The sequence below is a fragment of the Brachybacterium horti genome (assembly GCF_054777615.1).
Genome location: NZ_BAAHAM010000003.1, coordinates 616,398 through 671,346, shown reverse-complemented (window position 1 = coordinate 671,346; position 54,949 = coordinate 616,398). Strand labels below are relative to the sequence as shown.

Annotated in this window: 54 protein-coding genes and 2 tRNA genes (2 of these 56 only partly in view); 26 read left to right on the top strand and 30 right to left on the bottom strand. The window is 73.3% G+C overall.

All coding sequences use genetic code 11. The features are described from left to right. The 3 genes from ACYVAP_RS12515 to ACYVAP_RS12505 form a co-directional block, all read left to right on the top strand. A protein-coding gene (locus ACYVAP_RS12515) for a serine/threonine-protein kinase (RefSeq protein WP_498860873.1) crosses the window boundary here: on the top strand, positions 1-1,188 show its 3' portion. 978 nt of this gene lie to the left of the window's left edge; the window shows 1,188 of its 2,166 coding nt (coding positions 979-2,166); its start codon lies beyond the left edge, outside the window; the stop codon is at positions 1,186-1,188. 104 nt (positions 1,189-1,292) lie between these two features. Beyond that, positions 1,293-2,105 (top strand): DsbA family protein, encoded by an 813-nt coding sequence (locus tag ACYVAP_RS12510; protein ID WP_498860872.1) that lies wholly within the window; start codon positions 1,293-1,295, stop codon positions 2,103-2,105. 68 nt (positions 2,106-2,173) lie between these two features. Continuing rightward, positions 2,174-2,245: transfer RNA gene (locus tag ACYVAP_RS12505), tRNA-Thr, on the top strand. A gap of 61 nt (positions 2,246-2,306) precedes the next feature. Here ACYVAP_RS12505 and ACYVAP_RS12500 read toward each other — a convergent pair. The 3 genes from ACYVAP_RS12500 to treS form a co-directional block, all read right to left on the bottom strand. Continuing rightward, on the bottom strand, positions 2,307-3,437 hold the full coding sequence (locus ACYVAP_RS12500; RefSeq protein ID WP_498860871.1) for a type I restriction endonuclease: 1,131 nt from the start codon (positions 3,435-3,437) through the stop codon (positions 2,307-2,309). A gap of 231 nt (positions 3,438-3,668) precedes the next feature. After that, on the bottom strand, positions 3,669-5,096 hold the full coding sequence (locus tag ACYVAP_RS12495; RefSeq protein WP_498860870.1) for a variant leucine-rich repeat-containing protein: 1,428 nt from the start codon (positions 5,094-5,096) through the stop codon (positions 3,669-3,671). A 127-nt stretch (positions 5,097-5,223) separates the two neighbouring features. Continuing rightward, positions 5,224-7,014: a maltose alpha-D-glucosyltransferase gene (gene treS, locus ACYVAP_RS12490; protein WP_498860869.1), complete on the bottom strand. Its 1,791-nt coding sequence runs from the start codon at positions 7,012-7,014 to the stop codon at positions 5,224-5,226. Positions 7,015-7,141: 127 nt separating this feature from the next. Between treS and ACYVAP_RS12485 the strand changes: the two genes are divergently transcribed. Next, the gene (locus ACYVAP_RS12485) at positions 7,142-7,816 is read left to right on the top strand and encodes a hypothetical protein (RefSeq protein ID WP_498860868.1); all 675 of its coding nucleotides are present in this window, start codon (positions 7,142-7,144) and stop codon (positions 7,814-7,816) included. 10 nt (positions 7,817-7,826) lie between these two features. On the opposite strand, the gene ACYVAP_RS12480 is transcribed toward ACYVAP_RS12485, so the two are convergent. After that, positions 7,827-8,423, bottom strand: coding sequence for a hypothetical protein (locus ACYVAP_RS12480; RefSeq protein ID WP_498860867.1), 597 nt, complete (start codon positions 8,421-8,423; stop codon positions 7,827-7,829). Positions 8,424-8,520: 97 nt separating this feature from the next. Further along, on the bottom strand, positions 8,521-9,210 hold the full coding sequence (locus tag ACYVAP_RS12475; RefSeq protein WP_498860866.1) for a uracil-DNA glycosylase: 690 nt from the start codon (positions 9,208-9,210) through the stop codon (positions 8,521-8,523). Between the two features lie 88 nt (positions 9,211-9,298). On the opposite strand from ACYVAP_RS12475, the gene ACYVAP_RS12470 reads away from it, so the two are divergent. The 4 genes from ACYVAP_RS12470 to ACYVAP_RS12455 all read left to right on the top strand — a co-directional run bounded on the left by ACYVAP_RS12470 (position 9,299) and on the right by ACYVAP_RS12455 (position 12,797). Beyond that, positions 9,299-9,586, top strand: a complete 288-nt coding sequence (locus ACYVAP_RS12470) for a DUF3263 domain-containing protein (protein ID WP_462589912.1) — start codon at positions 9,299-9,301, stop codon at positions 9,584-9,586. A 71-nt stretch (positions 9,587-9,657) separates the two neighbouring features. Beyond that, positions 9,658-10,248 carry a LytR C-terminal domain-containing protein gene (locus tag ACYVAP_RS12465; protein ID WP_498860865.1) on the top strand — a complete coding sequence of 197 codons (591 nt, stop codon included), beginning with the start codon at positions 9,658-9,660 and terminating at the stop codon, positions 10,246-10,248. A 314-nt stretch (positions 10,249-10,562) separates the two neighbouring features. Then, a complete protein-coding gene (groL, locus tag ACYVAP_RS12460; RefSeq protein WP_498860864.1) occupies positions 10,563-12,200 on the top strand; it encodes a chaperonin GroEL in 1,638 nt (545 codons plus the stop codon). 138 nt (positions 12,201-12,338) lie between these two features. Further along, the gene (locus tag ACYVAP_RS12455; RefSeq protein WP_498860863.1) at positions 12,339-12,797 is read left to right on the top strand and encodes an SRPBCC family protein; all 459 of its coding nucleotides are present in this window, start codon (positions 12,339-12,341) and stop codon (positions 12,795-12,797) included. Positions 12,798-12,875: 78 nt separating this feature from the next. Here ACYVAP_RS12455 and ACYVAP_RS12450 read toward each other — a convergent pair whose 3' ends face one another. Together ACYVAP_RS12450 and ACYVAP_RS12445 are read right to left on the bottom strand one after the other, a co-directional pair. Next, complete coding sequence (locus tag ACYVAP_RS12450) at positions 12,876-13,460, bottom strand: hypothetical protein (RefSeq protein WP_498860862.1); 585 nt, start codon at positions 13,458-13,460, stop codon at positions 12,876-12,878. Between the two features lie 65 nt (positions 13,461-13,525). Further along, positions 13,526-14,533 (bottom strand): LLM class flavin-dependent oxidoreductase, encoded by a 1,008-nt coding sequence (locus ACYVAP_RS12445; protein WP_498860861.1) that lies wholly within the window; start codon positions 14,531-14,533, stop codon positions 13,526-13,528. 117 nt (positions 14,534-14,650) lie between these two features. Here ACYVAP_RS12445 and ACYVAP_RS12440 point away from each other — a divergent pair, with 117 nt between their 5' ends. Continuing rightward, positions 14,651-15,619: an LLM class oxidoreductase gene (locus ACYVAP_RS12440; RefSeq protein WP_498860860.1), complete on the top strand. Its 969-nt coding sequence runs from the start codon at positions 14,651-14,653 to the stop codon at positions 15,617-15,619. A gap of 13 nt (positions 15,620-15,632) precedes the next feature. Here ACYVAP_RS12440 and ACYVAP_RS12435 read toward each other — a convergent pair whose 3' ends face one another. Together ACYVAP_RS12435 and ACYVAP_RS12430 are read right to left on the bottom strand one after the other, a co-directional pair. Then, a complete protein-coding gene (locus ACYVAP_RS12435; RefSeq protein WP_498860859.1) occupies positions 15,633-15,854 on the bottom strand; it encodes an HIT family protein in 222 nt (73 codons plus the stop codon). Next, positions 15,851-16,018 carry an HIT family protein gene (locus tag ACYVAP_RS12430; RefSeq protein WP_498860858.1) on the bottom strand — a complete coding sequence of 56 codons (168 nt, stop codon included), beginning with the start codon at positions 16,016-16,018 and terminating at the stop codon, positions 15,851-15,853. Before ACYVAP_RS12430 ends, ACYVAP_RS12435 begins: the two co-directional genes overlap by 4 nt. Before the next feature lie 62 nt (positions 16,019-16,080). Here ACYVAP_RS12430 and ACYVAP_RS12425 point away from each other — a divergent pair, with 62 nt between their 5' ends. From ACYVAP_RS12425 to ACYVAP_RS12415, 3 genes are read left to right on the top strand one after another with little or no spacing between them, the layout of a single operon-like run. Then, positions 16,081-16,902 carry a hypothetical protein gene (locus tag ACYVAP_RS12425; RefSeq protein WP_498860857.1) on the top strand — a complete coding sequence of 274 codons (822 nt, stop codon included), beginning with the start codon at positions 16,081-16,083 and terminating at the stop codon, positions 16,900-16,902. 36 nt (positions 16,903-16,938) lie between these two features. Continuing rightward, positions 16,939-17,190 (top strand): type II toxin-antitoxin system prevent-host-death family antitoxin, encoded by a 252-nt coding sequence (locus ACYVAP_RS12420; protein WP_264450096.1) that lies wholly within the window; start codon positions 16,939-16,941, stop codon positions 17,188-17,190. After that, positions 17,187-17,597 (top strand): type II toxin-antitoxin system VapC family toxin, encoded by a 411-nt coding sequence (locus ACYVAP_RS12415; RefSeq protein WP_498860856.1) that lies wholly within the window; start codon positions 17,187-17,189, stop codon positions 17,595-17,597. Before ACYVAP_RS12420 ends, ACYVAP_RS12415 begins: the two co-directional genes overlap by 4 nt. Before the next feature lie 7 nt (positions 17,598-17,604). Here the strand turns inward: ACYVAP_RS12415 and ACYVAP_RS12410 are convergent, their stop codons facing one another. From ACYVAP_RS12410 to ACYVAP_RS12380, 7 genes are read right to left on the bottom strand one after another with little or no spacing between them, the layout of a single operon-like run. Next, positions 17,605-18,120 (bottom strand): GNAT family N-acetyltransferase, encoded by a 516-nt coding sequence (locus tag ACYVAP_RS12410; RefSeq protein WP_498860855.1) that lies wholly within the window; start codon positions 18,118-18,120, stop codon positions 17,605-17,607. After that, positions 18,117-19,814: an ABC transporter ATP-binding protein gene (locus tag ACYVAP_RS12405; protein WP_498860854.1), complete on the bottom strand. Its 1,698-nt coding sequence runs from the start codon at positions 19,812-19,814 to the stop codon at positions 18,117-18,119. Before ACYVAP_RS12405 ends, ACYVAP_RS12410 begins: the two co-directional genes overlap by 4 nt. Continuing rightward, positions 19,811-20,671, bottom strand: coding sequence for an ABC transporter permease (locus tag ACYVAP_RS12400; RefSeq protein WP_498860853.1), 861 nt, complete (start codon positions 20,669-20,671; stop codon positions 19,811-19,813). The genes ACYVAP_RS12405 and ACYVAP_RS12400 overlap by 4 nt, the downstream gene beginning before the upstream one ends. Continuing rightward, entirely contained in the window at positions 20,668-21,678 is a 1,011-nt protein-coding gene (locus ACYVAP_RS12395) for an ABC transporter permease (RefSeq protein WP_264450101.1), read from the bottom strand. The genes ACYVAP_RS12400 and ACYVAP_RS12395 overlap by 4 nt, the downstream gene beginning before the upstream one ends. Then, entirely contained in the window at positions 21,675-23,321 is a 1,647-nt protein-coding gene (locus tag ACYVAP_RS12390; protein ID WP_264450102.1) for an ABC transporter substrate-binding protein, read from the bottom strand. Before ACYVAP_RS12390 ends, ACYVAP_RS12395 begins: the two co-directional genes overlap by 4 nt. After that, the gene (locus tag ACYVAP_RS12385) at positions 23,318-24,574 is read right to left on the bottom strand and encodes an aminotransferase-like domain-containing protein (protein ID WP_264450103.1); all 1,257 of its coding nucleotides are present in this window, start codon (positions 24,572-24,574) and stop codon (positions 23,318-23,320) included. Before ACYVAP_RS12385 ends, ACYVAP_RS12390 begins: the two co-directional genes overlap by 4 nt. Continuing rightward, positions 24,574-25,974, bottom strand: a complete 1,401-nt coding sequence (locus ACYVAP_RS12380; protein WP_264450104.1) for an FAD-binding oxidoreductase — start codon at positions 25,972-25,974, stop codon at positions 24,574-24,576. The genes ACYVAP_RS12385 and ACYVAP_RS12380 overlap by 1 nt, the downstream gene beginning before the upstream one ends. Before the next feature lie 646 nt (positions 25,975-26,620). Between ACYVAP_RS12380 and ACYVAP_RS12375 the strand changes: the two genes are divergently transcribed. Next, entirely contained in the window at positions 26,621-28,210 is a 1,590-nt protein-coding gene (locus ACYVAP_RS12375) for an HNH endonuclease signature motif containing protein (RefSeq protein WP_498860852.1), read from the top strand. Positions 28,211-28,241: 31 nt separating this feature from the next. On the opposite strand, the gene ACYVAP_RS12370 is transcribed toward ACYVAP_RS12375, so the two are convergent. From ACYVAP_RS12370 to ACYVAP_RS12360, 3 genes are all read right to left on the bottom strand, one after another. Then, positions 28,242-28,766, bottom strand: a complete 525-nt coding sequence (locus ACYVAP_RS12370; RefSeq protein ID WP_498860851.1) for a hypothetical protein — start codon at positions 28,764-28,766, stop codon at positions 28,242-28,244. 73 nt (positions 28,767-28,839) lie between these two features. Further along, positions 28,840-29,814: a cation diffusion facilitator family transporter gene (locus ACYVAP_RS12365; protein ID WP_498860850.1), complete on the bottom strand. Its 975-nt coding sequence runs from the start codon at positions 29,812-29,814 to the stop codon at positions 28,840-28,842. Beyond that, entirely contained in the window at positions 29,811-30,185 is a 375-nt protein-coding gene (locus tag ACYVAP_RS12360) for an ArsR/SmtB family transcription factor (RefSeq protein ID WP_264450110.1), read from the bottom strand. The genes ACYVAP_RS12365 and ACYVAP_RS12360 overlap by 4 nt, the downstream gene beginning before the upstream one ends. A 128-nt stretch (positions 30,186-30,313) precedes the next feature. Between ACYVAP_RS12360 and ACYVAP_RS12355 the strand changes: the two genes are divergently transcribed. Continuing rightward, positions 30,314-31,885 carry a long-chain-fatty-acid--CoA ligase gene (locus ACYVAP_RS12355; protein ID WP_498860849.1) on the top strand — a complete coding sequence of 524 codons (1,572 nt, stop codon included), beginning with the start codon at positions 30,314-30,316 and terminating at the stop codon, positions 31,883-31,885. A gap of 19 nt (positions 31,886-31,904) precedes the next feature. Here ACYVAP_RS12355 and ACYVAP_RS12350 read toward each other — a convergent pair whose 3' ends face one another. Both ACYVAP_RS12350 and ACYVAP_RS12345 read right to left on the bottom strand, forming a co-directional pair. Beyond that, positions 31,905-32,321 (bottom strand): rhodanese-like domain-containing protein, encoded by a 417-nt coding sequence (locus tag ACYVAP_RS12350; protein ID WP_498860848.1) that lies wholly within the window; start codon positions 32,319-32,321, stop codon positions 31,905-31,907. Between the two features lie 77 nt (positions 32,322-32,398). Then, positions 32,399-33,961, bottom strand: a complete 1,563-nt coding sequence (locus ACYVAP_RS12345; protein WP_498860847.1) for a DEAD/DEAH box helicase — start codon at positions 33,959-33,961, stop codon at positions 32,399-32,401. Positions 33,962-34,222: 261 nt separating this feature from the next. Between ACYVAP_RS12345 and ACYVAP_RS12340 the strand changes: the two genes are divergently transcribed. From ACYVAP_RS12340 to ACYVAP_RS12315, 6 genes are all read left to right on the top strand, one after another. Further along, positions 34,223-35,227 carry a LacI family DNA-binding transcriptional regulator gene (locus ACYVAP_RS12340; RefSeq protein WP_498860846.1) on the top strand — a complete coding sequence of 335 codons (1,005 nt, stop codon included), beginning with the start codon at positions 34,223-34,225 and terminating at the stop codon, positions 35,225-35,227. Positions 35,228-35,366: 139 nt separating this feature from the next. Beyond that, positions 35,367-37,319 carry a glycoside hydrolase family 2 protein gene (locus ACYVAP_RS12335; protein WP_498860845.1) on the top strand — a complete coding sequence of 651 codons (1,953 nt, stop codon included), beginning with the start codon at positions 35,367-35,369 and terminating at the stop codon, positions 37,317-37,319. Between the two features lie 225 nt (positions 37,320-37,544). After that, positions 37,545-38,534, top strand: coding sequence for a GNAT family N-acetyltransferase (locus ACYVAP_RS12330; protein ID WP_498860844.1), 990 nt, complete (start codon positions 37,545-37,547; stop codon positions 38,532-38,534). Positions 38,535-38,634: 100 nt separating this feature from the next. Then, the gene (locus tag ACYVAP_RS12325) at positions 38,635-39,012 is read left to right on the top strand and encodes a GntR family transcriptional regulator (RefSeq protein ID WP_498860843.1); all 378 of its coding nucleotides are present in this window, start codon (positions 38,635-38,637) and stop codon (positions 39,010-39,012) included. After that, positions 39,009-39,905 (top strand): ATP-binding cassette domain-containing protein, encoded by an 897-nt coding sequence (locus ACYVAP_RS12320; protein ID WP_498860842.1) that lies wholly within the window; start codon positions 39,009-39,011, stop codon positions 39,903-39,905. The genes ACYVAP_RS12325 and ACYVAP_RS12320 overlap by 4 nt, the downstream gene beginning before the upstream one ends. Then, positions 39,902-40,579 (top strand): hypothetical protein, encoded by a 678-nt coding sequence (locus ACYVAP_RS12315; RefSeq protein WP_498860841.1) that lies wholly within the window; start codon positions 39,902-39,904, stop codon positions 40,577-40,579. Before ACYVAP_RS12320 ends, ACYVAP_RS12315 begins: the two co-directional genes overlap by 4 nt. A 12-nt stretch (positions 40,580-40,591) precedes the next feature. Here the strand turns inward: ACYVAP_RS12315 and ACYVAP_RS12310 are convergent, their stop codons facing one another. Next, entirely contained in the window at positions 40,592-41,257 is a 666-nt protein-coding gene (locus tag ACYVAP_RS12310; RefSeq protein ID WP_498860840.1) for a DUF1345 domain-containing protein, read from the bottom strand. A 37-nt stretch (positions 41,258-41,294) separates the two neighbouring features. Here ACYVAP_RS12310 and ACYVAP_RS12305 point away from each other — a divergent pair, with 37 nt between their 5' ends. The 3 genes from ACYVAP_RS12305 to ACYVAP_RS12295 are packed head-to-tail and all read left to right on the top strand — an operon-like array spanning position 41,295 to position 44,100. Next, complete coding sequence (locus ACYVAP_RS12305; protein WP_498860839.1) at positions 41,295-42,275, top strand: RNase H family protein; 981 nt, start codon at positions 41,295-41,297, stop codon at positions 42,273-42,275. Then, entirely contained in the window at positions 42,272-43,489 is a 1,218-nt protein-coding gene (locus ACYVAP_RS12300; protein ID WP_498860838.1) for a DUF418 domain-containing protein, read from the top strand. The genes ACYVAP_RS12305 and ACYVAP_RS12300 overlap by 4 nt, the downstream gene beginning before the upstream one ends. Then, positions 43,486-44,100: a DUF4031 domain-containing protein gene (locus ACYVAP_RS12295; RefSeq protein ID WP_498860837.1), complete on the top strand. Its 615-nt coding sequence runs from the start codon at positions 43,486-43,488 to the stop codon at positions 44,098-44,100. The genes ACYVAP_RS12300 and ACYVAP_RS12295 overlap by 4 nt, the downstream gene beginning before the upstream one ends. Here ACYVAP_RS12295 and ACYVAP_RS12290 read toward each other — a convergent pair. The 5 genes from ACYVAP_RS12290 to ACYVAP_RS12270 all read right to left on the bottom strand — a co-directional run bounded on the left by ACYVAP_RS12290 (position 44,037) and on the right by ACYVAP_RS12270 (position 49,481). Continuing rightward, on the bottom strand, positions 44,037-45,584 hold the full coding sequence (locus tag ACYVAP_RS12290) for a sensor histidine kinase (protein ID WP_498860836.1): 1,548 nt from the start codon (positions 45,582-45,584) through the stop codon (positions 44,037-44,039). The genes ACYVAP_RS12295 and ACYVAP_RS12290 overlap by 64 nt on opposite strands. 52 nt (positions 45,585-45,636) lie before the next feature. Further along, complete coding sequence (locus ACYVAP_RS12285) at positions 45,637-46,353, bottom strand: response regulator transcription factor (RefSeq protein WP_137771473.1); 717 nt, start codon at positions 46,351-46,353, stop codon at positions 45,637-45,639. 54 nt (positions 46,354-46,407) lie between these two features. Continuing rightward, positions 46,408-46,863 (bottom strand): LapA family protein, encoded by a 456-nt coding sequence (locus ACYVAP_RS12280; protein ID WP_498860835.1) that lies wholly within the window; start codon positions 46,861-46,863, stop codon positions 46,408-46,410. Positions 46,864-46,954: 91 nt separating this feature from the next. After that, a complete protein-coding gene (locus ACYVAP_RS12275; RefSeq protein WP_259360629.1) occupies positions 46,955-48,619 on the bottom strand; it encodes a DNA repair helicase XPB in 1,665 nt (554 codons plus the stop codon). A 100-nt stretch (positions 48,620-48,719) separates the two neighbouring features. Next, positions 48,720-49,481 (bottom strand): DUF7847 domain-containing protein, encoded by a 762-nt coding sequence (locus tag ACYVAP_RS12270; protein ID WP_498860834.1) that lies wholly within the window; start codon positions 49,479-49,481, stop codon positions 48,720-48,722. Between the two features lie 255 nt (positions 49,482-49,736). On the opposite strand from ACYVAP_RS12270, the gene gnd reads away from it, so the two are divergent. Further along, positions 49,737-51,197 carry an NADP-dependent phosphogluconate dehydrogenase gene (gene gnd / locus ACYVAP_RS12265; protein WP_137771469.1) on the top strand — a complete coding sequence of 487 codons (1,461 nt, stop codon included), beginning with the start codon at positions 49,737-49,739 and terminating at the stop codon, positions 51,195-51,197. Between the two features lie 99 nt (positions 51,198-51,296). On the opposite strand, the gene ACYVAP_RS12260 is transcribed toward gnd, so the two are convergent. After that, a complete protein-coding gene (locus tag ACYVAP_RS12260) occupies positions 51,297-51,572 on the bottom strand; it encodes a Glia associated membrane protein glam-1 family protein (RefSeq protein WP_103385003.1) in 276 nt (91 codons plus the stop codon). A 205-nt stretch (positions 51,573-51,777) separates the two neighbouring features. Next, positions 51,778-53,943: a helicase-associated domain-containing protein gene (locus tag ACYVAP_RS12255; RefSeq protein ID WP_498860833.1), complete on the bottom strand. Its 2,166-nt coding sequence runs from the start codon at positions 53,941-53,943 to the stop codon at positions 51,778-51,780. 27 nt (positions 53,944-53,970) lie between these two features. On the opposite strand from ACYVAP_RS12255, the gene ACYVAP_RS12250 reads away from it, so the two are divergent. Together ACYVAP_RS12250 and ACYVAP_RS12245 are read left to right on the top strand one after the other, a co-directional pair. Next, positions 53,971-54,044, top strand: a tRNA-Leu gene (locus ACYVAP_RS12250). Positions 54,045-54,088: 44 nt separating this feature from the next. Then, on the top strand, positions 54,089-54,820 hold the full coding sequence (locus ACYVAP_RS12245) for a YggS family pyridoxal phosphate-dependent enzyme (protein ID WP_137771467.1): 732 nt from the start codon (positions 54,089-54,091) through the stop codon (positions 54,818-54,820). 27 nt (positions 54,821-54,847) lie between these two features. Here ACYVAP_RS12245 and ACYVAP_RS12240 read toward each other — a convergent pair whose 3' ends face one another. Then, positions 54,848-54,949: the 3' end of an ROK family transcriptional regulator gene (locus tag ACYVAP_RS12240; protein ID WP_137771466.1), read on the bottom strand. Its footprint extends 990 nt past the window's final position; 102 of the gene's 1,092 nt are visible here — the last part of the coding sequence; its start codon lies beyond the right edge, outside the window; the stop codon is at positions 54,848-54,850.

Here is a 54,949-nt window from a genome sequence, read left to right as displayed (position 1 = left end):
ACACCGTCGGAGGCGCCCGGGGACGAGGCGGCGAGCGGGGAAGGTGGCGACGGGGCGACCACCGTCCTCCCCGTCGCCGACGACGGTGCTGATGCTGATGCTGATGCTGATGCCGCCGACGACCCCGCGACGGGCGCCGGCGCCCCCGGACCGGAGGCCACCCAGGTGCTCCCCGTCGTCGCGGACGGCGACCGCACCGAGACGCTGCCGCGCATCGACGACGCCGGCGCGACCCGCGCGGAGGCGGTGCGCGAGCAGCCGGGTGGCGGGTACGACGCGCCGACCGAGGCGCCGCGCACCGAGGCGCTCCCCGTCGTCGAGTCGCCCACCATGCGCCTGCCCGTGATCCAGGAGGAGCTCGCCGCGCCGCCCCGGCCGGTCCCCACCCCGACCCCGAGCGGGAACGACCCGCGCTCCCACGATCCGCAGCGACCCGTGCAGCGCGGGCCCGACGGCGGCCTCGCCGGCTATCCCGTGACCGCCCCGGTGGCCTCCCCGTACCCGGCGCAGACCTCCGCCCCGTCGCCCTACCCGGCCCCGCAGCCGTACGGGCAGATGGCCCCGTACGGCATGGCGCCGCAGCCCGTCCCGCCGCCGCCCCGCCGGCCGGTGCTCGTGTGGCTCGGCCACCTGCTGCTGATCGGACTCGGCGTCATCGCCCCCTACATCGCCCTCGTGCTCCTGCTGCTGCTGGGCGGCGCCGCCCGCACCTGGGAGCGCTCGCACCGGTCCGTCGCCGCACGACGGATGCGCGGCTCCTCGGGGGCCGGGCCGCTCTGGGCGGCGGGCACCGCGGCGCCCTTCCGGTTCCTGCAGGGCGTCGCGGAGACGGCGCTCCAGGCGGTGCTGCCGCTGCTGCTGGGCCTGCTCGTCGGCGTCGCGGTGGACGCCGCCACGTACCTCGGGACCGGGACCGCCCTGCCGGACGGCGTCGCCCTCGGCACCGCCGTCGGCATCACGACCCTGCTGACCTGGGTCGGGATCGGCTCGCGCACCACGAGACTGGGCGCCCACCGGATGGTTGACGCGGCCGCCCCGGACCGCACCTGGACGGCCGTCCTGCTGGGCCTGCTGCTGCTCCTGCTCGTCGCGGTCGTCGCGACGATCGGTGCGCGCCAGGGCATGGTCGACTACTTCCCGTTCTCCTCCGGGCCGACCCTCGAGTCCATCGCCTTCTGGCGCCGCTGAGCGGTCGGCGTGGGCCGGGTCTCCCGTCCCGGGATCGTCGAAGGTTCCACGGATACACTCGCGGCGTTCCCACCCTCGACCGCCGCACGGCGCAAGGAGAGACCATGGCGTCCGGATCCCCGAAGTCCGCGAGCGAGCGTCGCGAGGCGCAGCGCGAGGCGCTGCGCCAGCAGCGCCAGGCCGAGCTGCGCCGTCAGCGCTCGGTGCGGATCATCATCATCGCCGTCATCACGGTGATCGCGCTCGCCCTGCTCTCCGTCGCGGGCCTGTTCATCTACCGTGCCGCCACGGCGGACAAGCAGCCGGTGACCATGCCGACCGGCGTGAGCGAGGACGCCCCGTACCTCACCTTCGGTGCGGAGGAGGGCTCCGGCGCCCCCGTCGTGGACCTGAACCTCGACTTCATGTGTCCCTACTGCGGGCAGTTCGACGGCGTGAACTCCGCGGACATCCAGGAGCTCGTCGAGAACGACCAGATGACGCTGCACCTCACGCCGCGCCGCTTCCTCGACGCGAACTCCACGAGCGGCGACTACTCCACACGCGCCGCGAACGCGCTCGTGTGCGTGTACGAGGAGAACCCGGACAACGCCCTCGCGTTCACGACCCTCATGTACGAGAACCAGCCGGCGGAGGGCTCCGCGGGGCTCACCGACGACCAGATCCTCGAGTACGCCAAGCAGGCGGGCGCGAGCGACGAGGTGAGCAGCTGCATGAGCTCCAAGACCTACTGGGGCTACGTGCGCAAGGCGGCGGAGCCCTACGGCGCCGACCTCGCGAGCTCCACCCCGTACGTCGCGATCGACGGCACCGTCTTCGAGGACTACTACACCGAGGGCGCCTTCAAGCAGGCCGTGCTCGAGGCGGCGGGATCCTCCGCCTCCGACGCCGGTGGCGCCTCCGACAGCGGACGCTGACATGGGCGGGGAGCCCTGCTCTCCGCTACCATTCCGGGGTCGATCGGCGCGCTGATCGGCCCCGGCCCGCTGGAGTGGCGCAACGGTAGCGCACCTGTCTTGTAAACAGGCGGTTGCGGGTTCGATTCCCGTCTCCAGCTCGAGAGAGAGTCCCCCTGCCCGTGATACTGGCAGGGGGACTCCCTGCGTCACGGGGACGGTTCAGGCCTCGACGGGGACCGGGACCTGGTCCCCGGCGTGGCGCCGCACCGTGTCGCGGATCTGCTCGGCGTAGCGGTAGATGTCGTCGAGGTCCTCGAGCAGGTACCGGGTCTCCACCTTGTTCTCGTCGAACAGGCCCAGGTGCTTGCGGGACTTCCCGTTGAACCACAGGCGGGCGATGGACTTGCGGTTGTTGTCGTCCAGCATGATCGCGAAGTAGGTCTTCGAATCCCGATGGGTGATGCGCTGCGGCTTCACGTCGCTGCAGGCGATCGCCTTGATGATCTGGTAGCCGGCGAGCTCCTGCTCGGTGGTGACGACGTCGGCGGGGCCGGTCGCCTCGTCGGCGTTCGTCGCGGCGACCTCGGCCTCCGCGTCCGGTGCCGGTGCGCCCGCGACGAGCGGCGCGGGCTCCGCCTCCCCGAGCGCCGACTTGAGACGGGCGTTCACCTGCTCCTTGAGGAACTGCTTCATCGCCTTCGAGGTCAGCTCCGTGAACTGGCGGATGTTCTCCGCCGTGCCCCGACGGTCGGAGACGCGTCCCATGAGCATCTTGACGAGCTCGGGTGCCGGCTCGCGGAACTCGTCCGCGATCTCGCGTCGGAGAGCGCCCACGTACTTCAGCTCCTCGGCGGAGCTGATCACGGAGTCGAGGTTGAAGGTCCCCTTCGTGAGCTTGCGCAGCTCGGGGAGGATCGTCTCGTCGATGTCGGCCAGGTCGAGCACGAGGAACGGGCGGTCGTCCATCATGTTGGGCTTGTCGAGGTCCGTGTAGAAGTTGAACACCTGCCCGTTGGTCAGCACGCCGATCCGGGCGTTGGTGACCGAGAAGTACCGGAACAGCTGCGAGGCGTGCTTGATGTGCAGCGGGTCCCCGATGCGCTTGCACTCGATGAGGATCTGGACCTCGCCGTCCTTCATGATCGCGTAGTCGACCTTCTCGCCCCGCTTGGTGCCGTGGTCGGCCGTGAACTCCGGGACCACCTCCAGCGGATTGAAGACGTCGTAGCCCAGGACCCGCGAGATGAACGGCATGATGAAGGCGTTCTTGGTCGCCTCCTCCGTCTCGATCGACGGTCCCTGGCTGATGATCTTGCTCGCGATATCCGCGATGGCCTCGTCGAAGTCCACCGTGCATCCCTTCCTCACCGTTCGACGGGCGAGATGCCCGATTGGTGAGGAGTGTGGCAGGAAGGTCGGACACCTGTCCGATACTTCGCCTGATTGACCCGTGTGCGGTCGCGGGCCGCGTGGGCCGAAAAAGGATCGCCCCTCCGCGCCGCCTCGCCATGCCGGCCCTCGCCCATGCCGTGTCCTGCTCGTTACCGATCCGGTCCGATCCGGTCGCTGCCCGGGGCGGGGTCAGAAGGTGTCGTACGAGCCGCGGCTCACCGTGAAGCCCTTCCCGGTCATCACGTTCCAGCAGGTCATGCCGGAGGACTCGCTCGTGCAGGCCACGTCGCCGTTCACGGCGCTCTCCCCGTAGGCGAGGGTCTGCGCGCCGCTGCCGAACTCCTGGGAGCAGTCCGGGGCGGCGTCCTCCCCGGCCACGACGATCGAGAACGGGCCGTCGGCGCAGCCCTCGATGTCGTCGCCGTAGCGGTGCTCCGCCACGGAGCAGCCCACGCTGTCGCCCTCGAGACTGCAGGTGATGTTGCCGGTGGGGGAGGCGACCGCGTCGAGCTCCTGGGCGGAGTCCGGGGCGGGGGAGACCGGGTCGGCGCTCGGCTCCTCGGCGGCGCTGGACTCCTGCTCCGAGGGCTCCGCGGAGGCGGAGGTCGTGCTGTCGCGGCTGTAGGTGTCCTCGCCGTCGCTCAGCCAGGCCCGTCCCGCGAGCAGGCCGACGATCGCGAGGATCAGGGCGAGCAGCAGGCAGCCGCCGCAGGCCCACCAGACGCGGCGGCGGGACCGGCCGTCGTCGTCCGTCGGCGGCGGGTTCTGGCCGCTCGTGCCCCAGGGGATCGGCCCGGCCGGGGCCGCGGCGGCAGGACCGGGAGCGGGGGCCGAGGGGGCGCTCGCACCGGCCGACGGCGCACCGCCGGAGTAGCCACCTGCAGCGGCACCGCCCGCGACAGCACCGCCCGCGGCGGCTCCGGCGACGGCCGGGAAGGCGGCCGTGGGGGTGGGCGGCGCGGTCATGGGGGCGGTGTCGGGCTCGGGCGCCGGGGCGGCGGCCCCTGCGGCTGCCGCGGTCGAGGGACCGGGCGACGCGGGGTCGGCCGAGGGGCGGACCACGGTCCAGGCGTCCACCTCCGGGGCGTCCCCGGGGCCGGCGGCGGCGTCGGCGTCCGCGGCGGGGGAGCGCGTCAGCGCCGGGTCCGCCGAGGGTCGACCTGCGCCGGGCGGCAGGGCGACGACGCCGCTGCCCTCGTTGATGCGCACCCCGCTGCTCGCGGGGACCGGCTCGTGCGGCTCGGTGGGCGGGCCGGCGTCCAGCGGCACGGAGGCCTCCGGCGCGGCGGTGAGCGGGGCGAGCGAGGTGTCGGGCTCGGCAGCGGGGGCGGCGTCGGTCTCGGTCTCGGACCCGGTCTCGGGCTCCGCCGCAGGAGCGGCGTCGGCCTCGGGGGCGGAGGGGGAGCCCGCCTCGGGCGCGGAGCCGGCACTCTGCTCGAAGGCCTGCTTCGCGGAGGGGTTCGTCGCGAGGATCCACGAGCGCGCGGCCTCCGGGCAGGACGGGTTCGTCACGATGGCGTCGTGCAGCTCGGGATGGCTCTGCGTGAGCTCGAGCAGCCGCTCCGGCGCGGTGCGCGGGTCGCGCGCCTCCTGCTCGGGCGTTCGAGGTGTCGTCACATCCGTCTCCGATTCCGTCGTCCCGGCCGCAGTCTCGGCCGAGTCCGGGCGAGCACGATACAGGTCCCGCCTCCGGACGCCGGTGAGACGGCGGCGCGGCCGGCCCCGTGACGGGACCTCCACCGGGTCAGATCCCGACCGCGGTGTCGTCGATCACCGGCAGGGCCGTGGTCTGGGTCATCGGCTCGCCGTCCTCCCGCAGCGGGCGCACGCGGAGCCAGTAGAAGCCGTGCGAGCCGAGGGTCAGGGTGAGCGAGCCGTCCTCCGCGATCGGCGGGAACTCGTGGCCGCCGAACAGGTCCCGCATGGTGCGCCGCTCGAGCCCGGTGACGTCGAGCGTCGTCGTCACGGGATGCGCCGCCAGGTTGAACACGCACAGCAGGGTCTCGGCGTGCTCGGCGGCGTCCTCGCGGTGCTCGGCGCCGTCGTAGCTGCGGGTGAAGGCGAGGACCCGCTCCGAGTCCGCCGCGACGGGCCCGTACTCGCCCATGCCGAAGGCCTCGTGGGCGCGGCGCACCGCGAGCATCCCCCGCACGAAGTGCAGCAGCGAGCTCGAGTGCGCCATCTGCGCCTCCACGTTCGCGGTCGCGTAGTGGTAGACGAGGTTCTGCACCACTGGAAGGTACAGCTTCCCGGGGTCCGTGATCTCGCTGAACCCGGCGTTGCGGTCGGGGGTCCACTGCATCGGGGTGCGCACCGCGTCGCGGTCCTCGAGCCAGATGTTGTCCCCCATGCCGATCTCGTCCCCGTAGTAGAGGAACGGCGAGCCGGGCAGCGAGAGCAGCAGGGCGTGGATCAGCTCGAGCTCGGCGCGGGAGTTGTCCAGCAGCGGGGCGAGGCGGCGGCGGATGCCGACGTTCGCGCGCATCCGCGAGTCCGGCGCGTACCAGCCGAGCATCGCCGCGCGGTCCTCCGGCGAGACCATCTCGAGGGTCAGCTCGTCGTGGTTGCGCAGGAAGGTGCCCCACTGGGCGCCGCGGGGGATCGACGGGGTCTGGGCCATGATGTCGATGATGTGCCGGGCGGAGCCCTCGCGCAGGGCGTAGAACAGCCGCGGCATCACCGGGAAGTGGAAGCACATGTGGCACTCCGGGGACTCCTCGGAGCCGAAGTACTCGACCACGTCGCTCGGCCACTGGTTCGCCTCGGCGATGATCACGCGGCCCGGCCAGTGCTCGTCGACGAAGGCGCGCAGCTCGGCGAGGAACGCGTGGGTGGCGGGGAGGTTCTCGCCGTCGGTGCCCTCCTCCTCGTAGAGGTAGGGGATCGCGTCCGCGCGGAACCCGTCGATGCCCTTGTCCAGCCAGAACCGCACGACGTCGAGCATCGCCTGCCGCACGGCGGGGTTCTCGAAGTTCAGGTCGGGCTGGTGGGAGAAGAAGCGGTGCCAGTAGAACTGCCGGCGCACCGGGTCGAAGCTCCAGTTGCTCTCCTCCGTGTCCACGAAGATGATGCGCGCGTCCTGGTACTTCTCGTCGGTGTCCGACCACACGTAGAAGTCCCCGTACGGGCCCTCGGGGTCGGAGCGGGACTCGAGGAACCACGGGTGCTTGTCGCTCGTGTGGTTCATCGGCAGGTCGATGATGACGCGGATCCCCCGACGGTGCGCCTCGGAGACGAGCCGCTCGAAGTCGGTGATCGACCCGAACTCCGGCAGCACCGCCTCGTAGTCGGAGATGTCGTAGCCGCCGTCGCGCAGCGGGGACGCGAAGAAGGGCGGCAGCCACAGGCAGTCGATGCCCAGCCACTGCAGGTAGTCGAGGCGCTCGATGAGCCCGCCGAAGTCGCCCGTGCCGTCCCCGTTGCCGTCCGCGAAGGCGCGCACGAGCACCTCGTAGAACACGGCGCGGCGGTACCAGTGGGGGTCGTAGTCGACCCCCGGTCCCTGCGGGGTGAACTGGGCGGAGTTCAGGGGCATCGGTTCCTCCAGGGGAGTCGTGGCCTCCGCGTCGGGCGCGCGGGGTCGCGGGCGATGGCGACACGGTACTGCGCGGGCGGCCCTCGCCGTAGCATGGGCCCGATCATCCGGGGGGACGGGGAGGCGCATGAGCGAGCAGTGGGGCCCGCAGGGGCCGTCGTCGGCCCAGCAGGGCCGTCCGAACGGTCAGGGCCCGCAGGGCCGCCGCTGGGGGATCTGGATCGCCGTCGGCTGTCTCGCCCTCCTGCTCGTGCTGCTGCTCGTCGCGACGATCGGCGGCGTCGTCCACCTCGTGGGTCGCGACGGTCGCGAGGACCCGCCCGCGACGACCAGCGCCCCCGCGACCGTGACCTTCACCGGCACCACCTTCACGCTCACCCACCCCGACACCTGGGCGGAGGGCGACCGCACCCCGGACACCGGCATGGAGCTGAACCTGCGCCGCACCGCCGGCCAGGAGGAGGACGACGACGGCATGCAGCACGGGGACAACGTGACCGTCTACCAGTTCCAGTCGGAGCGGCAGGCCGTCGCCGAGTGCCGCTGGCAGGCCCCGTTCCTGGGCTGGGGCTTCGACGACCACGAGGACGCCGAGGAGCTCGACCGGACCGAGGTGGGCGGCGCCCCCGCCGCGCACCACCGGGTGCACGGCACGTGGGACGGCCGGCCGGTCGTCGCGGAGACCTGGTGCCTGGACGTGGACGGCGGCGTGCTGCAGATCGTCGCGGAGACCTACGGTGCGGAGGAGATCTCCTCCGAGGAGGCCCGGATCGTCTCGAGCCTCGTGGTCACCGCGGGCTGAACGGGCCGGCTCAGCCCTCCTGCCAGCTCCAGTCCTCGAGCAGCTGACGCGCCGCCTCGGGCTGCTCCTGATCCGGGGCCGGCGCCGACTCGGTGAGCACGGCGATCGCGGCGGTGCCGTCGGCCGCGCAGACCAGATCGGCGCGATAGGCGTCCACGGGCACGGCCTCGAGGGTGCGGCGGTCCGTGGTGCGGCCGTCGAGAGGCGGGGGATCGGCGAGATCGGTGCCGACCTGGGCGAGACCCTGGGTGATCGAGCCGGCCTGCAGGGCGTCGCACAGGGCGGAGGGCCCGGTGCCGTCCTGCGAGCGGAGGATCGAGATGCGCTGCGTGGAATCCGCGGACTCGAGGCCGGCGACGAGGGTGAGGCCCGCGCCCGCGGGCGCGCTGCGGGAGCCCCAGCCTGCCGGGGAGACGGTGGTGAAGCTGCCGCCGTCGATCGCGGTCCCCACCGGCTCCCCCCGGGCGATCGCCATGCCCGCGCCGATCGCCACCCAGAGCGCGGAGACCACGAGGAAGGCGATCGTGCCGGCCCGCCGTCGCGGATCGTCCCGGAGCGAGCGCAGCAGGGCGCGTGCGCGTCCCGCAGTGCTCGTGCCGCCGCTCATGGTCCCCTCCTCCGTCGGCCCCGCCCCACGCTAGACCGCGAGCGTCCCGTGCCCGCGTGCGTTGTGGACAGTCGGCGGGCAGTGGCCCGGGCGAGCCTCAGCCGCGCTCGATGCGCCAGTGCACCGGCGCGGCGCCCTGCTGCTCGAGAAGGGCGTTCACCTGCGAGAACGGTCGGGACCCGAAGAACCCACGGGAGGCGGAGAGCGGGCTCGGGTGCGGCGAGGCCACGTGCGGCACGTCTCCCAGCATCGGCACGAGGGACTGCGCGTCGCGGCCCCAGAGCACGGCGACGAGCGGACCGCCGCGCTCCACGAGGGAGCGGATCGCGAGCTCGGTGACCTCCTCCCAGCCGCGGCGGCGGTGCGAGGCCGGTGCCCCGGGCCGCACGGTGAGCACCCGGTTCAGCAGCATCACGCCCTGCTCCTGCCAGGCGGTGAGGTCCCCGTGGGAGGCGGGCGGGATCCCGAGATCGGCCTCGAGCTCCTTGTAGATGTTCACGAGCGAGCGGGGGAGCGGGCGCACGTGCCGCTCGACCGCGAAGGAGAGGCCGATCGGGTGGCCCGGGGTGGGGTAGGGGTCCTGGCCGACGATCAGCACGCGCACGTCCGCGAGCGGGGTGGTGAAGGCGCGCAGCACGTCCTCGCCGGCGGGCAGGTAGCCGTGTCCCGCGGCGACCTCCTCGCGGAGGAAGCCGCCGATCCCGTGGATGCGCTCCTCCACGGGGGCGAGGGCGCGGGCCCAGTCCTCGGCGAGGGTGTGCGAGAGGGGTCGGGGAGTGCTCGGCATGGTCCCAGTGTGGCAGGGGCGACAGGTCCCCGCGCGGCGGGCGGCGCGCCGCCGACGCCCGCCCCGCGCGCCGCCGTAGGGTCGATCCATGCCCGCCGAGCTCCCCTCCGATCCGTCCGCGTCCGCCCTCTCCGAGAGCGACCGCCGGATCCTCGAGCTCGAATCGCGCACCTTCCGCTACGTGGGGGCGAAGGAGCGGGCGATCCGCGAGGAGATCGGCATCTCCCGCATCGCCTACTACGTGCGCCTGAACGCGCTGCTGGACTCCCCGGACGCGCTCCGCGCGGCCCCCGCGCTCGTGCACCGGCTGCGCGGCCGGCGCGTCTCCGCGGACCCCTCCTCCGCCGTCGCGCAGGACCCGGGTCAGGTGGCCTGAGCCGCACCCTCCGTCGGGACGCGGCGCGTGTGCTCCCGCGACCTCCCTGGCCGAGCTGGTTCAATGGGCCCGTGGCAGATTCCCAGTACCCCTACCCGCCCGACCGGTTCGACGACGAGGCGGATGCCTCCTCGTTCCACGGCGCCCACCGCGCCGAGGAGCCGTTCTGGCGCCAGAACCTGGTCTACATCGTCATCATCGCGGCCGCGTTCGTGGCCCTGGTGGTGCTGCTGTTCGTGATCGGGAACCTCGGTCGCGGCGGGGACGAGCGCTCCGCGGATCCCACGACCCCGGCCGCCTCCTCGCAGGCCGCGCAGAGCGACGGCGGCGGCGACGCCTCGGAGTCCCCGGCCGCCGAGGCCGACAAGTCCACCCCGGTCCTCGTCGTCAACGCCGGCGGCATCAACGGCCTGGCCGGGACCTGGCAGAGCACCCTCGAGGACGACGGCTGGGAGAAGGTCGACGTCGGCACCGCGGACAACCGCCAGCAGGAGGCCGTGGTCTTCTACCGCGACGAGGCGGACGCCGCGAGCGCCCAGGCCCTCGCGGACGCGGTGGGCGCCGGCGAGGCCCGCCAGAGCGACGAGTACGACGCGAGCATCACCTTCGTGGCGATCGAGCAGCCGGCCGACGACTTCGGCTCGGGCGACGGCGAGGGCTGAACGCCCGGCAGCGCGCCCGAGGACGGGCCGCCCACGCCGACCGGACAGCACGTCCGGGGCGCAGGGCGGCCCGTTCTGCATTAGCCCGGGAACCGCGCTGTGCTCGAGGCGAACGGGGTTAGCACTCTCGGGGCGAGAGTGCTTATGATGATCTGGCACTCGGTGCACGGGAGTGACAGCTCTCCGCGTGCCGGGCTCTGAACATTCCGATCCCGTGAGGGATCCGCCGCCGTGGGACAGGAACACGGTGTCGGATGCCGTCCGTCGCGGGCACTGGATCGGGTGGACATCACAGACACGGGAGAGATTCCACCATGGCCAAGCTCATCGCTTACGACGAGGAGGCCCGTCGCGGCCTCGAGCGCGGGATGAACCAGCTCGCTGACGCCGTCAAGGTCACCCTCGGCCCCAAGGGTCGCAACGTCGTCCTCGAGAAGTCCTGGGGCGCCCCCACGATCACGAACGACGGCGTCTCCATCGCCAAGGAGATCGAGCTCGACGACCCGTACGAGAAGATCGGTGCGGAGCTCGTCAAGGAGGTCGCCAAGAAGACGGACGACGTCGCGGGCGACGGCACCACCACCGCCACCGTCCTCGCCCAGGCCCTGGTCAAGGAGGGCCTGCGCAACGTCGCCGCCGGCGCCAACCCGATCGCGCTCAAGCGCGGCATCGACAAGGCCGTGGCCGCCGTCTCCGAGACCCTGCTCGCGCAGGCGAAGGAGATCGAGACCAAGGACCAGATCGCGAACACCGCCGCCATCTCCGCGGCCGACCCGGCGATCGGCGAGCTCATCGCCGAGGCGCTCGACAAGGTCGGCAAGGAGGGCGTGATCACGGTCGAGGAGTCCAACACCATGGGCCTCGAGCTGGAGCTCACCGAGGGCATGCGCTTCGACAAGGGCTACATCTCCGCCTACTTCGTCACCGACGCCGACCGCCAGGAGGCCGTGCTCGAGGATCCCTACATCCTCCTGCTCTCCTCCAAGGTCTCCGCCGTCAAGGACCTCCTCCCGCTGCTGGAGAAGGTCATCCAGTCCGGCAAGCCCCTCGCGATCATCGCCGAGGACGTCGAGGCCGAGGCTCTCGCCGTGCTCGTCGTCAACAAGCTCAAGGGCTCCTTCAAGTCCGTGGCCGTCAAGGCCCCCGGCTTCGGCGACCGTCGCAAGGCGATGCTCGAGGACATGGCGATCCTCACCGGCGGCCAGGTCATCTCCGAGGAGGTGGGCCTCAGCCTCGAGACCGCCGGCCTCGAGCTGCTCGGCCAGGCCCGCAAGGTCGTCGTCACCAAGGACGAGACCACCATCGTCGAGGGCTCCGGCGACGCCGACCGCATCGCCGGCCGCGTGAAGCAGATCCGCACCGAGATCGAGAACTCGGACTCGGACTACGACCGCGAGAAGCTCCAGGAGCGCCTCGCGAAGCTGGCCGGCGGCGTGGCCGTCATCAAGGCCGGCGCCGCGACCGAGGTCGAGCTCAAGGAGCGCAAGCACCGCATCGAGGACGCCGTGCGCAACGCGAAGGCGGCCGTCGAGGAGGGCGTCGTCGCCGGTGGCGGCGTGGCCCTGCTGCAGGCCTGCAAGGACACCTTCGACAAGCTCAGCCTCACCGGTGACGAGGCGACCGGCGCCAAGATCGTGAAGATCGCGATCGAGGCCCCGCTCAAGCAGATCGCCGTCAACGGCGGCCTCGAGGGCGGCGTCGTCGCGGAGAAGGTCAAGAGCCTCCCCGTGGGCCAGGGCCTCAACGCCGCGACCGGCGAGTACGAGGACCTCCTCGTCGCCGGCATCATCGACCCCGTCAAGGTCACCCGCTCCGCGCTGCAGAACGCGGCGTCCATCGCGGGCCTGTTCCTCACCACCGAGGCCGTCGTGGCCGACAAGCCGGAGCCCGTCAAGGCTCCCGCCGGTGGCGACGAGATGGGCGGCATGGGGGGCATGGGCGGCATGATGTGATCCAGCCCCACGGCTGATCACCTGCCGCTCGACCCGAGCGCACAGCGGGCCCCGATCCTCTCCGGAGGGTCGGGGCGCGCTGCTGTCCGCGTGCGGACCGCCGGGCCCGCAGGCACAGCGCATGGGCAGGATGACTCCATGACCTACGAGATCCAGGAGTCCCTCGTCGTCCCCGTCCCGCCGGCGGAGGTGTACGCCGCGATCAGCGACGTCACGCGCACGGGGGAGTGGAGCCCGCAGTGCCGGCGCTGCACCTGGGACTCGGACGCCCGCGGCGTCGGCGCCCGCTTCACCGGGGACAACCGCACCCCCGAGCGCGAGTGGAGCACCACCTCCGAGGTGGTCGCCGACGAGCCCGGGGAGCACTTTGCCTGGTCCGTCGGCCCCGGCCGGGTCGTCTGGGGGTTCCGGCTGCGCGCCGTCCCGGAGGGCACCGAGCTCACCGAGTACACGCGCACCACGCCGCAGCTCCTGGAGGTCTTCACGGAGCGCTACGGCGACCGTGCCGAGGAGGAGATCGCGATCCGTCAGGAGGCCGCGCGCGCCGGGATCCCGGCGACCCTCGCGGCGATCCGCGAGGTGCTCACGGCAGTCTGAGCCGTGACCTTCCGAGCGTCGTCAGCCGGTCGGGCCGAAGGTCGCCACGGGCACGCCCGAGAGCGGGCTCGGCTCCCGTCACATGTCGCGGGCGGAGGTGATCAGCTGCGTCCCGCCCGCGCACACGACCGCGAGATCCAGCAGGTCCCCGGCGTCGGAGATGTTCGTGCCCGAGTCCCGGGCGAGCGCCGACGTCACGTCGACCCGGCCGCCGGGACAGTCCTGGACCTCTCCCTCGAGGGAGGGGACGAGGGTGGTGAGCACGTCCTCCTCGGGGACGGGATCCGCACTCGCCGCACCGCCGTGGTCGGAGGCGCCGGCAGCGGCCGTGGCCGTGAGGAGCTCGTCGACCTGTGTGGGCTCCAGCTCGATCACCGCCTGCCACCAGTAGTCATCGGGTGCCGGGATCGGCTCCCGCTCGGCGGGGTCGGTGAATCGTCCTTCGGCGATCGTCACCGCAGCCACGTCCTCGAGCACCGGGACGTGCTCGTCGACCAGATCGGGGGAGTGCGTGACCTGGCCCGGCCGGTAGTAGCGGTCCGAGTCCTCGTCGTACGACCAGTCATCGACCTCGCGGTCCGTGCCGCCGAGGAGGTCGCAGCCGGTCAGCAGTGCAGCGGTGAGCACGGCACCTGCGACGGCGCGGGCGTGCTGGTGCGCCATGGGGTCCCCCTCTCGTACGTCGTCCCCGGATGTCTACCAGGTGCCGCCATCCGCCGCCCCGCGGCTCAGAGCCCCCAGGCCTCGGCGAGCAGCTCGATGCCGCGGATCCGGTGCTCGGGGTCGAAGTAGTTGGCGGTGACGATGAGCTCGTCCGCCTCGGTGGCGTCGACGATCGCCTCGAGCTGGGAGACGACGCTCGACGGGGAGCCGACGGCGCGGATCGAGAGGGTCTGCTCGACCTGCTGCATGAGGTGGTCGGGGTAGGCGCCCTCGAGGTCCCGCGGCGGCTGCGTCTTCATCCGCTGCCCGGTGACGATGCCGAGGAACTGCTGCACGTTCGTGGTGAAGAGGTGCTGCGCCTCCGCGTCCGTCGGTGCGATGACGACGTTGACGCCGACCATCGTGCGCGGCGCGTCGATCTGCGCGGCCTCGCTCTGGGTGGCGCTGAAGCTCTCGCGGTACACGCGCAGCGCGTCGAGGTACTGGAAGGGCGCGAAGTGCGAGGCGACGGAGAACGGCATCCCCAGCTGTGCGGCGAGCCGGGCGCCGTTGGTCGTGGAGCCGAGGATCCACATGGGCACGTCGGTGCCCTCGGCGACGCCGGCGCGGATCGGCAGGCGGCCGCTCGGCTCGGCCCGGGACCAGTCGCGCATCTGCTCGACGGCGGCGACGAAGGCACCCGGCTCCGCGGAGGTGCGGGCCAGCAGCTGCGCCGTGTACTGGTCGGTGCCGGGCGCGCGGCCCAGGCCCAGGTCGATCCGGTTGCCGTGGAACTGGACGAGCGTGCCGAACTGCTCGATGACGGCGAGCGGGGAGTGGTTGGGGAGCATGATCCCGCCGGAGCCCACCCGGATCCGCTCGGTGAGGGAGGCGGCGCGGTCGATCAGCAGGCTCGTGGCGCTCGAGGCGAGGGACTCCGCGTTGTGGTGCTCGGCGTACCAGTAGCGGGAGTAGCCGGAGCGGTCCGCGGCCTGCGCGGCGCGCATCGAGACGGCGATCCCCTCCCGGGCGTCCTGCCCCTCGCTGAGGGGGACCAGATCGAGGATCGACAGGGGGACGTGGGGCGTGCTCATGGCGCGAGCCTAGCCACGTCACGGGCGCCGTGGCGGGGCCCGGAGGAGGGGGATGGATCACCCGCCCGGACGCCCCGGAACGGGAAGAGACGCGGGGCTCGCGGCGTTGCGGATGCCGTGGAACTGTCCCTCCTCGATCGCACCCGCACGCGCTCCGACCTGCCCGAGCAGGCGGCGCCCGGGCACAGCATCGAGCGGGCCGTGGCCGCGGAGGCGCTCGGCTACCGCCGCTTCTGGGTCGCCGAGCACCATGCCGTGCCGGGCATCGCGAGCCCCGCCCCGGCGGTGCTGCTCGCCGCGATCGGCCAGCGCACCTCGAGGATCCGCCTGGGCTCCGGCGGCGTCATGCTCCCCAACCACCGCCCGCTCGTGGTCGCCGAGCAGTTCCTGCTGCTCGAGGCGCTCACCCCGGGCCGCGTGGACCTGGGGCTGGGGCGCTCGCTCGGCTTCACCGCCCCGGTGCGGGATGCGCTGGGCCGTGACGCCGCGAGCCCCGAGGAGTTCGCCCGCGAGGTCGAGCAGGTGCGGGACCTCCTCGCCGGGGACGGCCCGATCACCGCCCGCCCGGCCGCCGCCACGCCGCCGCCGCCGCACCTGCTCGCGACCGGAGCGGGCCTCACCACGGCGGCGCAGCTGGGCCTCGGCGTCGTCATCGGCGGGCCGATCCTCCACAGCGAGGACCTCGGCGCGCAGGTCAGCGCCTACCGCCGCGGCTTCCGCCCCCACCGGGGGAGCCGTCCCCACGTCATGCTCTCGATGGACCTGCTCGTCGCGAGCACCGACGCCGAGGCCCGTGAGCTCGCCCTCCCGGAGATCTGGGCGATGGTCGCCTCCCGCGTGACCGGCGAGTTCCCGCCGCTCGAGGACCCGGCGACGATCCGCGCCCGCGACCTCACCGCTCGCGAGGCCTCCCGGGTCGAGCAGGGCCTCGCGACCGCCTGGGCGGGATCCGCCGCGACCCTGCGCCCGCGGGTCGAGCGCCTGGTCGAGGCGACCGGGGCCGACGAGGTCCTCGCCTCCGGATCGACCTTCGACCGCGACGCGCTCGCCGCCTCGGACGCCGCGGTCGCGGAGCTGCTGGGCTGAGCGCCGGGCCGCCTCACCCGATCTCGTAGCGCCCGCGGCCGACGACGGCGTGCCGCACGCCGCCCGTCGGATCCTCCACGTCCCCGTCGAACCGGGGGATGAGGTGGAGATGCGCGTGGAAGACCTTCTGCCCGGCGGCCCGGCCGGCATTGAAGCCGACGTTATAGCCATCCGGACGGAGGTCGCGATCAAGGGCGGCCTTGAGCGACTCGATGAGGTCGAGCGCCGCGCTCACTCCTCCGGCGTGGCCTCGAACCAGGTCACCACGGGCCTCCGAGGGATGACGAGCGCATGGCCGGGGGAGACCGGATGAGCGTCCCGGATCGCGAAGCACAGATCGTTGCCCGCGAGATGCTGCTCCGCGGGGACGGCGAGGAAGGGCGAGGGCTGCGATGCCATGGCGCCGATCCTCCCATCGCCGTCGCGGCAGGGGTCGGCTCGCGCTCGTCTAGGGTCGGCGCATGAGGGACGGACGGGGGACTGCCGGGGTGCTGGGGATCGACGTGCCCGACTCCCTCCTCGAGCAGTGGCGGGGCTGGTACGCCCCCGCGGTCCAGCCGTTCCCGATCGAGCGCCTCGATGACGGGGAGCGCGCGCTCCTCCCGCAGCGCATGCTCCGGCCCACCCCCGAGGTGCGCGACACCTTCTTCCTCTACCGCGGGCCCTGGGCGTGGCTCGACGAGGGGGAGTTCCGTGCTCTGCCGAGCGGTCTGCGACGTCGGCTCCTCAGCGCACGCCGGCAGGCGATGAGGCCCAAGCCGTCCCCGGTATGGCCCTCGGAGCTCGCCGAGGCCGGGGACGCGCCGCTGTGGCGATGGGTCGAGGCGGGCACTCCCCGGAGTCGTCACCGGGACGTGACGGACCAGGTCTGGGAACGGTGCGGGCAGAGCCTGCCGCACGCCCGGGCGCTCGGCGGGACCTTCCCCGCAGGTGGGTCCGGGGCGAACTGCTTCGCGACCGTGCTCGCCGCCGCAGGGGATACGGCGGCAGCGGAGAGGTGGGTGCAGGGCGACGAGTTCGGGGCGTGGCTCCGGGCCAGGACCGCGCCCATCAACAGCCCCGCGAGCGACGGGGATCCCGGGACGGTGCTCGTATGGCGCGAGCACGGAGCCCTCGCCCATGCCGCCGTGACCATCGGCGGCGGCTGGGCCCTGGTGAAGCCGTCGCAGGCCTGGTGCAGCCCACGGCTCGTGCAGCCCACGCGCGAGCTGATCCTCGGCTGGCGCCATCCCGGGACGCGGATGGAGCGGCATGGTCTGGTCGAGAGGACACGAGCGGAGTAATGTACCTACTACAGGTACATCGAAAGGAGGGTGACGATGTCGACCACGATCACGAGCCGTGAGTTCAACAGGGACGTCTCGGCGGCGAAACGCGCGGCGGCGAAGGGCCCGGTGACGATCACGGACCACGGTCGGCGCTCCCATGTGCTGCTGACCGCGGAGGAGTTCGACCGCCTCAGCGGAAGACGGGAGCTCCTGGGGGACAGGCTCTGGGCCCGAGGGACCGAAGAGATCGACCTCGACCTCCCGGAGCGCAGGATCGAGGCGCCGCGGGAGATCGACCTGTGACGTACCTTCTCGATACCAACGTGCTGAGCGATGCCCGAGCAGGGCGCTCTCCTGTTGTCCGCACGTGGCTGAGCCGGCAGGAAGTGGAGGAGCTGCATCTCAGCGCCGTCACGATCCACGAGCTCGAGCGCGGCATTCGGCAGAAGGAGCGTGCCGACCCCGCAGGAGCACTGCCGCTGCGCAGGTGGCTCGACGAGGACATCAGGCCGACCTTCTCCGGCAGGATCATCCCGATCGACGAGCGGGCGGCGATCGCGGCGGCCGCGCTCCACATCCCCGATCCGATGCCCCAGATGGATGCCCTCATCGCGGCCACGGCTGCCGTTCACGAGCTCACGCTGGTCACCCGCAACATCCAGGACTTCCATCGCGCCCACATCCCGCTGTTCGATCCCTGGTCGGCGTAGTGCGGGATCAGATGTCAGTCGCCGTGAGGTCCTTCCGGAAGCAGACGCTGATCCCGTCGGCAGGGTCGTAGGGAGCGAACACGGGGACGCGCTCCCAGCCCTGCCGCTCGTAGAGCGCGATCGCCTCGGGCTGGCGGTTCCCGGTCTGCAGGAACAGCTCCGTGGCGCCCTTCTCGCGGGCACCCTCCTCGAGCTGCTCGAGCACGGCGCTCGCGAGGCCCAGACGGCGGTGCCCGGCGTCGATGAACAGGCGCTTGACCTCCCAGCGGTCCGGGAGCCGCCGCAGGGTGCCTGTCGCGGCGACCTCGCCGTCCACGAGGGCGAGCAGCAGGAAGGCGACGTCCTCCGTGGTGGGCGGCGCCGGGCGGGGGCTGTCCCCGCGCAGGGCCGCGTACCGGGGGCCGATCTCCGCGTCCATCGCGGTGCGCAGGGCCTCGCCGCGCTGATCGTCCCAGGTGGTGCGCTCCCAGGTCAGGGTGCGGCCGTCCCGCAGGAGCGTCCGTCCCTGATCGGTGGCGGTCATGCGGGCACCTCCGTCGTGTCCCGGCGGGCGGGGATCGACTTGATGAGCTGGCGCGTGTACTCCTCGCGCGGATCCGTGAGCACGCGGCCGACGGTCCCCGCCTCGACGACCTCGCCGCGGCGCAGCACCGTGAGGGTGTCCGCGAACTGGCGCACCACGCCGAGGTCGTGGGAGATGAACAGGTAGGTCAGGCCCAGGTCCCGCTGCAGGGTGAGGAGCACCTCGAGGATCCCCGCCTGCACGGTCACGTCGAGGGCGCTCGTCGGCTCGTCGAGCACGAGGACGTCCGGCCGCAGGGCGAGGGCCCGGGCGATCGCGACGCGCTGGCGCTGCCCGCCGGAGAGTGTGCCCGGTCGCCGGGAGCGCAGCGCCTCGGGCAGGCGCACCGCCTCGAGCGCCCAGGCGGCGCGCTCCTCCCGCTCGGCGCGGTCCCCCACGCGGTACAGGTCCAGCGGCTCGCGGACGATCCGCTCCACGGTGAAGCGCGGGTCCAGGGAGGTGAAGGGGTTCTGGTGGACGATCTGCAGGTGGCGGCGCACCTCGCGCAGCGCCCGACGGTCCGTCGGATCCACCGCGCGGCCGCCCACGCTGAGGCTCCCCGCGTCCACGGTCTCGAGGCCCAGCAGGGCGCGGGCCGCCGTGGACTTCCCCGAGCCGGACTCGCCCACGAGGGCGTGGGTGCGGCCGCGGGGGATCGCGAAGGAGACACCGTCCAGCGCTCGCACCTCGCGGTCACGGCTGCGGAAGGTGCGGGAGACGTCGGAGACTAGCACCTGCGGCGCATCGGTGCGGAAGGCGTCGCCCGTGAGCGGGTGCCGCTCGTCCCGCTCCGCGCGCAGTCCCGCGAAGCGCTTCGGGTTCAGGCCGGGGACGTCCGCCTGCAGGGCCCGCGTGTACGCCGAGCGGGGCGCGGTGAACACCTGCGCCGTCGGCCCCGCCTCCTGGACGGCGCCGTCCTGCAGCACGACGACCTCCTCCGCGCGGGCGGCGGCGATCGCGAGGTCGTGCGTGATCAGCAGGACCCCGATCCCGAGCTCGCGGCGCAGGTCGTCGAGCAGGTCGAGGATCTGCTTCTGTACGGTGACGTCGAGGGCGGAGGTCGGCTCGTCGGCCACGAGCAGCCGCGGCCCGGGCAGGATCGCGAGCGCGATGAGCACCCGCTGCAGCTGCCCGCCGGAGAGCTGATGGGGGAAGGAGTCGATGATCCGCTGCGGGTCCGGCAGCCCCACCCGCTCGAGCGCGCCGCGCACGAGCGCCTCGCGGTCCGCGCGGCGGCGCGCTCCGGGCACGAGCGCCGCCGCCTCGAGGGCCTGCGCGCCGATCGAGCGCACCGGGTTCAGCGAGGAGCCCGGATCCTGCGGGACGAAGCCCAGCACGCGGCCGCGCAGCGGCAGGAACTCCGCCTCGCGCAGGCCAGTGAGCTCACGGCCCTGCACGGCGATCGAGCCGTCGACGCGGGCGCGGCGGGAGCCGAGCAGCCGCAGCACGGCCCGCGCGATCGTCGACTTCCCCGAGCCGGACTCGCCGATCAGCGCGAGCGCCGAGCCCTCGGCCACGGTGAACGAGACGTCGTGCACGACCTCGGTGTCCCCGTAGGCGACGCTCAGACCGCTCACCTGCAGCAGCGGGGCGGGCGGCGCGGGCTCCCGGGCCGTTCCGTCGGTGCTGCCCTGCGTGTGCTCGATAATGCTCATCGGTTCCTCCCCTGATCCAGCCAGCGGCTGATGCGGCTCACGGACAGCACGACGACGGCGATGACGAGACCCGGCGCGATCACGAGCCACGGGGCGTGCAGGAGGTGCTCGCGGCCGTCGGAGACGAGCAGACCCCAGTCGGAGGCCGGGGGCGGATCCCCGTAGCCGAGGAACGCGAGACCGGCGATCACGAGGATCGCGACGCCGAACTGCAGGATCGCGAGGGACACGACGGGCCGCAGCGCATTGGGCAGCACGTGCCGCAGCAGCACGTACGCGGAGGAGCCGCCGTTCACGCGTGCCGCCTCGATGAACACGCTCGTGCGCACCCGCAGCACCTCCGCCCGCATGAGCCGGGCGAACACGGCGACCGCGGAGACGCCCGTCGCGATCGCGGCGTTGCGGGTGTCGTAGCCGAGCGCCGTCACGACGACCACGGCGAGCAGGAAGCCGGGGATCGCGAGCAGCACCTCGACGACGCGGCCCACGACCGCGTCCACCCAGCCGCCGAGGTAGCCCGAGAGCAGGCCCAGCACGCCGCCCACCACCACGCCGATCGCGACCGCGATGAGGGCGCTCGTCATCGAGGAGGCGGAGCCGTGGATGATCCGCGTGAGCAGGTCCCGGCCCAGGTGGTCGGTGCCCAGCCAGTACTGCCCGCCGGGCGCGGTGAACTTGTCGTCCGGGACGCCGAGCGCCGGGTCGTGGCGCGTGAACAGGCCCGGCACGAGCGACCAGGCGAGGACCAGCACGATCACCGCGAGGGACAGGATCACCGTCACGGGCGGCCGCCGGCGGGCGAGAGCGCGCGGGCGGGCCGCGGCGAGCGGCCCGGTGGTCAGGGCGGTGGCGGTCATCGGGTTCCCTCCGTCCCGCGCAGCCGCGGGTCCAGCAGCGGGTACAGCAGGTCGATCACGAGGTTCACGACGACGAACACGGCGGCGGAGAGCACCACGGCGACGAGCAGCACGGGGACGTCCTGCGCGGCGACCGCCTTCTGCACGACCGTCCCCACGCCCGTGCGGCCGAAGATCGTCTCGGTGATGAGCGAGCCGCCCAGCACCTCGCCGAGCACGAGGCCGACGACGGTCACGGTGGGCAGCAGGGACGGGCGCAGCAGGTGCCGCAGCACCACCTGCGCGGGAGGCAGGCCGCGCGAGACGGCGACCTCCGCGTAGTCCTGGCCGGCGGACTCGTCGAGCGCGGTGATGAGCACCTGCGCGATCTGCGCGGAGACGGGGATCGCGAGGGTGAGCGCCGCGGCGAGCGTGGAGCCCGCGCTGTCCGGGTCCACGAGGCTGAACAGCCCCAGGTTCACGGCGAGCACCTGGATCAGCACGAGGCCGATGAGGAAGTTCGGGGTCGAGAGGAACACCGTGGGCAGGGCGCGCACGACGCCGTTCAGCGGCCCCTCCGGCAGCAGTCGCGAGAGCAGGCCCAGCACGGCCGCGATGAGCACCGCGAGCACGAGCGCCGTGACGGCGAGGGCGAGCGTCGAGGGGATCGCGGCGCCGAGCACCGCGGTGACCGGCTGCGAGGTGGACAGCGACAGCCCCAGGTCCCCGCGCACCGCATTGCCGAGCGAGATCAGCAGCTGCACGAGGACGGGCTGGTCGAGGCCGTGGAAGGAGCGGATCTGCGCCTTCTCCGCGTCGGTGTACCCGGCCTGCGGGCTGTCCAGCTGCGCGGAGATCGGGTCGCCCGGGATCGCGGCGAGCACGAGGAACACGAGCACGTAGGCGAGGACGACGACGATCAGCGCCTGGCCGGTACGGCGCGCGGCGAAGGACGCGTAGCGGCGGGCGGAGGCGGCGGCGGCCGACGGCGTCGCGGCCCGGCGGGGGAGGGTGGCCGCGGTGCTCATGAGGGCTCCTTCGTGGCGGCGTGGTACGAGGGGATCGCGACGGCGTTGAAGGTGATGCCGCTCAGCCCCGGGGTCTGCACGTAGATGCGCTGCACGTTCTGCTCCAGGGGGATGAAGTACGCCTGCTCGAGCACGTGCCGGGACAGCTCGTCGACCACGCCGGCGCGCTCCTCGCGGGAGACGGCGCCCGCGACCTCGTCCCGGAGCCGCACGAGCTCCGCGTCGGAGGAGCCGACGGCGAACCAGTCCTCGCCCTCGTCGGTCACGACCCCGGCGACCGTGCCGACGTCCACGAAGCTGCGGGTCACCTCGGCGACGCCCTGCGTCGGGTCGTTGGTGACGCGCTCGCCCCAGGTGGGGATGTCGAGCTTCTGCGTGCGCACATGGATCCCGAGCCGACCCAGGTGCTGGCCGATCAGCTCCGCCTCGGGGACGGAGCCGGTGAGGTACGGGGTGGGGTAGATCGTGAAGCCGAGCTGCACGCCGTCCTTCGTGCGGAAGCCGTCGGCGTCGCGCTGCGTCCACCCGGCCTCGTCGAGCAGGGACGCCGCGAGCTCCGGGTCGTAGTCGAAGAGGTCCGTGAGGTCCGTGGCCTCGGGGACGCCGGACTGCAGCCAGCTCGTCGCCGGCTCCCAGGCGTCGGTGAAGACGGTCCGCAGGATCTCCGCCCGGTCGATGCCGCGCGTGAACGCCTGCCGCACGCGCACGTCGTCGAAGGGCGCGACGTCGGTGCGGAGGTTGTAGCCGTGCACGAAGCCGAGGTACCGGGGCACCTCGATGTGGAATCCGGCCTCCGTGAAGGAGTCCAGCACCTGCGGGTTCACGTTGTAGGACACGTCGGTCTGGTGGGCGCGCGCGGCGGAGGCGCGCAGCGTGTCGTCCGGGAGCACCGTGAAGGTGATCGCGGCGAGGCTCGCCGGTCCGCTCGCGCCGAGCACCTCGGGCGCCCAATCGTAGTCCTCGCGGCGCACGAGGCGCACATGGTCACCGGCCGCCCAGGAGTCCAGCACGAAGGGGCCCGAGCCGATCTGGAAGGCGAGGTCGGACTGCTGCTCGAGGGAGCCGGCGAGGCTCGACGGGGCCATGAGCTGGCAGCCGTGGTAGCCGAGGGTCGGCAGGAAGGAGAGGGTCGGCGCGGTGAAGGTGACCCGCACGGTCCGCGCGTCCACGGCCTCCGCGGCCTCGAAGGTGCTGCCCGGGAACAGGCCCACCCGGGCGAGCCCCTCCTCGGGCCGGCCGACGGCCCAGGCCTGGATGTTCGCGACGACGGCCTCCGCGTCCAGCGGCGTGCCGTCGGAGAAGGTGACGCCGTCCCGGAGGTGGAGCACGTACGCGGTCGCGTCCTCGTCCTGCTCCCAGGACTCCGCGATCCACGGGGACACCTTCCCCTCGGGGTCGGTGTGCACGAGCTTGTCCGTGAGCTGCTGCCACACGTTCGCCTCGTAGCTCGAGATGGCGCTCTTGGAGGGCACCCAGCCGCCGTCGAGGTTGGAGATGAGGAAGCTGAGCTCCTGGTCCTGCGCGTCGGCGCCGCCGTCGGCCTGTGCGGCGTCGACCGCGCAGCCGGCGAGGGGGAGCGCGGCGAGGCCCAGGGCCCCGGCCCCGAGGCCCTGCAGGAGGTGACGCCGGGAGGTCCGGGTCATCGCCGCGCCTCGGGGGAGGTGAGGGCGCCGACGAGCCGCTCGACGCCGGTGCGCAGGCCGTCCTCGGGGAGGTGGCTGATGCCGATCCGCAGGCGGCCGCGGTCCTCCGTGCCCTCCTCGAGGAAGAAGAAGCGGCCGAGCACGGCATCGGTCCCGAAGCGGGTGCGGGCCAGCTGCTGCGCGGCGGCGAGGTCCACGCCCTCGTCATCCACGCGCGCCCACAGGAAGATCCCGCCGCTGCGGTGATCCACCGTGACCCCGCCGGGGAGGGCCGCGTCGAGCAGCCCTGCGACGAGGTCGAAGCGGTCGGCGTAGGCGGTCCGGGCGCGGTCCGCGATGCCGTCGAGGCCGCCGTCCAGCGGGGCATGGTCGCCCGCGCCGACGATCCGCTCGACGACGGACTGCACGAGCACCGAGGAGTGCTGGTCCTGGTTCGCGCGCAGACGCGTCACGGGGCCGACGAGCCAGGTGGGGAGCACGAGATAGCCGAGCCGCAGCCCCGGGCCGAGGACCTTCGAGAAGGTCCGCACGTGCACCACGAGCTCGGAGCCGAGGTCGTAGTCCGCGGGCACCTCGACGCCGGGGAAGCCGAGGCCCGCATAGGCGTTGTCGGAGACGATGACGAAGCCGTAGCGCTCGGCGAGCTCCGTGAGCCGCTCACGCTGCGCCGCCGGCGTGACGAAGCCCGTCGGGTTGTGGAAGTCGGGGACCGTGTACAGGAGCTTGGGTCGCGCGCCCGCCTCGAGCCGGGCCTCGAGGGCGTCGATGTCGAACCCGTCCTCGCCGAGCGCGAGCGGGAGCACCTCGACCTCGTGGTGCTGGAGGTCGCGGAAGATCAGCGGGTAGGTGGGGTCCTCGACGACGATCCGGTCGCCGCGGTCCAGCAGTGCGTCGAAGACGAGGGACAGGCCGTGGAAGGCGCCGTTGGTGACGAGCACGCGGCTCGCGTCCACGCCCTCGCGCTCCGCGATCCACTCGCGCAGCGGGGTGATCCCCGGCGTCACGTTGTACTGCAGCGCGGCGACGAGGGCCTGCGGGTCCTCGGTGAGCGCGGCGGTGGCACGGCGGATCGCGTCGAGGGGGAGGGCGTCCGCGCTCGGGGCCCCGCCCAGCAGCGGGACGGCCCCGGGCAGCGCTCCGGCGGCCTTGCCGAAGCCGCGCGAGCGGTCCCCCCGCGCGCCGAGCGCGGAGAGGAGCCCGCCGGCGAGGCGCTCGGGGGAGAGGCGGGCGGGGGCGGTCGAGGTCGTGGTCATCACAGGGCCTTCCCGGGGTTCAGCAGGTGGCGGGGATCGAAGGCGTCCTTCAGGCGGCGCTGCAGGTCGCGGGAGGGGGTCGGGAGCTCGAGGTCGAGCCAGCCGCGCTTGGCGGTGCCGATGCCGTGCTCGCCGCTGATCGTGCCGCCCAGGTCGATCGCGGCCCGGACGAGGTCGTCCGCGGCGGCGAGGATCGCGGGCGGGAGCTGCCCGGGCACGTCCTCCGGGGCGGAGGGCAGGGCGAGGCTCGGGTGGAGGTTGCCATCTCCTGCGTGGGCGACGGCGGAGGTCTGCACGCCGTGGCGGGCGCCGATCTCCGCGAGCTCCGCGAAGACGGCGCCCAGCTGGGACTTCGGCACCGCGACGTCCTCACCCAGGCGGTGCCCGCCGGCGCCCGATCCGCGGCCCGAGCGGCGCAGCTCCCACAGGCGCTCCGCCTCCGCCTCGTCCTCGATCACGCGCAGGGTCGCCCCGGCGACGGTGAGCGCCGCGGTGAGGTCCGTGGTCTGCTCCTCGACGCCGTAGCCGTCGAGCTCGATGAGCAGGATCGTCGTGTCGCCCTCGGCGATCCGGGACCCCGCGTTCGCATCGATGTCGTGCAGCGTCGCCGCATCCAGCAGCTCCGTCGCGGCGGGCCGCACGGGGCTCAGCGAGATCGCGTTGACCCCGGCCGCGGCGGCGGTCGTCGACGAGAAGCGGGCGAGCAGGGTGCGGCGGGCGACGGGAAGCGGGCGGATCCGCACCGTCGCGGCGGTGACCACGGCGAGCGTGCCCTCCGAGCCGATGAGCAGCTGCGTGAGGTCCAGGCCCGTGACGCCCTTGATCGAGCGGTGGCCGGTGCGCAGGAGCGTGCCGTCGGCGAGGACCGCCTCGAGGGCGAGCACCGACTCGCGGGTCACGCCGTACTTCGCGCAGTGCAGCCCGCCCGCGTTGGTGGCGATGTTGCCGCCGATGCTCGAGAGCCGCGCGCTCGCCGGGTCCGGTGCGTAGAAGAAGCCGTGCGGGGCCAGCGCGGCGGAGAGGTCCGCGGTGATGACGCCCGCCTCGACCACGGCGACCTCGTCGAGCGGGTCGATCTCGCGGATCGCGGTGAGCCGCTCGAGGCCCAGCACGATCGCGCCGTGCGAGGGAACGGCGCCGCCGGAGAGGCCGGAGCCGGAGCCGCGGGGCACGACGACGGTGCCCGTCTCGTGGGCGGCGCGCAGGGTCGCCTGGACCCCCGAGGTGTCGCGGGGCAGGACGAGGAGGAACTCGGTCCCGGCCTCGGCGCGGACGGCCGTGTCCCCCGCGTAGCGCTCCTCGGGCTCCGTGATCACGGCGTCCTCGCCGATCTCGGCGCGCAGCCGGGCGGCGAGGTCGGTGAGGTGCGGGTTCAGCCCGGTGGGCGCGGTGGTCGTCACGCTGGCTCCTGGAGGTCGGAAGTGATCGCCGTCCATGGTGGGGGCGATGGAGGCATAAGAGCAAACGATGACCAACATAAGCGTTCATATCGCGTCACCCGAGGGTGGGGATGGGTGGGCGGCGAGCCTGCCGGAGGAGCCGGCGGGGGCGGCGGCGGTGGTCGGCGGGAACGGCTCGAACGACCGTGAAAGGCGTGCGTGGTGTTTCGCCAGGAGCCAATGATGGCCTTTCCTTCACAGTGGCAGGTTATCCACATTCTTGGCGTTCGCATTGACGTGTGAGAGTGGGGGATGGAGGTGGCGCTGAGGGTGGGCCTGAGGTGGTGTGTGCTGCGATGGGGGAGCGAGCTGGCCACCATTGCTGCCGGTCACATGATGATCGATGCGGTGCGGCCGGTCTCGAGGTCGCCGCCATCCATGGTCCTGGGGCTGCTGCCGCTCGCGGCCTGCCCTCGCCGACGCCGCGGATCGTTCCTCCCCCGAGGATGGTCGTCCACATTCTCGGGTAGGTCGTCGAGAATGCTGGCGATCGGCGAACGGGTGTTCTAAAATGAGAGGGTGGGGCGAGGCGAGTTCCCTCGTTCTCGTCGATTCCGCGCAGTGCGGGGGAGTGCCGGGAAGATGCTCCGGGGAGGGGTGGTGGGTGATGACGGTGACGCGACCGCACGGCTCCGCGCCGTCCGATGGCGAGCGGCCCCAGCGCGCCGAGCACCCCGATCACACCGGGGTGCACGACGATCCCGGCAGCGCCGCGCTCTCCCACCGGTTCCGTCGGCCGCCCCGCGGGCGCAGTCACGTGACCGCCGAGAACCTCGCGGCGAAGGGGGATCTCGAGGAGGACTCCGCGGAGGCCCTCGTCCTCCGCCGTGTCCTCGAGCGGCGCCGCACCGTGCACGCCCACCTCTACATCGAGGAGCTCCGTGACCTCGCCTCCCTGTGGGACGGCGCCTCCGGGGACGACGGCGGCAACGGGATCGCCGCCGGGCTGGTGCTGCGGTCCCGGATCGGCCGCGCCACCCGTCGGCTCCACGACGCCTACATCGGGGTCACCGATCTGCCCGAGTGCCTCGCCCGGGTCGAGACGGGGGACCTGCCCACGGAATGGTTCGACCAGCTCGTCCGCGCCGTGCGCGACCTGCCCGGGGCCCAGCGGCGGCAGGTCGACGAGACCGTCGCGGGGTGGCGGGTCGAGTCGCTGTCCCCGGATCGTTTCCGGACCCTCGTGAAGCACCTCGTGACCTGGCTCGACCCCGAGGTCGGCGCCGGAGGCGACCCCGCATCGAGGCGCGACGTCTTCCTCGAGCACGCGCCCGCACCGGACGGGACCGCGTTCCTCACCATCGTCGGCCCGATCCCGGAGATCCTCGACCTCAGCACGCGTCTGGACCAGGCCGCCCGCTCGGTGCAGGACGCGCAGCGGCACGCCCTCGAGCGGATCGCCGCCGGTGGCCAGGACCAGCAGATCCCCTGGGACCGGGACGGGGAGGTCGCCGCGAGCGGGCGGCCGATGTCGCTGCGGGCACTCCGCTACGTGCTGCTCACGCGCAGCCCGATCGCGACCGACGGGGTCGAGGTCCCGTCGATGCCGCTGCGGATGAACCTCACCGTCCCCGTCCTCTCCCTGCTCGGCATGTCGGACGCCCCCGCGACGCTCGAGGGAGTGCATCCGATCCCGATCGACATGGCCCGCACGCTCTGTGCCCGGGCGACCGTGTGGCATCGTGTCCTGACCCACCCGATCACCGGGGAGTTCCTGCCGGTCGCGGCCCAGCAGTACCGGCCCAGCGCGGCGATGATCGAGCACCTGAGGCTGATCGACCCCGTGTGCGCGGTGCCGGGCTGCGATCGCACCGTTCTCCACGTGGGGGAGTGGGACCACATCGAGGAGTTCGACCATCTCGATCCCGCCGCGGGCGGGCCCACCTCGCCGGAGAACCTCCACGGGCTCTGCCGGAGCCACCACCGGATGAAGACGGACGGAGCGCTGGATCCCCAGCGCTCCCCGGACGGCGCCTCCACGCGGTGGGCTGCAGGCGGCACCGACTGGGTGGAGATCCAGGCGAACTCCGACCTCGTCACCAGCGTCCTCGCCGCGACGTACCAGCGGGTCTGGGACCGGTTCCAGGAGAGGATCCGCGTCGCCGAGGCGATCGCCGCGGGCCGGAACGGTCCACCGGGCGCTGCCATCCCCGGCGATGAACCGCCATCATCATCGGAACCCGACCCGCCGTTCTGAGTCGCTGCCCCGCGCCCCGGGACAGAGCGGCTCAGTACCCCGGAGGGCGGTAGCCGGCCGCGGCGTACTGCGCCGCCAGCCGCTCGTTGTGCCGCGAGGCGGCCATGCATCCCCAGATCATGCTCGTGATCCATGCCGCGACCCCGATGAGCGGGACGAAGGCGAAGAGTGCGGCGCCGAAGCCCAGTGTCAGCACCGAGAGGATGCCGATCACGACGACCGCGAGCACGATCGCGCCGAGCGTCACCCCCAGCAGGATCAGCGCGCCCGAGGTCGTCGCGTAGAACATGCCCAGCACGCCGAAGAAGAAGGTGAGCACGAAGGTCACGCCCACGCTCCTCGGTGCCGGCATCATCATCACCGGGGGAGGGCCGTAGGCGGCCGACGCGGCATAGGGCTGGACGTGTCCCGGGTGCAGGGGTGCGTGCTGAGGATGGCCGGCCTGCTGCTGCGGCATGCCGTAGGGCTGCGCGACCGGCACGAGCTCGCCCTGCACGACGGGTCCCTGCGGCCGGTGCTCGCGCCGCGGATCAGGCGCGATGGGTGAGGTGGTCATGGAATCCCCCTGATGCTCGTCGCTCGGCCGAGATTTCCGCTCGGCGTCCCGGTCATCGTAGGGGACGCGACCGTCACGCCTGCGGGGGCCGCAGCGCCGTCTCGTCGTCCCCGTGGATCGGGACGTGCGCCTCGGGGATGTCCTCGTAGCTCGCGGGATCGGAGATCGGCTCGAGGTGCGTGAGCACGCGCAGCGACGGCAGTGCCGTCATGAGCTCCGTCTCGAGCTCCTCGATGTAGTCGTGGCCCTGCTTGACCGTCCACTCGTCCGGCACGAGCACGTGCACGTTCATGTAGCGCTCCTGGCCGGCCTCGCGGGTCTGCAGGCCGTGGAAGGTGACCGTGCCGTCGGTGCGACGTCGGAGGATCTCGGTGATGACCTCGTTCTCCTCCTCCGGCAGCGCCTTGTCGAGCAGCCCCGAGACGGACTCCGAGATCAGGTCGACGCCGGCGACGATGATGTTCACGCCCACGAGGAACGCGACGACCGGGTCCAGCCGGTCCCAGCCGGTGATTACCACGAGCGCGACGCCCACGAGCACGCCCGCGCTGGTGACGACGTCGGTCATGAGGTGCTTGCCGTCCGCCCGCAGGGTGATCGAGCGGTGCGTGCGCCCCGCGCGCAGCAGCACCAGGGCGACGCCGCCGTTGACGAGGCTCGCGACGACGCTGATCGCGAGGCCCCAGCCGACGTTCTCGATCGGTCGCGGATGGATGAAGCGCTCGACGGAGCTCACGAGGATCACGGCCGCCGCCACGAAGATCATGACCCCCTCGACCGCGGCGGAGAAGTACTCGGCCTTCGCGCGGCCGTAGAGGAAGCGCTCCGTCGCGGGACGGATCGCGACCCGCAGGGCGATCAGTGCGACGACGGCGGCGACGAGGTTGACGACGGACTCGGCGGCGTCGGAGAGCAGGCCGACGGAGCCCGTCATGACCCAGGCACCGGCCTTGAGGGAGATCGTGAGGATCGCGGCGGCGATCGACAGCCATGCGAACCTCGTGAGGTCCACGCGCTCCGGGGCGGGACGGGGGGTGGTGGTGGTCATCGGCGCTCCTTGCGCGGGGGATCGGGGGCGAGCGAGCCGTCGGGGGCGATGTGCTCGAAGATCTGCTCGACGAGCTCCACCACGTGCGGATCGTCCACCGTGTAGTAGCTGTGCCGGCCTTCGCGAGTCGCGGAGACGATGCCGGTGAGCCGGAGCTTGCGCAGGTGCTGACTCGTGGTGGGCAGGCTCAGCCCCACCTTCTCGGCGAGCTCGCCCACGTCGTAGCGGCCCGTGCTCATGAGTTGCACGAGATGCAGCCGGGCCGGGCTCGCGAGCATCGAGAAGGTGTCCGCGGCGGCGGCGAGCTGCGGCTCGGTGGGGCCGCCCGCAGGGGCGGCACCGCTCGGTGCGGGGCGGGGAGGTGTCGGCACGTCGGCCATCCTCCCCGACGTTTCGTCACTCGCGCAACTGACGAATCGTCGGCTGTGGCGGGGCCGACATCGACGCGGCCCCGCTATCGTGTGGCCACCCTGACACCGTCGTCCGTGGAGGAGAACCCATGTACAACCTCGCCGTCGCCCTCGAGGACAGCGCCCGCACCGTCCCCGACCACCCGGCCCTCGTGCTCGGGGAGACCTCCCTGACCTACGCCCAGGTCGATGCCGCCGCGAACCGGGTCGCCCACCTCCTGGTCTCCCTCGGCGTGGTCCCCGGGGACCGTGTGGTGCTCAGCTGCCCCAATCTCCCGCAGTTCCCGATCGCCTACTTCGGCATCCTCAAGGCCGGCGCCGTCGTCGTCCCCATCAACGTGCTGAGCAAGCCGCGCGAGATCACCTACTTCCTCGACGACGCCGAGGCCGTCGCCGCCCTCTGCTTCGAGGGCACCGAGGAGCTGCCCATCGGCCGCTTCATGGTCGAGGGCGCCCGCGAGGCGGCCCGGCCGCCGCAGGTCGTGCTCATGACGGCGGATCCGGCGACCCCCAGCCCCTACGAGGGCGTGCCCACCCTCGCCGCGGCCGTCGCCGAGCTCCCCACGCGCTTCGAGACCGTCCAGCGCCGCGAGACGGACACCGCCGTCGTGCTCTACACCTCCGGCACCACCGGCCGGCCCAAGGGCGCCGAGCTCAGCCACTCCAACCAGCTGATGAACGCGCTCACCTGCAACCGACTGTTCGACTCCAAGCCGGGGGCCGACACCCACCTCGTCGCGCTGCCCCTGTTCCACACCTTCGGCGCGACCGTGAACCTCACCTCCGGCTTCTCGCTCGGGGCGACCCTCGTCCTGCTCCCCCGCTTCGACCCGCAGCAGGCTCTCGACCTCCTGCTCGCACACCGGGTGACCGTCTTCGCCGGCGTCCCCACCATGTGGTGGGCGCTGCTGCGGCAGCTCACTGTTTCGGCGGGGGCCGGCGGCGAGGGGATCGCCGAGCGTCTCACCGAGCACCTGCGCCTCGGCGTCTCCGGCGGTGCGCCGCTGCCCGTGGAGATCCTGCGCGAGGTGCGCGAGCGCCTCGGCATCTCGATCATGGAGGGCTACGGCCTCTCCGAGACCTCCCCGGTGGCGAGCTTCTCCCTCGCGGACCGCCCCCGCCCCGGCTCGATCGGGCTGCCGGTGTGGGGCGTGGAGATGGACCTCATCGACCCGACGGACCCCGACTGGGGCAGGGTCGAGGGGGCCGACGCGATCGGCGAGATCATCGTGCGCGGCCACAACGTCATGACCGGCTACCTGCGCCGCCCCGAGGAGACCGAGGCCGTGCTCCGCGACGGCTGGTTCCGCACCGGTGACCTCGGCCGGCGCGACGAGGAGGGCTTCTACTTTGTCGTGGACCGCTCGAAGGACATGATCGTGCGCGGTGGCTACAACGTGTACCCGCGCGAGGTGGAGGAGGTGCTCATGGGCCACGAGCAGGTCTCCCTCGCCGCCGTGGTGGGCGTCCCCCACGACCGGCTCGGCGAGGAGGTCCGGGCCCACGTGATCCTCGTCGACGGCGCGAGCATCGGCGTCGAGGAGCTGACGGCATGGGCCAAGGAGCAGATGGCGGACTACAAGTACCCGCGCGAGATCGTGCTCGAGACGCAGCTGCCGATGACGGCGACCGGCAAGATCCTCAAGCGCGAGCTGCGCTGAGCACCGGCCGGACGGGAGGTCAGTCCACGTACCGGTCCGGCTCCGCGGCCACCGGCAGCCCGGCCGCCGCATAAGCGCGGAAGCCGCCGCGCAGGTCCGTCGCCCGGTGGAAGCCGAGCGCCCGCAGGTCCCGCGCCGCGAGCGAGGAGTGGTAGCCCTCGTTGCACACCACGACCACCTCGTCGTCGTAGCCCGGACCGCCCGGCATCCGCCACGCGCCCTGCGGGTCCAGGCGCCACTCTAGGACGAGCCGCTCCACGACCACCGCCCCCGGGATGTGCCCCTCCGGCTCCCGGGTCACGGCCGAGCGCACGTCGATCACATGGGCGCCGCGCGCGATCGCCGCGGGCAGCGCCTCCGGCTCGACGGGGCTCGCGCCGGCGCGGGCCTCGGCGAGGACCTGGTCGATCGAGCGGGGCGGAGTCGGCTGCGGCATGTCGCCCACCGTAGAGGAACGGCCCCGGGCCGGTGGCGGCGCCACCGGCCCGGGGCCGTTGTTCGTGCGAGGTCGGGTCAGCGACCGCGACCGGAGGAGAAGGCCGCGAGGCCGCCGCTCGGGCGCTCACCGCTCGAGGTCGAGTAGACGCCGGAGGAGCCGCCCTGGCGACCGCCCGAGCGTCCCTGGCCGCCGGAACGGCCCTGGCCGCCGGAGCGTCCGCGACCGCCGGAGCGACCGCCCTGCTCGCCGTCGCCGCGACCGCCCTGACCACGGCCGCCCTGACCGCGGCCGCCCTGGCCGCGACCACCCTGCTCACGATCGCCGCCCTGGCCGCGACCGCCGCGACCGCGACCGCCGCCCTGACCGCGACCGCCCTGACCACGGCCGCCGCGACCGCCCTGACCGCCGCCGGAGGAGGCCTGCTGGGGCTGCTCGCCGGAGGGCGCCTCGACGGGGGAGTCGGAGATGATGCGCTCGCCCGGGGCGAGGTCGCGCAGCACGTCGCTGGTCACGCGGACGCCCTGGTGGTGCGTCGGGCGGATGTTCGCCTTCCGCATGAGGTCGTGGACGTCCTTCTTCTGGTCCGGCGTCTGCACCGTGATGACGGTGCCGCTCTCGCCGGCGCGGGCCGTGCGGCCCGAGCGGTGCAGGTACGCCTTGTGCTCGACCGGCGGATCGGCGTGGACCACGAGGCCCACCTCGTCCACGTGGATGCCGCGTGCGGCGATGTCGGTGCACACGAGCGTCGAGGCGGTGCCGTCGCTGAAGGCCTCGAGGTTGCGCGTGCGGGCGCCCTGGGAGAGGTTGCCGTGGAGCTCCACGGCGCCCACGCCCTGGGCGCGCAGCTTGCGGGCCATGTTCTTCGCCCCGTACTTGGTGCGGGTGAACATGATGGTGCGGCCGGGGGCGGCGGCGAGGTCGCGCAGCACGTCGAAGCGGTCGTCCGCGCCCACCTCGAGCACGTGGTGCTCCATGGTGCCCACGGGGCTCGTCGCCGGATCCGCGGAGTGGGTGACGGGCTCGTGCAGGAACTCCTTGACGAGCTTGTTGACGCCGGAGTCGAGGGTCGCGGAGAACAGCATCCGCTGGCCCTTCTTCGGGGTCGCGGCGAGGATGCGGCGCACCATCGGCAGGAAGCCCATGTCGGCCATGTGGTCGGCCTCGTCGATGACGGTGATCTCGACGCCGCCGAGGTCCGCGTGACCCTGGCCCATGAGGTCCAGGAGGCGGCCCGGGCAGGCGATGAGCACGTCGACGCCGCCGGCGAGCGCCTGCACCTGCGGGTTCTGGCCCACGCCGCCGAAGACGACGGTGCTGCGGAGGCCCACGGCCTTCTCGAGCGGTCGCAGCGACTCGGCGATCTGGGAGGCCAGCTCGCGGGTGGGAGCGAGGATCAGGGAGCGGGGGCGGCGCGCGGCGCGGCGACGCGGGTCGGCGAGCAGCCGCGCGACGAGCGGCAGCAGGAAGGCGTAGGTCTTGCCGGAGCCGGTGCGGCCACGGCCCAGCAGGTCACGGCCGGCGAGGGAGTCCGGCAGCGTGGAGGACTGGATGGGGGTGGGGGTCGTGATGCCCTGCGGGGCGAGGGCGGCGACGAGGTCGGCGGGGACGCCGAGCTGGGCGAAGTCGGGGGAGGTCAACGGGTATCCGTTCTGGAGGTTCGTTCCGCCCGGCGCGCAGCGGCCCGGCGCGTCAGGGAAGGGATCTCCGGGACGCGGCCTCCGGCCGGCGCTGTCACCACCGCGTGCGGGTGGGACCTGTGCCGCGGCGGGAGGACGGCACGCTCCGTCGACTCTAGGCCCTGCGACGCCCCAGGTCACCGGAGCGGCCCCCGCTTGTGACATATCCGTGCGGCCCACTGCTCATGGGATGATTCCGGCAGCACGAACGAGGAGGCCGACGTGGCGCGCAGGGTGAGCATCAAGGACGTGGCGCAGCGCGCCGGGGTGTCCTGGAAGACCGTCTCGAACGTGGTCAACGAGCGTCCGGTGGTGCGGGCGGAGACCCGTGACCGGGTGCTCGCGGCGATCGACGAGCTGGGCTACGTGCCCAACGCCCTGGGTCGTGACCTGCGCGGCGGCCCCACCCGCACGCTCTCCCTCGTCGTGCCGGAGCTGCAGAACCCGTACTTCGCCCGCCTCGCCGAGCGCATGCAGTCCGCCGCCCGTGAGCGTGGCTGGACGGTGAGCGTCGAGGTGTCCCTGCACAGCCCGGAGACGGAGCTCGCCCACGTGCGAGGCCTCGTGCGCCGGCCCGTGGACGCCGTCGTCATCTCGCCCTCGGCGCTGGACCCCTCGGTGCTCCCGCACCGCGAGGGCGGGCCGCGCCTCGTGCTACTGGGGGAGCTGCTGCCCGCCTCCCGCGAGGTCACCCACGTGGTGATCGACAACGCCGCCTCCGCGGCCGACGTCGTCCGTCATCTCGTCGCCGAGGGCCGCTCGCGGCTGCTCTTCCTCGGCGCCGAGTCCGCGGTGCGCTCGACGGCGACGGACCGTCTGGCGGGCTTCCGGGCGGCGGTGCGCTTCGCGGACCTCGACCCCGATCAGCAGCTGCAGCGGGAGGCCCCGGGCTGGACCCGCGAGGCGGGGCGGGATGCGCTGCTCGCCGCGCTCGAGGAGGGCCTGCGCTTCGACGCCGTGATCGGCGGCAACGACCTGCTCGCGCTCGGCGCGCTGCATGCGCTGCAGGAGCGCGGGCTTCGCGTGCCGGAGAACGTGGCCGTCGTGGGCTGGGACGACATCGCGGAATCCGCCTGGTCACGGCCGGGGCTGACGACCATCGCCCCGGACCTCGACGCCCTCGTCGACGCGGCGCTCGACGCGGCCCTCGCGGAGGACGGCGCGGGTGCTGAGCGGATCGTGGCGCACCGGCTCGTGGTGCGCGGCTCGAGCAGCGCCGGCGCCTGAGCGGGCGCCCTGGACGGCGGCGCCGCCGTCGGCCCCAGTCCACGCCGGTATTCCCACGTTGCAATGCTGTGGCGGATGCGATGGAATGGGCCCGGCATCACCCGCACGCCCCCGATCGCCGCCGATCCCAGGAGTCCTCGTGACCACCACCCCCGCCCTGCCCGAGCAGCTGGCCGCTCTCTTCGCCCGGGCGGACGCCCTCGCCTCCGCGCTCGACGCCCCGCTCTCCGAGGCGGCCGACGTCCCGCGCCCCGAGCACCCGAGCCCCCAGTTCCACCGGGCCGCTTGGCTGAACCTCAACGGCACCTGGCAGTTCGAGATCGACCGCGGCGACACCGGCCGCGAGCGCGGCCTGATCGAGCGCGAGCTCGAGCGCACCATCACCGTCCCCTTCGCCCCGGAGACCGCCGCCTCCGGGATCGGCGAGCGGGACTTCCTCGAGGCCGTCTGGTACCGCCGCACGATCACCGTCCCCGCCACCTGGGAGGGGCTGCGCCCCGTCCTCCACCTCGGCGCCGTCGACCACGACGCGACGATCTGGGCGAACGGCCAGGAGGTCGCCCGCCACCGCGGCGGTTTCACCTCCTTCGGTGTCGACCTCTCGACCGTCCCCGGCGTGGGCCCCGGCGCCGAGGTCACCCTCGTGATCCGCGCGCGCGACCCGCACGACGCCGCCCAGGCCCGCGGCAAGCAGTCCACCTGGTTCCGCCCCACGCACGCCAACTACCACCGCACCACCGGGATCTGGCAGACGGTCTGGCTCGAGGGTGTCCCCGCGCACGAGATCCGCACCGTGCGCATCACCCCGTCACTCGCCTCGCACTCCTTCGCGCTCGACGTGCCCCTGAACCGCGCCGTCCCCGGCACGAGCATCGAGGTCGTCGCGAGCGAGCCCGGCGGCGGCGAGGTCGCCCGCACGCGCGTCCGCGCGGACCTCGACCTCGCGCCCCACCTCGAGCTCACGATCCCCGAGGACGCCGTTCGCGTCTGGGGCCCGGGAGCGCCCGAGCTGTACGCGCTGACCCTCACGCTGCGCGGGGCCGACGGCGCCGTGATCGACGAGGTCTCCTCCTACGCGGGCCTGCGCTCCACCACGCTGAGCGGCCACGAGTACCGCATCAACGGCGAGAAGGTCTTCCAGCGCCTGGTCCTCGACCAGGGCTACTGGGAGGAGACCTTCATGACCACCCCGGAGGACGCCGCCTTCACGACCGACATCCGCCTCGCCCTCGAGGCCGGGTTCAACGGCGCCCGCCTGCACCAGAAGGTCTTCGAGGAGCGCATGCACTTCTGGGCGGACCTCCACGGCTACCTCACCTGGGGCGAGTTCGGCGACTGGGGCGTCTCCGGCCGCGGTCCCGACGGCGACAACCAGCAGCCCACAGCCTCCTTCATCGGGCAGTGGGTCGAGGCCGTCTCCCGCGACCGCAACCACCCCTCGATCATCGGCTGGTGCCCGCTGAACGAGACACACCAGCTGCTCCACGACCGTCTCACCCAGCTCGACGACGTCACCCAGGCGATGTACGACGCGACCAAGCTCGCCGACCCCACCCGCCCCGTGCTCGACGCCTCCGGCTACTCCCACCGCGTGCGCGGGGCGGACGTCTACGACTCCCATTCCTACGAGCAGGACCCGGAGCGCTTCCGCGTCGAGCAGGCGGGACTCGCCGAGGGCAAGCCCTTCGCGAACCGCCGCGACCTGGGCCCGGACGACTACCCCTTCGCCGACGGCGGCTTCTCCCTGCCCTACGCCGGCCAGCCCTACTTCGTCTCCGAGTACGGCGGCATCTGGTGGAACGAGGAGGAGGCCCGCCGGGCCGCGGAGGCGGAGCGCGCGGGGAACAATGCCGCCGAGTCCTGGGGCTACGGCCAGCGCATCGCCTCCGAGGAGGAGCTCTACGAGCGCTTCGAGGGCCTCACCCGTGTGCTGCTCGAGGACCCGCGCATGTTCGCCTACTGCTACACGCAGATGACGGACGTCTTCCAGGAGAAGAACGGCATCGTCGACTTCGAGCGCGGCCGCAAGCTCGACCTCGCCCGGCTCCGCGCCGTGCAGGAGAAGGCCGCCGCGTACGAGCAGGAGGGCTGAGCCCGGGGGCGGGACTCTCCCTCGTCTCCCTCGTCTTCACCACCATCACGAACCTGCTCACCCGGGAGCAGCAGGTGGTCTGCTTCCGCAACGCCGACGCGCCGCTCGCCCGGCTTCAGCGGGAGTCGCGCTGGGCGGACCGGGACCGCTCCGCCTTCACCGCGGACTCCCGCAGTCATGTGAGCGTCGACAGGAAGCCGGCGAAGGGCTCCCTAGACTGAGCCGGTGAACGTCGCCGATGCCCCCGTGACCTGGTCCGCCCTGAGCGCCGCGGACGTGCCCGCGCTGACCGCCCTGCTCAACGAGATCGACCGCCACGACGAGCTCGGCGAACCGGTCGAGGAGCCGAGCATCCACGAGTGGCTCCGCATGCCGCGGCTCGACCTCGAGCACGACACGGTCGCCGTGCGCGCGGGCGAGGAGCTGATCGGCTTCGGGCTGGTCACCGTCTCCGCCGCACCCGACCGCGACGGCCGCGCCCGCGTCCAGCTGAGCGGCGGTGTGCACCCTTCCCACCGGCGCCTCGGTCACGGCACCGGGATCCTCGAGCGGATCGAGACCCGCGGTGCCGCGATCGCCGCCGATCGCCACCCGGGCGTCCCGGCCGTGCTGCGCGCCGGTGGTGGCCGGGACCCCCGCTCCGACGGCGAGGCGGGCACCGGCGGGCCCGACGTCCGCCCCGTGCTCGAGCGGCGCGGCTACCGTCGGGCGCGCTCCTGGCTCGAGATGGAGCGCGAGCTCCCCGGCGTCGTCCTCGAGGTCCCCGCCCCGGAGGGCGTGGAGCTCGTGGCCCCGTCCGCGGAGCGCAGCGAGGCCGTTCGCCTCGCCCACGTCGCCGCCTTCGCCGACCACTGGGGCTCCACGCCGATCGACGCCGAGACCTGGCAGCTGTGGATCACCTCGCACACCGCGCGCCCGCAGCACAGCACGATCGCCGTGGACGCCGACGGCACCGTCCTCGCCTACGCGATCACCTCCGAGGACCGTCCTGGCGTGCTGCACGTCGCCCTCGTCGGCACCCGGCCCGAGGCCCGCGGGAGAGGACTCGCCCGCGCCGTCCTCGCCCGCACCCTCGCCTCCGGCGCGGAGGCCGGTTTCACGGGCGCGCAGCTCGAGGTGGACGCCGAGTCCCTCACCGGCGCGACCCGGCTGTACGACGCCGTCGGCTTCCACCGCGCCCACGTCTACGCGACCTACGAGCGCCCTGTCGGCTGAGGTCCGGCCCGTGCCGCACGGTGCCGCTTGACGGAACCGCCCTCACTGTTCATAGTGTCTATGAACAGTGTGGGCGGTTAGCGGGGGCGGGGTGAGGGGCATGCATATCCAGCTCGACCCCTCTGCGCCCGAGCCCCTCTTCGAGCAGATCCGTGCCCGCCTGGCCGAGGCGATCCTGCGCGGTGACCTCACCCCGGGGGAGGCGCTGCCCTCGATCCGGGTGCTCGCGCGCGACCTCCGGGTCAGCGTCATCACCACGACCCGCGCCTACAACGAGCTGGTGGCCGACGGCCTCGCCGACGCCGTGCGCGGCAAGGGCGTCTTCGTGCGCGCCCAGGCCGAGGACGAGCTCCGCGAGCGCGCGCTCGAGCGCATCGACGCCGCCTTCGCCGACGCCGCCCGCACCGCCCGCACCGCCGGGATCCCCTCACCCGAGCTCCGGGACCGTCTCGCGCGGGCCCTCGAGGAGGAGCGATGACCCCCACCCCCGCCGTCCGTGTCGAGCACCTCGCCGTGGACCTCCCGCATCCCCGCAACAGGTTCCACGACCCCACCCGCGCCCTCGAGGACGCCGACCTCCACGCCCCCGGGGGCATGATCACCGCGCTCGTCGGCTCCAACGGGGCAGGGAAGACCACGCTGCTGCGTGCGCTCGTCGGCGCCGTGCGCCCCGTCGCCGGCACGATCGAGGTGCTGGGCAGCACGGTCGGGCCGGCCGAGCTGCCCGCCCCTCCCGGCGTCGCACTGGTCCCCGACGAGCCCCTCCTCCCCGGGGAGTGGCACGCCAGGGACGTCGTCGCCCTGCATCGCCGACTCGGCGACGACTTCGACGAGCAGGCCTTCCTCGAGATGCTGGGCAGCAACGGGATCCGCCCCAAGGCCATGATCCGCTCGCTCTCCGCGGGCCGGGCCACGATCTTCTCCCTCGCCCACGCTCTCGCGACAGGCCCCCGGCTGCTGCTCCTCGACGAGCCGCTCGCCCGGCTCGACCCGCTCGCCCGGGCGACGCTGATCGACCTGCTCCGCGACCTCCTCGCCGAGGACCCCTCGCGTTCGATCGTCCTGTCGACCCACGATCTCGAGGGGATGGACCGCTTCGCCGACCACCTGATGGTGCTCCATGCGGGACGGACCGTGCTCGAGGGCGCCGTGGACGAGCTGCTCGAGGGGCACGTCGTCGCGACCTCCCCCATGGCCTCCGAGGCACCGCCGGGGACCAGGCCGCTCGGGGCGAGCGGCGCCGCGGAGCTGCTGATGCGCAGCGAGGACGCCGTGGGACTGCCGTCGAGGACCGCCCTGCGCACCCCGGACCTCGGGGAACTGGTCCGGCTCACCCTCGCCGCGCGCACCACCACCGGAGCCGTCCGATGACCACGACCGCACCGCGCACCGCGCGTCACGAGTCCCCGTCCCTCCGCGCCCTCCGGCTCGACCTCGTCCTCCAGCGTCCCGTCCTGTGGTTCGGCGGCGCGCTCGCCCTCGTGGTGCTGCTGCTCGCCCTCGGTGGCATCGCATTCGTGGGGGTCGTGCCGATCCTCATGGCGGTGGGCGTCCCGGTCGCCTTCGGGGCGCGGGAGCCGCTGCGCGAGGCCGCCCTGCGCGGGAGCCTCGGGATCGGCCGGGCCGCCCACGTGCGCGCCCGCACCAGGCTGGTCCTCGCCCTGCAGCTCCTCCTGCTGGCGCTCGCGGCGATCGTGATCCTCCTGCACGCGCACCATGCGCCGTACGACGACGCGATCGTCACCAGGCCCCTCGGACCGGATGCGGTCATGTGGGCGGGGGCCGTGCTGTGGTCCCACATCTGGGTGGGCCGGGACGCGCTGCGCCACTCCTCGACGGTGCTCTGGGCCCGCGCGAGCATCTCCTACGCCTGCTTCTACGTCGCCGCGATGGTCGTCATGGGCATCCCGGGGGTGGTGGCGGGACTGCTCGGAGCCGGGGTCTTCGCGGTCCCGATCGGGACCGCGGTCGGGGCGGTGGTCGTGCTCGGCGGCGCCCTCGCCGTGCTGCGGTGGCGCTCGCGGGTCTGGGCCCGCACCGCCTGAGCCGGGGAGCGCTCAGCCCGCCGGGCTGAAGAAGCCCGCCACGAGGTTCACCGCAGCGGCCAGCAGGATCGTGCCGAAGGCGAAGGAGATCACCGCGTGGCGCCACACGATCATGCGGATCGCACGGTCGGAGACGTCGTTGTCGGTGACGCCGTAGGTCATGCCGATCGCGTAGCTGAAGTACAGGAAGTCGCCGAAGGTCGGGGCGTCGGCACCTTCCTGGTCGTCGTCCTGATGGAAGTCGATGCCCGACTCCTCGAGGTAGTACCGGTAGGCGTAGTGCAGGGCGTAGGTCTGCTGGATGCAGGCCCAGGCGCCGAACACCCCCACGAGCGTGATCACCGAGCCGATCGTGCTCACCGCCGCGCCGCCCGCCCCGAGGTGCAGGGTCACCATCGTGATGACGGCGAGCACGCACAGCGCCGCGACGAGCGCCTCGTCGGCGACCGGCTGCAGGTCCTCGCGGCGGGCGTTCGCACGAGTCCTCTCGGCGTCCATCGGCAGGACCGCCGCGAGCGAGGACACGAGGAACGCGACCTCCGCCACCGTCACACCGGTCATCGCGGCGAACGCCGGACCGGCGAGCAGTCCCGCCGGCACCGCGGCGACGGCGCCGATCAGGGCGCTGCCGAGCAGGCGGCGGCGCGGGGAATGCCACAGCGACGACAGTGTGCTCACGGCGGGTGTCCCTCCTGGCTGTGGAACGATGGCGGCCATGACGATCACCGCTGCGGCCGACGGCTCCGCCCTCGGCAACCCCGGTCCCGCGGGCTGGGCCTGGTACATCGACGAGGGTACGTGGCGCGCGGGCGGCTGGCCCCACGGCACGAACAACATGGGCGAGCTCAAGGCCGTCCTGGACCTCCTCGAGGCGACGGCGGTGGACGCCGATCAGCACCTGCACGTGCTGTGCGACAGCCAGTACGTCATCAACTCCGTGACGAAGTGGATGCCGGGCTGGAAGCGCAAGGGCTGGCGCAAGAAGGACGGCAAGCCCGTCATGAACGTCGAGCTGCTGCAGGCGATCGACCGCGCCCTCGTGGGCCGCAGCGTCGAGTTCGAGTGGGTCAAGGGCCACGCCGGCCATGCGATGAACGAGGCGGCGGACCGCCGCGCCAACGCCGCCGCGACCGCCTACTCCAAGAAGCAGGATCCGGAGGTCGGCCCCGGCTACCGGGGTGCGGGCGGAGGGCCGACGGCGGCTCCCGTCGGCTCCGCGACCGCCCTCGCAGCGCCCGCTGCACCCGCTGTGGACGACCTCTTCAGCCTCTTCGACGAGGCAGGACCCGGCGACGCCCCCGCCCCGCCTGCCCGCTGCGGCGCCCCCGAGGGCACGGGACCGGACCCGACCCTCGGCACCGCCCTCGAGCAGGTCACCGCCCACGAGCTCGCCCTGCTCGACGATCGCCTGCGCGCCGACCCGCCGAGTGCCGCCGCCCTCCTGCACCCCCGGTTCTCGGAGATCGGCGCGAGCGGCCGCAGCTGGACCCGCGAGGAGATCCTCGAGGAGATCAGCCCGCTCCCGGGCGTCGAGGCGGAAGACCTCGTGGCCGACGAGATCGCCCCCGGCGTGGTCCTGCTGACCTTCACGACCCGCGGCGCCGACGGCGCACGGGTGCTGCGCAGCTCGCTCTGGCTGCGTGAGGGGGACCGCTGGCTGCTGCGCCACCACCAGGGCACCCCCGCCGCCCGGTGAGCGTCGGCTCGGTCCCGCTCGCGCAGCGCGCGGCCGGGCCGGACCTCGCCCGCGGCGCGGCGCTCCTGGGCATCGGCCTCGCCAACACCGTCGGCTGGCTCCACGGCGACCGCTGGACGGTGCTGCTGAAGCAGACCCACGCCTCCGCCGGGGACCGCGCCGTGGACGTGCTCGTCGCCCTGCTCGCGGACAACCGCGGCTTCCCCCTGTTCGCGCTGCTCTTCGGCTACGGGATCGGCATCATGCACCGCCGGTCCCTCGCGGCGGGGGAGCGGCCGGGCCGCTTCGCCCTGCGCATGCTGCGCCGCTTCACGGTGCTCGGCGCGATCGGCATGCTCCACGCGGTCCTGCTGTTCAGCGGGGACATCCTCGTCTCCTACGCGGTGATCGGCACCGCCTGCGCCCTGCTCGCGACCCGGGGGCGCCTCGCCCTGCTGCTCGCGGCCATGGTCTGCCTCGCCCCGCTCGGGCTCTGGGGCTGGGTCGACGCGACCATCGCCCTCGGCGGCGGGGACGGATACGCGACCGCCGCGGCCGGCAGCTGGGGCGAGGGCGTCACGCTGCGCGCGCACGAGGCGCTGCGCTCCCTCGCCTTCGCCCCCGTCGAGCAGATCGGGCTGCTCGCGCCGATGGCGCTCGGCGCGGCGGCCGCCTCGCTCCGGCTGATCGAGCTGCCCCGCGAGAACGCGGACCTGCTGCGGCCGCTCGCCCGCTGGGGGCTGCTCGTGGGCCTCCTGGGCGCCGTCCCGCTCACCGCCGTGCTCGTCCTCGACCCGCGGCAGGAGGTGCTGGGCGACGAGGTGATGCTCGGCGTGCTCGGGGTGCTGCACCAGGTCAGCGGGCTCGCCGGGGCGGTCGGCGCCGCGGCCCTGTGCGCGCTTCTCGCGGATCGACGGAGGAGAGGCTGGAGGAGCCGCGCGCTCACCGCGCTCACCGCGCTGGGGGCGACGGCGCTCAGCGCCTACGTCGCCCAGTCGCTCGTCGCCTCCCTGCTCTTCCCGCCGTACATGCTCGACCTGGGCGCACGGCTCGGCTCCGCCGGCGCCTCCGCGATCATGGCACTCACGTGGCTCGTGACCCTGCTGGCCGCCGCGGCCTGGCACCGCACCGGTCGCCGCGGTCCGCTCGAGGCGGTGCTGCGCCGCCTCGCCGGATCCGCCGCGCCCGCCGGGGCCCGTCGGAGCGCCGATGCGAGTAGCGTCGGCCCACGATGACCGTCCTCGCCGACACCCCGCGCTGGCCCCGCCACGGCATGCTCTGGGGGCACCTGATCTCCGATGCCTCCCTCGAGGAGCTGCACGCGGCGGCGGCACGCTGCGGCCTCACGCCGCGCGCCTTCGACCTCGACCACTACGACTGGCCCGAGTCCGCCCGCGGGGACCTCGAGGCGGCGGGCGTGCGCTTCGTGAGCGCCGGGGAGCTCACCCGGGCGCTCCTGCGCTCGGGACTGCGTGTGCCGCTGCGGGACCGGGCCGCCGCCCGAGCCCGGCGCACCGCCGAGCACGCCGCGGCCCTCGGTCTCGAGGCGGCGCCGACGGACCTCGTGCTCGGCCCGATCGGCCACGCGGATCCGCTGCCCCCGGCAGGTCAGGCACCGTCCGGCGCGTTCCGGCTCTCGCAGGAGGCGCCGGGCGGCGCGCCCCGCGTCGAGGCGCACGACGCCGCCGGCCGGCAGGCCGCGCAGGAGATGCTCGACCTGCTCGACGCGCACACCCGGGGCCGGGGCGCGCCGGGCTTCACCGGGCAGGTGCTGAGCCTGCCTCAGGACTCGCGGCCGGTGGCCTCGGAGTCGGCGGACGGGGAGTCGGTGAGCGGGCGAACCTGATCCGGGGTCGAGAGGTGCTCCTCGTCCACGGTCGCCGCCTGCAGCTCCACCCAGAAGGTCGCGCCGCCGCCGGCGGTCTCCATGACGCCGATCGTGCCGCCGTGCTGCTGCACGATCGTCGCCGCGATCGAGAGGCCGAGCCCCGCACCGCCGCCCTGGGAGGCGATGCGCACCCGCGAGGAGTCGGTGCGGTAGAAGCGCTCGAAGACCTTCTCCCGCTGTTCCGCCTCGATGCCGTCACCGTGGTCCCGCAGCTCGAGCCGCACGGTGCCCCGGGTCGTGGTCCCCGCCGCGATCTCCACCGGGGAGCCCTTGGGCGTGTGCCGGTTCGCGTTGCCCACGAGGTTGAGGATCACCTGGCGCAGGGACGCCTCGTCGCCGAGCACGCCCACGCTCTGGTGCGGGGAGACCGGCAGCGGCACCCCCGCGAGGTTCACGACCATGACCTGGCGGCTCGGGTCCAGCGCCCGGAGGTCCTGGGCGGCGTCGAAGAGCGCGTCGGAGAGGTCCACGGGGGCGAGGTCCAGCGTCGGATTCTCGTCGAGCCGGGCCAGGCGCAGCAGGTTCTCCACGAGGGAGCCCATGCGGCGGGCCTCGTCCTCGATGCGACGCATCGCCTGGGCGACGTCCTCGTCCGAGCGCAGGGCGCCCATGCGGTACAGCTCGCCGAAGCCGCGGATCGCCGCGAGCGGGGTGCGCAGCTCGTGGGAGGCGTCCCCCACGAAGCGGCGCATCTTCGCCTCGTTGCGCGTCGCGTGCTCCTCCGAGTCCGACTGCGCGGCGAAGGCCTGCTCGATGCGCACGAGCATCTCGTTCAGGGAGATCGCGAGGGCGTGCACCTCGAGGCTCGTGTCGGTGACGGGCACACGGCGCGAGAGGTCGCCGCCCGCGATCTGGGAGGCGGTCGCCTCGACGTCCTGCAGCGGCTCGAGGGAGCGGTGCGCCATGTAGCCGCCGATCCCCATGCCCGCGAGCACCACGAGGGTGCCCACGAGCACGATGATCAGGGCCATCTCGTGCATGGTGCGGTCCACGCCCGTGAGCGGCAGCGCCACGTAGACGGTGCCTCCGTCGGGCCCCGTGTTGACCATCGCCGCGACCCGCCAGCGGTTCTCCGCCGAGTCCAGCACGGTGAACGGCTTCCCGCCGCGGTCCAGGATCTGCTGGTCCGTGAGCTGCGGGAACGTCACCGTGACGTCGTCGTCGTTGTAGAGGAAGACCTCGTGGACGATCGACTCGCCCTGCTCGTTGCGGATCTCCACCGCGTACTCGACGGGGATGTACCCGGAGCGCGCGGACGGATCGTCCTCGGAGATCTCCTTCTGCGCGAGGGAGAGCATCTCGCCCATGCCGGAGTGGAGGTTCGAGTCGACCGACTGGATCAGGGTCCGGTTCAGGAGGAACAGCGAGAGGCTGCCCGTGATGACCGTGCCCGCCACGAGCAGCAGGGAGATGAGCGCGACGATCCGCGTCCAGAGGGACACGGGTCGCTGCGCTCGGAGGGTCGGGAGGGCCACGGTCGCTGCGAGGGGCGGGTCAGCGGGACTCGGCCGCGCGGAGCACGTAGCCGATGCCGCGCTTGGTGTGGATCATCGGGTCGCCCACCACGTCGACCTTGCGGCGCAGGTAGGAGATGTAGGACTCGACGATGCCGACCTCGCCGGACCAGTCGTAGTCCCACACGTGGTCGAGGATCTGGGTCTTGGAGACCACGCGACCGGCGTTGAGCATGAGGTAGCGCAGGAGCTTGAACTCGGTGGGGGAGAGGTCGATCGCGACGTCGCCGCGGTAGACCTCGTGGGAGTCCTCGTCCAGGCGCAGGTCGCCCACCACGAGGGCGCTCTCGACCGCGCCCTCCGCGGCGCCGTGGGTGCGGCGCAGCACCGCCCGGATGCGGGCCACGACCTCCTCGAGGCTGAAGGGCTTGGTGACGTAGTCGTCGCCGCCGACGGTGAGGCCGTTGACCTTGTCCTGCGTCTCGTCGCGCGCGGTGAGGAAGAGGATCGGGTACTCCTCGCCGCGGTCGCGCAGGCGGCGGGTGACGGTGAAGCCGTCCATGTCCGGGAGCATCACGTCGAGCACCACGAGATCCGGCTGGTGCTCGGTGGCCTCGCGGATCGCCTCGTTGCCGGTGGACGCCGTGAACACCTCGAAGCCCGCGAAGCGCAGCGACGTGGCGAGCAGGTCGCGGATGTTGGGCTCGTCGTCGACGACGAGCAGTCGGGCCTCGTACTCCTGGTCAGCGGTGTTCATGGCGTCCACCGTCCTCCCTCAGCCTGGGAATCGGTTGGACGTCCGCTGGACGGATCAGCGGACGGCGTTCTGGATCTTGGCCTGGGTCTTGCGGAGCTTGCGGATGGTCCAGCTCAGCTGGAAGATCCGCACGGAGCCCACGAGCGCCATGACCAGCGCGCCTGCGATCGCCGCGAGCAGCATCGCCACGCCGAGCGGGAGATCGAACTGCGCGCCGAAGTACTCGAAGGTCGCCTTGACGTTGTTCTGGATCACGAAGATCAGCAGCAGGATGAGCACCACGGCGCCGAGGATCAGTGCGATCCAGATGCCGGCGGTCTTGCCGCCGCCGGCCTTCACGTCCTCGATCTCCGGGGTGCGGGGCTGCTCGTCGGTCTCCGCGCGGCGGCGCGGCGCGGGCGCCGGCTCCGCGGGGCGGGAGGCGGGCTCGGTGCCCGCGGTCGGGGTGGGGTCGATCGGCTGGGGATCACGCGCGACGGGACGGTCGGTGCTCTCGGGTCCGGTGCTCATGGCTCGCTCCTGGGGATGGGTGCGGGGAAGGGGTGCGATCTCGCGCCACTGTATCCCCGCCCCCGGTCCCGGGCGGGCAGGTGGGGCGGGGTCAGCCGGCGTCGGCCGCGCGCTCGGGGGCGGCGAGGTCCTCGCCGTCCACGATCGTGTAGGCGTAGCCCTGCTCGGCGAGGAAGCGCTGGCGGTGCGCGGCGAAGTCCTGGTCCTGCGTGTCCCGCATGACCACGGTGTAGAAGTGCGCCGTGCGGCCGTCGCCCTTGGGACGCAGCAGCCGGCCCAGCCGCTGGGCCTCCTCCTGCCGCGAGCCGAACGCACCGCTCACCTGGATCGCGACCGAGGCCTCCGGGAGGTCCACGGAGAAGTTCGCGACCTTCGAGACGACCAGGCGGTCGATCTCACCGCTGCGGAACGCGGCGAACAGCTCCTGGCGCCGCCGCACGCTCGTCTGCCCCGTGATGAGCTCCGAGCCCAGGTGCGCGGCGATCTCCTCGAGCTGGTCGAGGTACTGGCCGATCACGAGCAGCGGCTCCCCGGGATGCCGGGCCGCCAGCCGCTCGACCACCGGGATCTTCGCGGGGTGCGCGGCGCCCAGACGGGGACGGTCCTCGGGCTCCGCCATCGCGTAGGCCATGCGGTCCTCCGCGGGCATCGCGACCCGCACCTCGGTGCAGTCCGCGGGGGCGATGTAGCCCTGCGCCTCGATGTCCTTCCACGGGGCGTCGTAGCGCTTGGGGCCGATCAGCGAGAACACCTCGCCCTCGCGGCCGTCCTCCCGCACGAGGGTCGCGGTGAGCCCCAGCCGGCGCCGCGCCTGGAGGTCCGCGGTCATCCGGAACACGGGCGCGGGGAGCAGGTGCACCTCGTCGTACAGGATCAGGCCCCAGTCGCGGGCGCTCATGAGCTCGAGGTGCGGGTGCACGCCCTTCCGCTTCATTGTGAGCACCTGGTAGGTGGCGATCGTGACGGGACGGATCTCCTTGCTCGCGCCGGAGTACTCGCCGATCTCCTCCTCCGTGAGGGAGGTGCGGCGCAGCAGCTCGTCGCGCCACTGGCGGGCGGAGACGGTGTTCGTCACGAGGATCAGGGTGGTGCGGCCCATCGCGGCCATCGCCCCCGCGCCCACGATCGTCTTGCCCGCGCCGCAGGGCAGCACGACCACGCCGCTGCCGCCGTGGCGGAAGCCGTCCACGGCCTCCTGCTGGTACGGGCGCAGCGACCAGCCGTCCTCCGCGAGGGCGATCGGGTGCGCCTCGCCGTCGACGTAGCCGGCGTGGTCCTCCGCGGGCCAGCCGAGCTTCAGCAGCGCCTGCTTGAGCGCGCCCCGCTCGGAGGGGTGCACGGCGGAGGTGTCCTCGTCGATCCGGGCGCCGACCATGCCCTGCACCCGCTTGGAGCGCAGCACCTCCTCGAGCACGGGGCGGTCCGTGGTGCGCAGCACGAGGCCGTGATGCGGATCGGCCTCGAGGCGGAGCCGGCCGTAGCGGTCCATGGTGTCCGCGACGTCGAGCAGCAGCGCATGCGGCACCGGGTAGCGGGAGTGGTCCACGAGCGCGGCGACGACGGACTCGGCGTCGTACCCGGCGGCGCGCGCGTTCCACAGGCCCAGGTCGGTGATCCGGTAGGTGTGCACGTGCTCCGGGGCGCGCTCGAGCTCCGCGAACGGGGCGATCGCCGCACGCGCCGCGGCCGCGCGCTCGTGGGCGACCTCGAGCAGCAGGGACTTGTCGCTCTGGACGATGAGGGGGCCGTCGGTCATCCCGCCAGGCTACGCCGGGCAGGAGGCCGACGGCCCCCGAGCGTGGCGCCCCTCTCGGGACGCCACGGGGTCGGCCGACGGGATCGGCCGCGGTGCGGTGTCAGGCGCTGCGCAGGTCCGGGAGCTCCCGGCCGCTGAGGCGCTCGAACATCCCCAGCTGGAAGAGGATCGTGAAGGGGACGAGCGCGATGACCGTGATGATCAGCGACCCGGCGACGGAGCCGATCACGGAGAGCACGAGCCACGCGACGATCGTGGTGCCGATGTTCGCGCGGACCAGCCGGACGCTCTGCTTGAGCGCCTCGACGGGGGAGGCCCCGCGGGCGGCGGCCGGGATCGCGTAGAAGAAGGCGATCGAGGCGACGAGGCCCGGCAGGTAGAACAGGAACGTGCCGATCGTGACGATCACACCCATGAGCAGCGCGGTGAGCATGATCCGGCCCGGGCCCACGAGGGCCTGGCCGATGCTCGGCCGGCCGCCCTCGAGGATCAGCTCGCCGGCGCGGCCGGTGCCGGACTCCCACAGCAGCATGATCGGCACGAGCAGCAGCAGGATCCCGAACATGATCGCGTAGGCGGCGACGAACATCCCGAGCTCGGGCTCCGCGTACGGATCCGAGGGCATCGCGTTGACCATGTAGACGGCGAGCCCGGCGATCGAGGCGCCCACCACGATCAGGGTCAGCACCCCGTAGACGGCGCCCGCGACGAGGAACGCGGCGGGGTTGCGCAGCAGGGAGCGGCCCGCGAAGGCGAGGGCGGCGCCGAGGTCCGCGCCGAGATCCGTCCCGGGGCGGGGCCCTGGAGCCTGCGGGACGGGCTGCTGCTGCGGCGCGCCGGGAGGCGGCGGGGCGGTGGACATGGTGGGTCTCCCCTCGGAGGGCGTCGGATTGTGAGCGGCGACACCGGCGGACCCCCGGCCGCGGCCGGTTCCCCACGCCGTCGGCGCAGGAAGAGCCTAGGTGACGGCCCCGCGCACGGCGCAAGCGGTGGCACGCTCCGACACCGGACCGCCGAGGTCCCTAGAATGGTCTGCGATGCCCCGGGGCGGGGCGCGCGACGCACCGCGGACGCGGCGACCCTCCCCGGTTCACACCCACCGATCCGAGGAGATCCCATGGCAAGCTTCGCTCCGTCCCCCGCCGATGTCGCCGACATCGGTGTCACCGGAATGGCGGTGATGGGCTCCAACCTGGCCCGCAACTTCGCCCGCAACGGTTTCAAGGTCGCGATCCACAACCGCTCCGTCGGCAAGACCGAGAAGGTCATCGACTCCTACGGCACCGAGGGCGAGTTCTACCCCTCGGAGTCCGCCGCCGAGTTCGTCGCCTCCCTGCAGAAGCCGCGCGTCGCGATCATCATGGTCAAGGCCGGCGGCCCGACGGACGCCGTCATCGACGAGCTCGCCGAGCTCATGGACGAGGGCGACATCATCGTGGACGCGGGCAACGCCCTGTACACCGACACGATCCGTCGCGAGTCCGCCCTGCGCGAGAAGGGCCTGCACTTCGTGGGCTCCGGCGTCTCCGGCGGCGAGGAGGGCGCCCTCAACGGCCCCTCGATCATGCCCGGCGGCACCAAGGAGTCCTACGACCGCCTCGGCCCGATGTTCGAGAAGATCTCGGCGCACGTCGACGGCGCCCCCTGCTGCACCCACGTGGGCGCGGACGGCGCGGGCCACTTCGTGAAGATGGTCCACAACGGCATCGAGTACGCCGACATGCAGGTCATCTCCGAGGCCTACGACCTCATGTCCAAGGCGCTCGGCAAGGGCGCCTCCGAGATCGGTGACGTCTTCGCCGAGTGGAACAAGGGCGACCTCGAGTCCTTCCTCATCGAGATCACCGCCGAGGTGCTCCACCACCAGGACGCCACCTCCGGCAAGCCGTTCGTGGACGTCATCCTCGACCAGGCCGCCCAGAAGGGCACCGGCGCCTGGACCGTGCAGACCGCGCTCTCCCTGGGCGTGCCGGTCACCGGCATCGCCGAGGCCACCTTCGCGCGCTCCACCTCCGGCGGCACCGCGCAGCGCGAGGCCGCCCGTGCGGTCCTCCCGGCGGAGACCCAGCAGCTCGAGATCGCCGACGAGGCGCAGTTCGTCGACGACCTCCAGAAGGCGCTCTACGCCGCGAAGCTGGTCTCCTACTCGCAGGGCTTCGACGAGATCGCGGCCGGCGCCAAGGAGTTCGGCTGGGACATCAACCTGGGCGACATGGCGAAGATCTGGCGCGGCGGCTGCATCATCCGCGCGAAGTTCCTCAACCGCATCACCGAGGCGTACGACCGCAACCCGGAGCTCGCGCTCCTGCTCGCGGACGAGTACTTCACCGCCGAGATCGCCAAGTGCGTCCCGGCCTGGCGCCGCGTGGTGGCCTACGCCGCCGCCTCCGGCTTCCCGGTCCCGGTGTTCTCCTCGACCCTGTCCTACTACGATGCGGTCCGCGCGGAGCGCCTCCCGGCCGCCCTGGTCCAGGCGCAGCGCGACTACTTCGGCGCGCACACCTACCAGCGCGTCGACACCGAGGGCACCTTCCACGTGGAGTGGTCCGAGGATCGTCGCGAGTCCAAGCAGGACTGAACCTGACGCAGGGCTGAGGCCCTGCTGACGACGGAAGGCCCGGACCGTGAGGTCCGGGCCTTCCGTGCGTCCGGGCCGCTGTGCCCGGGGCGGTGGTGCTCAGTAGGTCGTGTAGTCGCCGCTGTTGACGGCGGCGACGATCACCACGACGTAGATGATGATGAGGATGATCGCCAGGACCCAGCAGATGGCGAAGACGATCCAGGCCCACTTGGTGAACTTCTTCGCGGTCGCCGGCTCCTGGTCGGCCTTCAGGTAACCGAGCAGGCCCAGCACGCCGGGCAGCACGCCGCCGCAGACGAAGCCGACGATCATGGCGATGAGCGCGTTCTTCTTGATGCGCTCGCTGTCGAGTCCCATCCCGGGAGCAGTCATGGGGAGTCCCCTCTTCCTCGTGATCAGCCCCGGGGCGCTGCTGCACTCGGGGACGGTCGCGACACGGCTGCGTCGTCGACCTGCAGGGAGGATCGTAACCTGGGAAACCCCCGGGAGCGCCATGGGGAGGAGTCCCCATGGCGTGTCGCTGGCCAGGGGGGACGTGGCTTTTTCGACTACCGGACGGTCACCGGCGATGGGCGGCTCAGCCGAGCGTCACCCGGTGCACGAGCACGGTGAACTCCTCGGGCTTGCCCGGCTCCCGCGCGCGCAGCCGCCCGCCGTCGAGGGAGACCGGCAGCGCCCGGCGCACCACGACCCCGCCGCGGCCGTCGACGATGCCGAGGTCCAGCTCCGTGCCCTGCGCGATCGCCTCGAGCAGCCGGTCCGTGACGGAGAGGTCGCCCTCGCCGTCCTCGGCCGCACGCAGCCGGGCCACGGCCTCCGCAGGGGCGAGTCGCAGCTCGGGGCCGCCCACGGTGACGAGGTCCGTGTCCACGCCGCCGCCGGTCAGCGCGTGCGTGAGCTCGGGCCCGCCGGTGCGGCCGTCGGGGCCGACGGCCGCGGGGGATAGGCCCGCCTTCCGGGCGACCTGCAGGGCGAAGCCCGCGTCGGAGAGCGTCACGGCGACCGTCGGCGCGATCCGGTGGAGGGTCAGGGCCGCCGCCTCCGGGGCGGCCTGCAGCAGGTCCAGCACCTCCGCGGGAGCGGTGAGCACGGTCGAGGCGCGCGAGACGCACACCCGCCCGTGGCGACGCTGCTCGTCCCGCACGAGGTACTCGAGCGCCTGCGGCACCGGGGTCCGGGAGGTCGCCGTCAGCAGGGCGAGAAGGTCCTCGGGGTCCCGGCCCGCGGCGAGGGCGCGGCGCAGCGAGGCCGCCTCGAAGCGGAGCGTGAGCGCGCCGCCGCGGGAGACGGGCGTCGCCCAGTCCAGCAGCGGCAGCACGCGCTCCGACGGCCGGCCGGGGATGACGGCGGTGAGGTCCGCGTCGAGCAGGATCTCGTCGACCGGGGGAGGGGATGCCTCGTGGAGGGCGGCGGCGAGGCGGGCGTCGGCCGCGGTGACGTCGTCGTCGAGGGCGAGCGCGAGGGCGTCGCCGAGCACGGTGAGCGCGCCGTCGTCGATCACGCCGAGCACCTCGCCCTCGGCGAGCACCGCCTCCGCCTCCTCCTGGAGGACCGTGGCGGGGACCAGCGGGAACGCCCAGGCGAGGTTCGCGGCGAGGGACTCGGCGGTCGCGGCGACCCCGGGGGCGGCCCGCAGGGCGCGCAGGGCGCTCCCGCGACGCGTGCGGGCGCCGTCGCGGCGCGTGAGGTCGGAGAGCAGGGAGCGGGTCGCCCCGGAGGGATCGGGGGTGCCGACGATCGTCGCGAGGTGACGGCCGTGCGCCCAGGCGAGCACGAGCTCCGCCCAGCGCTGCTCGGCGCCCAGCTCGCGGAAGGCGTCCCAGTCCCGGGTCGCCTGCCACTCCTGGCCGTCGTGGCCCAGCAGTCCCGCCTGCCAGCCGCTCTGCAGCACGGTCGCATACGCGAGCACGGTGGTGCCCGCGCGCTCGGCGAGCCGGCGCAGGTCCCGCTGTGGGATCCCACCGCGACGCAGCACCCCCGGCGGGTCCTCGTCGAAGCCGCGCACGGTGCCCAGCAGCCGCAGCGCCTCGAAGGCCCGCTCGACGGCCTGCGCGGCCCGGCTGCCGGGGATCCGCTCGGTGACCTCGGGACCCTCCGGCGCCGGTCGCTGCGGGGAGAAGGCGCGGCGCACCCGGCCGCCCCGCAGGGCGAGATGCACCGGCCGCGGGATGACGAGCCCGGATTCCTCGCGGCGCAGGAAGCCGGAGGCCTCGAGGGTGCGGGCGAGCGCGCCGTCCCCGGTGACCTCGGCCGGGCCCCAGGCGAGCGCGTCGAGCACCGGCGCGGGCACGCCGTCGGCCCGGGCACGGTCCAGCAGCGCCTGCGCCTGCTCGGCATCCGGGTCCGACGGATCGGCGGGGGCGAGGCCGGCGGGGGAGCGCAGCCCCTCGCGCAGCGGGCGCACGAGGTGCAGGGCGTCCTCGCCCCACAGCAGGGCGAGGGTCGTGAGGCGCTCGAGGGCGGGGCCGACGGCGGCCGGCTCGGCGGAGACGGCGGCCGCGAGCGCGCCGGGGGAGGCCCCGTCCTCGAGCACGGCGAGCGCCTCGACGAGGTGAAGCTCGGGGAGCGTGAGCGCCTGGAGCGCGCGGCGGGCGGAGGTGGGCCCTGCGGCGCGGGCGGCGAGCGGGCCGATCCCGTGGGGCACCGGCGAGGCGAGGTCCGGCCGGGCGACGAGCAGGGCCTCGAGGCGGTCGTCGCCGAACCTTCGCAGGGAGTCCGCGAGGGACCGGATCGCAGCGGTCATGATCACCCCAGCATAGGCTGGAGCCTCGCCCCCATAGCCCAACCGGCAGAGGCAGCCGCCTTAAAAGCGGCGCAGTGCGGGTTCGAACCCCGCTGGGGGCACCTCGTACCCTGGTGCGGTCCTGCACCTCGTCCCGGACGGAGCCATGAGCACCTCCCCGCCTGCCCCCTCTCTCGCCGAGCGCCTCGACGCGGTGCTCGGGCGGATCGACGCCGCCGCGGAGCGCAGCGGGCGGGACGCGTCGGCGATCACCCTGCTGCTCGCGACGAAGACCCGCACCCCGGCGGAGGTCGCCGAGGCGGTCGCGCTCGTCCGCGAGCGGGGCCGGCGCCTCGCCGTGGGGGAGAACCGCGCCCAGGAGATCGCGAAGCACGCGGACCCGCTGCTCGCGGGCAACGGCGTGCCGCGGCACTTCATCGGCCGCCTGCAGACGAACAAGGCACGGGACGTCATCGCCTTCGCGGAGCTCGTCCACAGCGCGGACCGCGACGACATCGTCGACGCCCTCGAGCGCCGCGCCGAGCTCGCCGGCACCTCGCGGGACGTGCTCGTGCAGGTCAACACCTCCGGCGAGGAGTCCAAGGGTGGGTACGCGCCGAGCCTCGAGGCGCTCGCCCCGGTCGTGGACCGGCTCGGGTCGAGCGACTGGCTGCACCCCGTGGGGCTCATGACGATCGGCGCGAACACGAGCGAGGAGTCGCAGGTGCGGGCCTCGCTGCGGTCGCTGCGGGAGCTGCGGGACGCCCTCGCCGCCCGCCCCGGCGCCCCGGCGCTGCCGGAGCTGTCCATGGGGATGAGCGGGGACCTCGAGATCGCCGTCGAGGAGGGCGCGACGATCGTCCGCGTCGGCTCGGCGATCTTCGGCGCCCGCGCCTGAGCGCCCCGCGTCGCGACGGCGCGCGGATCAGCCGGCGCCGACGAGCGCCTGCGGGATCCCGTACTCGTGCTCGAGCACCTCGCACGCGGCGCCCACCGCGATGAGGTCGGTGCCCCGCGTGGAGAGCAT

Bases quoted from the DNA above. Each gene is read 5' to 3' on its own strand.
- ACYVAP_RS12510 (WP_498860872.1), top strand. From the start codon at position 1,293: ATGGCGTCCGGATCCCCGAAGTCCGCGAGCGAGCGTCGCGAGGCGCAG.
- treS (WP_498860869.1), bottom strand. From the start codon at position 7,014: ATGCCCCTGAACTCCGCCCAGTTCACCCCGCAGGGACCGGGGGTCGAC.
- ACYVAP_RS12485 (WP_498860868.1), top strand. From the start codon at position 7,142: ATGAGCGAGCAGTGGGGCCCGCAGGGGCCGTCGTCGGCCCAGCAGGGC.
- ACYVAP_RS12480 (WP_498860867.1), bottom strand. From the start codon at position 8,423: ATGAGCGGCGGCACGAGCACTGCGGGACGCGCACGCGCCCTGCTGCGC.
- ACYVAP_RS12475 (WP_498860866.1), bottom strand. From the start codon at position 9,210: ATGCCGAGCACTCCCCGACCCCTCTCGCACACCCTCGCCGAGGACTGG.
- ACYVAP_RS12470 (WP_462589912.1), top strand. From the start codon at position 9,299: ATGCCCGCCGAGCTCCCCTCCGATCCGTCCGCGTCCGCCCTCTCCGAG.
- groL (WP_498860864.1), top strand. From the start codon at position 10,563: ATGGCCAAGCTCATCGCTTACGACGAGGAGGCCCGTCGCGGCCTCGAG.
- ACYVAP_RS12455 (WP_498860863.1), top strand. From the start codon at position 12,339: ATGACCTACGAGATCCAGGAGTCCCTCGTCGTCCCCGTCCCGCCGGCG.
- ACYVAP_RS12450 (WP_498860862.1), bottom strand. From the start codon at position 13,460: ATGGCGCACCAGCACGCCCGCGCCGTCGCAGGTGCCGTGCTCACCGCT.
- ACYVAP_RS12445 (WP_498860861.1), bottom strand. From the start codon at position 14,533: ATGAGCACGCCCCACGTCCCCCTGTCGATCCTCGATCTGGTCCCCCTC.
- ACYVAP_RS12430 (WP_498860858.1), bottom strand. From the start codon at position 16,018: ATGGCATCGCAGCCCTCGCCCTTCCTCGCCGTCCCCGCGGAGCAGCAT.
- ACYVAP_RS12425 (WP_498860857.1), top strand. From the start codon at position 16,081: ATGAGGGACGGACGGGGGACTGCCGGGGTGCTGGGGATCGACGTGCCC.
- ACYVAP_RS12420 (WP_264450096.1), top strand. From the start codon at position 16,939: ATGTCGACCACGATCACGAGCCGTGAGTTCAACAGGGACGTCTCGGCG.
- ACYVAP_RS12410 (WP_498860855.1), bottom strand. From the start codon at position 18,120: ATGACCGCCACCGATCAGGGACGGACGCTCCTGCGGGACGGCCGCACC.
- ACYVAP_RS12405 (WP_498860854.1), bottom strand. From the start codon at position 19,814: ATGAGCATTATCGAGCACACGCAGGGCAGCACCGACGGAACGGCCCGG.
- ACYVAP_RS12400 (WP_498860853.1), bottom strand. From the start codon at position 20,671: ATGACCGCCACCGCCCTGACCACCGGGCCGCTCGCCGCGGCCCGCCCG.
- ACYVAP_RS12395 (WP_264450101.1), bottom strand. From the start codon at position 21,678: ATGAGCACCGCGGCCACCCTCCCCCGCCGGGCCGCGACGCCGTCGGCC.
- ACYVAP_RS12390 (WP_264450102.1), bottom strand. From the start codon at position 23,321: ATGACCCGGACCTCCCGGCGTCACCTCCTGCAGGGCCTCGGGGCCGGG.
- ACYVAP_RS12385 (WP_264450103.1), bottom strand. From the start codon at position 24,574: ATGACCACGACCTCGACCGCCCCCGCCCGCCTCTCCCCCGAGCGCCTC.
- ACYVAP_RS12375 (WP_498860852.1), top strand. From the start codon at position 26,621: ATGACGGTGACGCGACCGCACGGCTCCGCGCCGTCCGATGGCGAGCGG.
- ACYVAP_RS12370 (WP_498860851.1), bottom strand. From the start codon at position 28,766: ATGACCACCTCACCCATCGCGCCTGATCCGCGGCGCGAGCACCGGCCG.
- ACYVAP_RS12365 (WP_498860850.1), bottom strand. From the start codon at position 29,814: ATGACCACCACCACCCCCCGTCCCGCCCCGGAGCGCGTGGACCTCACG.
- ACYVAP_RS12355 (WP_498860849.1), top strand. From the start codon at position 30,314: ATGTACAACCTCGCCGTCGCCCTCGAGGACAGCGCCCGCACCGTCCCC.
- ACYVAP_RS12350 (WP_498860848.1), bottom strand. From the start codon at position 32,321: ATGCCGCAGCCGACTCCGCCCCGCTCGATCGACCAGGTCCTCGCCGAG.
- ACYVAP_RS12325 (WP_498860843.1), top strand. From the start codon at position 38,635: ATGCATATCCAGCTCGACCCCTCTGCGCCCGAGCCCCTCTTCGAGCAG.
- ACYVAP_RS12320 (WP_498860842.1), top strand. From the start codon at position 39,009: ATGACCCCCACCCCCGCCGTCCGTGTCGAGCACCTCGCCGTGGACCTC.
- ACYVAP_RS12315 (WP_498860841.1), top strand. From the start codon at position 39,902: ATGACCACGACCGCACCGCGCACCGCGCGTCACGAGTCCCCGTCCCTC.
- ACYVAP_RS12305 (WP_498860839.1), top strand. From the start codon at position 41,295: ATGACGATCACCGCTGCGGCCGACGGCTCCGCCCTCGGCAACCCCGGT.
- ACYVAP_RS12295 (WP_498860837.1), top strand. From the start codon at position 43,486: ATGACCGTCCTCGCCGACACCCCGCGCTGGCCCCGCCACGGCATGCTC.
- ACYVAP_RS12285 (WP_137771473.1), bottom strand. From the start codon at position 46,353: ATGAACACCGCTGACCAGGAGTACGAGGCCCGACTGCTCGTCGTCGAC.
- ACYVAP_RS12280 (WP_498860835.1), bottom strand. From the start codon at position 46,863: ATGAGCACCGGACCCGAGAGCACCGACCGTCCCGTCGCGCGTGATCCC.
- ACYVAP_RS12275 (WP_259360629.1), bottom strand. From the start codon at position 48,619: ATGACCGACGGCCCCCTCATCGTCCAGAGCGACAAGTCCCTGCTGCTC.
- ACYVAP_RS12270 (WP_498860834.1), bottom strand. From the start codon at position 49,481: ATGTCCACCGCCCCGCCGCCTCCCGGCGCGCCGCAGCAGCAGCCCGTC.
- gnd (WP_137771469.1), top strand. From the start codon at position 49,737: ATGGCAAGCTTCGCTCCGTCCCCCGCCGATGTCGCCGACATCGGTGTC.
- ACYVAP_RS12260 (WP_103385003.1), bottom strand. From the start codon at position 51,572: ATGACTGCTCCCGGGATGGGACTCGACAGCGAGCGCATCAAGAAGAAC.
- ACYVAP_RS12255 (WP_498860833.1), bottom strand. From the start codon at position 53,943: ATGACCGCTGCGATCCGGTCCCTCGCGGACTCCCTGCGAAGGTTCGGC.
- ACYVAP_RS12245 (WP_137771467.1), top strand. From the start codon at position 54,089: ATGAGCACCTCCCCGCCTGCCCCCTCTCTCGCCGAGCGCCTCGACGCG.